Source organism: Rhizomicrobium sp. (genome assembly GCA_037200045.1).
GTDB lineage: Bacteria > Pseudomonadota > Alphaproteobacteria > Micropepsales > Micropepsaceae > Rhizomicrobium.
On record JBBCHM010000001.1, the window covers coordinates 2,479,158 to 2,536,828 of the forward strand.

At 66.6% G+C, this 57,671-nt stretch carries 44 protein-coding genes and 1 tRNA gene (2 of these 45 cut by a window edge); 16 read left to right on the forward strand and 29 right to left on the reverse strand.

Features of this window, described 5'->3' with window-relative positions:
* Window positions 1–1,151 carry the 5' portion of a gamma-glutamyltransferase gene (gene ggt / locus WDM86_12040; GenBank protein ID MEI9990760.1) on the reverse strand. The gene continues 547 nt to the left of window position 1, outside the view, so the window shows 1,151 of its 1,698 coding nt (coding positions 1–1,151); its start codon is at window positions 1,149–1,151; its stop codon lies beyond the left edge, outside the window.
* A gap of 49 nt (window positions 1,152–1,200) precedes the next feature.
* Here ggt and WDM86_12045 point away from each other — a divergent pair, with 49 nt between their 5' ends.
* Window positions 1,201–2,226 carry a P1 family peptidase gene (locus tag WDM86_12045; GenBank protein MEI9990761.1) on the forward strand — a complete coding sequence of 342 codons (1,026 nt, stop codon included), beginning with the start codon at window positions 1,201–1,203 and terminating at the stop codon, window positions 2,224–2,226.
* Window positions 2,219–3,070, forward strand: a complete 852-nt coding sequence (locus WDM86_12050) for a dienelactone hydrolase family protein (protein ID MEI9990762.1) — start codon at window positions 2,219–2,221, stop codon at window positions 3,068–3,070. The genes WDM86_12045 and WDM86_12050 overlap by 8 nt, the downstream gene beginning before the upstream one ends.
* A 199-nt stretch (window positions 3,071–3,269) precedes the next feature.
* Here the strand turns inward: WDM86_12050 and WDM86_12055 are convergent, their stop codons facing one another.
* Entirely contained in the window at window positions 3,270–4,487 is a 1,218-nt protein-coding gene (locus WDM86_12055; GenBank protein ID MEI9990763.1) for a hypothetical protein, read from the reverse strand.
* A gap of 268 nt (window positions 4,488–4,755) precedes the next feature.
* Between WDM86_12055 and WDM86_12060 the strand changes: the two genes are divergently transcribed.
* Window positions 4,756–4,832: transfer RNA gene (locus tag WDM86_12060), tRNA-Arg, on the forward strand.
* 35 nt (window positions 4,833–4,867) lie between these two features.
* On the opposite strand, the gene WDM86_12065 is transcribed toward WDM86_12060, so the two are convergent.
* The 5 genes from WDM86_12065 to WDM86_12085 all read right to left on the reverse strand — a co-directional run bounded on the left by WDM86_12065 (window position 4,868) and on the right by WDM86_12085 (window position 11,565).
* On the reverse strand, window positions 4,868–6,439 hold the full coding sequence (locus WDM86_12065) for a hypothetical protein (protein ID MEI9990764.1): 1,572 nt from the start codon (window positions 6,437–6,439) through the stop codon (window positions 4,868–4,870).
* A 28-nt stretch (window positions 6,440–6,467) separates the two neighbouring features.
* Window positions 6,468–7,829 (reverse strand): hypothetical protein, encoded by a 1,362-nt coding sequence (locus WDM86_12070; GenBank protein MEI9990765.1) that lies wholly within the window; start codon window positions 7,827–7,829, stop codon window positions 6,468–6,470.
* A gap of 279 nt (window positions 7,830–8,108) precedes the next feature.
* Window positions 8,109–9,260: a saccharopine dehydrogenase NADP-binding domain-containing protein gene (locus WDM86_12075; GenBank protein MEI9990766.1), complete on the reverse strand. Its 1,152-nt coding sequence runs from the start codon at window positions 9,258–9,260 to the stop codon at window positions 8,109–8,111.
* An 11-nt stretch (window positions 9,261–9,271) separates the two neighbouring features.
* Window positions 9,272–11,131 carry a Na+/H+ antiporter NhaA gene (nhaA, locus tag WDM86_12080; protein MEI9990767.1) on the reverse strand — a complete coding sequence of 620 codons (1,860 nt, stop codon included), beginning with the start codon at window positions 11,129–11,131 and terminating at the stop codon, window positions 9,272–9,274.
* Between the two features lie 206 nt (window positions 11,132–11,337).
* On the reverse strand, window positions 11,338–11,565 hold the full coding sequence (locus WDM86_12085) for a hypothetical protein (GenBank protein ID MEI9990768.1): 228 nt from the start codon (window positions 11,563–11,565) through the stop codon (window positions 11,338–11,340).
* A gap of 32 nt (window positions 11,566–11,597) precedes the next feature.
* On the opposite strand from WDM86_12085, the gene WDM86_12090 reads away from it, so the two are divergent.
* Complete coding sequence (locus WDM86_12090) at window positions 11,598–11,930, forward strand: DoxX family protein (GenBank protein ID MEI9990769.1); 333 nt, start codon at window positions 11,598–11,600, stop codon at window positions 11,928–11,930.
* Here WDM86_12090 and WDM86_12095 read toward each other — a convergent pair.
* Window positions 11,889–12,827 (reverse strand): LysR family transcriptional regulator, encoded by a 939-nt coding sequence (locus tag WDM86_12095; GenBank protein MEI9990770.1) that lies wholly within the window; start codon window positions 12,825–12,827, stop codon window positions 11,889–11,891. The two genes, WDM86_12090 and WDM86_12095, sit on opposite strands and share 42 nt — an antisense overlap.
* Window positions 12,828–13,060: 233 nt before the next feature.
* On the opposite strand from WDM86_12095, the gene WDM86_12100 reads away from it, so the two are divergent.
* Window positions 13,061–13,759, forward strand: a complete 699-nt coding sequence (locus tag WDM86_12100) for a pirin family protein (protein ID MEI9990771.1) — start codon at window positions 13,061–13,063, stop codon at window positions 13,757–13,759.
* A 258-nt stretch (window positions 13,760–14,017) separates the two neighbouring features.
* On the opposite strand, the gene WDM86_12105 is transcribed toward WDM86_12100, so the two are convergent.
* The 6 genes from WDM86_12105 to WDM86_12130 form a co-directional block, all read right to left on the reverse strand.
* Window positions 14,018–14,302 carry a hypothetical protein gene (locus WDM86_12105; GenBank protein MEI9990772.1) on the reverse strand — a complete coding sequence of 95 codons (285 nt, stop codon included), beginning with the start codon at window positions 14,300–14,302 and terminating at the stop codon, window positions 14,018–14,020.
* A gap of 79 nt (window positions 14,303–14,381) precedes the next feature.
* Window positions 14,382–17,732 carry a type ISP restriction/modification enzyme gene (locus tag WDM86_12110; protein ID MEI9990773.1) on the reverse strand — a complete coding sequence of 1,117 codons (3,351 nt, stop codon included), beginning with the start codon at window positions 17,730–17,732 and terminating at the stop codon, window positions 14,382–14,384.
* A 424-nt stretch (window positions 17,733–18,156) separates the two neighbouring features.
* Window positions 18,157–18,648, reverse strand: a complete 492-nt coding sequence (locus WDM86_12115; protein MEI9990774.1) for a hypothetical protein — start codon at window positions 18,646–18,648, stop codon at window positions 18,157–18,159.
* 56 nt (window positions 18,649–18,704) lie between these two features.
* Window positions 18,705–19,067, reverse strand: a complete 363-nt coding sequence (locus WDM86_12120) for a YkgJ family cysteine cluster protein (protein MEI9990775.1) — start codon at window positions 19,065–19,067, stop codon at window positions 18,705–18,707.
* Between the two features lie 57 nt (window positions 19,068–19,124).
* Window positions 19,125–20,183, reverse strand: coding sequence for a beta-N-acetylglucosaminidase domain-containing protein (locus WDM86_12125; protein MEI9990776.1), 1,059 nt, complete (start codon window positions 20,181–20,183; stop codon window positions 19,125–19,127).
* Window positions 20,180–21,553, reverse strand: a complete 1,374-nt coding sequence (locus WDM86_12130) for a hypothetical protein (GenBank protein MEI9990777.1) — start codon at window positions 21,551–21,553, stop codon at window positions 20,180–20,182. The genes WDM86_12125 and WDM86_12130 overlap by 4 nt, the downstream gene beginning before the upstream one ends.
* A gap of 140 nt (window positions 21,554–21,693) precedes the next feature.
* On the opposite strand from WDM86_12130, the gene WDM86_12135 reads away from it, so the two are divergent.
* On the forward strand, window positions 21,694–25,113 hold the full coding sequence (locus WDM86_12135) for a polysaccharide deacetylase family protein (protein MEI9990778.1): 3,420 nt from the start codon (window positions 21,694–21,696) through the stop codon (window positions 25,111–25,113).
* Here the strand turns inward: WDM86_12135 and WDM86_12140 are convergent.
* The 6 genes from WDM86_12140 to WDM86_12165 all read right to left on the reverse strand — a co-directional run bounded on the left by WDM86_12140 (window position 25,110) and on the right by WDM86_12165 (window position 34,426).
* Window positions 25,110–26,501, reverse strand: coding sequence for a 6-pyruvoyl-tetrahydropterin synthase-related protein (locus WDM86_12140; GenBank protein MEI9990779.1), 1,392 nt, complete (start codon window positions 26,499–26,501; stop codon window positions 25,110–25,112). The genes WDM86_12135 and WDM86_12140 overlap by 4 nt on opposite strands.
* Window positions 26,498–28,042, reverse strand: a complete 1,545-nt coding sequence (locus WDM86_12145) for a hypothetical protein (GenBank protein ID MEI9990780.1) — start codon at window positions 28,040–28,042, stop codon at window positions 26,498–26,500. Before WDM86_12145 ends, WDM86_12140 begins: the two co-directional genes overlap by 4 nt.
* A gap of 53 nt (window positions 28,043–28,095) precedes the next feature.
* Window positions 28,096–31,455, reverse strand: coding sequence for an error-prone DNA polymerase (locus WDM86_12150; GenBank protein MEI9990781.1), 3,360 nt, complete (start codon window positions 31,453–31,455; stop codon window positions 28,096–28,098).
* The gene (locus tag WDM86_12155) at window positions 31,452–33,026 is read right to left on the reverse strand and encodes a hypothetical protein (protein ID MEI9990782.1); all 1,575 of its coding nucleotides are present in this window, start codon (window positions 33,024–33,026) and stop codon (window positions 31,452–31,454) included. The genes WDM86_12150 and WDM86_12155 overlap by 4 nt, the downstream gene beginning before the upstream one ends.
* A complete protein-coding gene (locus tag WDM86_12160) occupies window positions 32,920–33,684 on the reverse strand; it encodes a hypothetical protein (protein MEI9990783.1) in 765 nt (254 codons plus the stop codon). Before WDM86_12160 ends, WDM86_12155 begins: the two co-directional genes overlap by 107 nt.
* A gap of 97 nt (window positions 33,685–33,781) precedes the next feature.
* A complete protein-coding gene (locus WDM86_12165) occupies window positions 33,782–34,426 on the reverse strand; it encodes a TetR/AcrR family transcriptional regulator (GenBank protein ID MEI9990784.1) in 645 nt (214 codons plus the stop codon).
* Between the two features lie 475 nt (window positions 34,427–34,901).
* On the opposite strand from WDM86_12165, the gene WDM86_12170 reads away from it, so the two are divergent.
* The 3 genes from WDM86_12170 to WDM86_12180 all read left to right on the forward strand — a co-directional run bounded on the left by WDM86_12170 (window position 34,902) and on the right by WDM86_12180 (window position 40,886).
* A complete protein-coding gene (locus tag WDM86_12170) occupies window positions 34,902–38,183 on the forward strand; it encodes a TonB-dependent receptor (GenBank protein MEI9990785.1) in 3,282 nt (1,093 codons plus the stop codon).
* Window positions 38,184–38,634: 451 nt separating this feature from the next.
* Window positions 38,635–40,161 carry an alkaline phosphatase family protein gene (locus tag WDM86_12175; GenBank protein ID MEI9990786.1) on the forward strand — a complete coding sequence of 509 codons (1,527 nt, stop codon included), beginning with the start codon at window positions 38,635–38,637 and terminating at the stop codon, window positions 40,159–40,161.
* 65 nt (window positions 40,162–40,226) lie between these two features.
* Complete coding sequence (locus WDM86_12180) at window positions 40,227–40,886, forward strand: TetR/AcrR family transcriptional regulator (GenBank protein MEI9990787.1); 660 nt, start codon at window positions 40,227–40,229, stop codon at window positions 40,884–40,886.
* A 25-nt stretch (window positions 40,887–40,911) separates the two neighbouring features.
* Here the strand turns inward: WDM86_12180 and WDM86_12185 are convergent, their stop codons facing one another.
* The 4 genes from WDM86_12185 to WDM86_12200 form a co-directional block, all read right to left on the reverse strand.
* Entirely contained in the window at window positions 40,912–41,757 is an 846-nt protein-coding gene (locus WDM86_12185) for a fumarylacetoacetate hydrolase family protein (protein ID MEI9990788.1), read from the reverse strand.
* Window positions 41,758–41,909: 152 nt separating this feature from the next.
* On the reverse strand, window positions 41,910–42,683 hold the full coding sequence (locus WDM86_12190; protein MEI9990789.1) for a dienelactone hydrolase family protein: 774 nt from the start codon (window positions 42,681–42,683) through the stop codon (window positions 41,910–41,912).
* Window positions 42,680–43,879, reverse strand: coding sequence for a cytochrome P450 (locus WDM86_12195; GenBank protein ID MEI9990790.1), 1,200 nt, complete (start codon window positions 43,877–43,879; stop codon window positions 42,680–42,682). The genes WDM86_12190 and WDM86_12195 overlap by 4 nt, the downstream gene beginning before the upstream one ends.
* Entirely contained in the window at window positions 43,879–44,907 is a 1,029-nt protein-coding gene (locus tag WDM86_12200; GenBank protein ID MEI9990791.1) for a hypothetical protein, read from the reverse strand. The genes WDM86_12195 and WDM86_12200 overlap by 1 nt, the downstream gene beginning before the upstream one ends.
* Before the next feature lie 140 nt (window positions 44,908–45,047).
* Here WDM86_12200 and WDM86_12205 point away from each other — a divergent pair, with 140 nt between their 5' ends.
* Window positions 45,048–46,652, forward strand: a complete 1,605-nt coding sequence (locus WDM86_12205) for an acyl-CoA synthetase (protein ID MEI9990792.1) — start codon at window positions 45,048–45,050, stop codon at window positions 46,650–46,652.
* A gap of 57 nt (window positions 46,653–46,709) precedes the next feature.
* Here WDM86_12205 and WDM86_12210 read toward each other — a convergent pair whose 3' ends face one another.
* From WDM86_12210 to WDM86_12230, 5 genes are all read right to left on the reverse strand, one after another.
* Complete coding sequence (locus tag WDM86_12210) at window positions 46,710–47,084, reverse strand: hypothetical protein (protein ID MEI9990793.1); 375 nt, start codon at window positions 47,082–47,084, stop codon at window positions 46,710–46,712.
* Between the two features lie 98 nt (window positions 47,085–47,182).
* Window positions 47,183–48,790 (reverse strand): cisplatin damage response ATP-dependent DNA ligase, encoded by a 1,608-nt coding sequence (locus WDM86_12215; protein MEI9990794.1) that lies wholly within the window; start codon window positions 48,788–48,790, stop codon window positions 47,183–47,185.
* Window positions 48,790–49,803: a ligase-associated DNA damage response exonuclease gene (locus WDM86_12220; protein MEI9990795.1), complete on the reverse strand. Its 1,014-nt coding sequence runs from the start codon at window positions 49,801–49,803 to the stop codon at window positions 48,790–48,792. The genes WDM86_12215 and WDM86_12220 overlap by 1 nt, the downstream gene beginning before the upstream one ends.
* A gap of 366 nt (window positions 49,804–50,169) precedes the next feature.
* Window positions 50,170–51,011 (reverse strand): IS5 family transposase gene (locus WDM86_12225; protein MEI9990796.1). Its coding sequence is split into 2 segments (ribosomal slippage): window positions 50,170–50,624 and window positions 50,624–51,011, totalling 843 coding nucleotides; the frame shifts between segments, so codons are not numbered across the junction.
* Between the two features lie 79 nt (window positions 51,012–51,090).
* On the reverse strand, window positions 51,091–51,705 hold the full coding sequence (locus tag WDM86_12230; GenBank protein ID MEI9990797.1) for a dienelactone hydrolase family protein: 615 nt from the start codon (window positions 51,703–51,705) through the stop codon (window positions 51,091–51,093).
* A gap of 94 nt (window positions 51,706–51,799) precedes the next feature.
* On the opposite strand from WDM86_12230, the gene WDM86_12235 reads away from it, so the two are divergent.
* The 6 genes from WDM86_12235 to WDM86_12260 form a co-directional block, all read left to right on the forward strand.
* The gene (locus WDM86_12235; GenBank protein MEI9990798.1) at window positions 51,800–52,822 is read left to right on the forward strand and encodes a polysaccharide deacetylase family protein; all 1,023 of its coding nucleotides are present in this window, start codon (window positions 51,800–51,802) and stop codon (window positions 52,820–52,822) included.
* A 154-nt stretch (window positions 52,823–52,976) separates the two neighbouring features.
* Window positions 52,977–53,723, forward strand: coding sequence for a sugar transferase (locus tag WDM86_12240; protein ID MEI9990799.1), 747 nt, complete (start codon window positions 52,977–52,979; stop codon window positions 53,721–53,723).
* Complete coding sequence (locus WDM86_12245) at window positions 53,723–54,547, forward strand: WecB/TagA/CpsF family glycosyltransferase (protein ID MEI9990800.1); 825 nt, start codon at window positions 53,723–53,725, stop codon at window positions 54,545–54,547. The genes WDM86_12240 and WDM86_12245 overlap by 1 nt, the downstream gene beginning before the upstream one ends.
* A 230-nt stretch (window positions 54,548–54,777) precedes the next feature.
* Window positions 54,778–56,097, forward strand: a complete 1,320-nt coding sequence (locus WDM86_12250) for a hypothetical protein (protein MEI9990801.1) — start codon at window positions 54,778–54,780, stop codon at window positions 56,095–56,097.
* Window positions 56,090–57,019 carry a glycosyltransferase family A protein gene (locus tag WDM86_12255; GenBank protein ID MEI9990802.1) on the forward strand — a complete coding sequence of 310 codons (930 nt, stop codon included), beginning with the start codon at window positions 56,090–56,092 and terminating at the stop codon, window positions 57,017–57,019. The genes WDM86_12250 and WDM86_12255 overlap by 8 nt, the downstream gene beginning before the upstream one ends.
* Window positions 57,009–57,671 carry the 5' portion of an O-antigen ligase family protein gene (locus WDM86_12260; GenBank protein ID MEI9990803.1) on the forward strand. It continues 630 nt past the right edge of the window, so the window shows 663 of its 1,293 coding nt (coding positions 1–663); the start codon lies at window positions 57,009–57,011; its stop codon lies beyond the right edge, outside the window. Before WDM86_12255 ends, WDM86_12260 begins: the two co-directional genes overlap by 11 nt.

The following is a 57,671-nucleotide window of genomic DNA, read 5'->3' on the forward strand; positions in this document are numbered from 1 at the left end:
CCGGGAAGCTGCACGCTGCGCTGCGGCGCATAATCGGCGCGCTTGTCGGGCGGCGTGCCGGCGCTGGCCTGTCCCATGTCCTTGGCCGGATCGATCAGCGCCGAGCGCTGCGCCAGATAGGCGCGGTCGACCAGCCCGCGCAGCGGCACGTTGATCACGTCGGGATCGCCGAGATAGGTCGCGCGGTCGGCGAAGGCGAGCCGGCTCGCCTGGGTGAAGAGATGCACCTCGCTCAGCGAATCCGGCGCCAATTCGCTCTGCGGAAACCGCTCCAGCATGCCCAGGATTTGCAGCACCGCGACGCCGCCCGAACTCGGCGGCCCCATCGAGCAGAGCTTGTAGGCGCGATAGAGACCGCACACCGCCGGCCGCTCCAGCGCGCGATAGGAAGCGAGGTCCTTCAGCGTCATGCCGCCCGGATTGACCGGCGCGTGCTGCACGGCCTCGACGATGGCCTGCGCGATTTTGCCGGTATAGAACGCCTTGGCGCCGCCCTTCGCGATAGCGCGCAGCGTCCTCGCCAAGGCCGGGTTCTTCAGGATCTCGCCCTGCGCCACGGCCGTTCCGTCCGCGTGATAGAAATAGCGCCGGATGCCCGGCATGCTCGCCATCTGCGAATATTGCCGCAGCTCGGCGGCCAGCTTGCGGCTCACCGGAAAGCCTTTCTCGGCCAGCGCGATCGCCGGATCGAACAGCTTCGGCCAGGCGAGCCTGCCGTAGCGCTTGTGCACCAGGTCGAACAGCGCGATCACGCCCGGCACGCCGGTCGAAAGCCCACCGGGGATCGCATCCATATGCGGCCTGGGCTTGCCGGTCGCGTCCAGGAACATGCCCGGCGTGGCGCTGGCCGGCGCCGCCTCGCGCCCGTCGAAGCTCAGCGTCTGTTTGGTCCTGGGATCGTAGAGCATCAGGAAGGCGCCGCCGCCGATGCCGGACGATTCCGGCTCGACCAGCGTCAGCACCATCTGCGCCGCGATCGCCGCATCCACCGCCGAGCCGCCCTGGCGCAGCATCTGCCGCCCGGCCTCGGCCGCCAGCGGGTTCGCCGCCGCGATCATGTGATGCTTGGCGATGGGCTCCGCGGCTTGTCCGCCGCTCGCGACGAGCCACAGACAGATTATGGCGTAATGCACGCCGCGCATCGCACGCATCGAATCCTCGCTCTTTCCGCACCGCCGCCAAGGCGATAGCCTTGCATACATGGTACGGCCCGGCGCGCGAAATCTCATCACCGACGTGGCCGGGTTGCGCGTTGGGCATGCGCAGGACCTCGCCGTCGTCACCGGCACCACCGTGCTCACCGCCGATGCCCCCTTCGCCGCCGTCGTCGATGTGCGCGGCGGCGCGCCCGGCACGCGCGAGAGCGACGCGCTCGATCCCGCCAGCCTCGCCGGCCGCGCCGATGCCATCGTGCTGTCGGGCGGCTCGGTGCACGGGCTGGACGCGGCGTCCGGCGTCACCGCCGCTCTGTTCGCCGCCGGACGGGGCTTTCGCCTGGCGCCCGGCGCGCCGCCGGCGCCCATCGTGCCCGCCGCGATCCTGTTCGACCTCACCAATGGCGGGAATAAGGACTGGGGCGAGGCCTCGCCCTATGCCGCGCTGGGCCGCGCCGCGCTGGCGGCGGCCGGCGAAGCCTTTCCGCTCGGTAATGTTGGCGCGGGCCTCGGCGCGCGCGCCGGCGCCTACAAGGGCGGCCTCGGCAGCGCCTCCGCCGTGACCGATGACGGCTACACGGTCGGCGCGCTGGCGGCGGTCAATTCGCTGGGCTCGCCGCTCATCCCCGGCACCGACGTGTTCTGGGCCTGGCCGTTCGAGCAGGCGGGCGAGTTCGGCGGCCGCCGTCCGCGCGGCGAGGCGCCGAACGATCTCGACCTGCCGGCCGACATGAAGGGCCCCGCCCGCCCCGGCACCAACACGACCATCGCCATCGTCGCGCTCGACGCCGACATCTCGCGCATCGAGCTCAAGCGCATCGCGGTGATGGCGTCGGACGGCCTCGCCCGCGCGCTGCGTCCCGCCCACACCCCGTTCGACGGCGACCTGGTCTTCGCGCTCACGACCGCGACGCGCCCCGTCGCCGAACCGCGCGCCCGCGCGCTCCTGCGGCTGGGCAGCATCGCCGCCGACACGCTGGCCCGCGCCATCGCGCGCGGCGTCCACGAAGCGCGGACATGGGGCGCGATGAAGAGTTACCGCGACAGCTTCCCGGGAGGATCACATGGATAGAGAACAGGGCTTCGCCATTCCGCGCCGCGCCTTTGTCGGCACGCTGGTGGCCGGCTTCACGCTGGCGGCCGGACCGGTCCGCGCCGACGCCATCGTCACCGACACCAGCGGCCTCGATGCCGGCGAGGTCTCGATCCCCGTCGCCGACGGCGCCATCCCCGCTTTTCGCGCGCGGCCCGCCGGCAAGAAGGACACCGCCGTCGTACTGGTGGTGCAGGAGGTGTTCGGCGTGCACGAGCACATCAAGGACCTCTGCCGCCGCCTCGCCCATACCGGCTATTATGCCATCGCGCCGTCGCTCTATGCCCGCCAGGGCGACCCGGGGAAGTACGATCTGGCCCATGTCGGCGATTTGATCAGCGACATCGTCGCCAAGGTGCCGGACGCGGAAGTCATGAGCGACCTCGACTCCGCCGTCGCCTTCGCCAAGGGCGAGGGCGCCGATACCGCCAGGCTCGCCGTCACCGGCTTTTGCTGGGGCGGGCGCATCGTGTGGCTCTATGCGGCGCACAATCACGCGGTGAAGGCCGGCGCGGCGTGGTACGGCCCGCTCGCCGGCACCGACAGCGAACTTCGCCCGCGCACCGCGATCGAACTGGCGGCCGAGGTGAAGGCGCCGGTGCTCGGCCTTTACGCCGGGCTCGACGAGCACATCACCGCGCAGAACATCGAGGACATGAGGAAGGCGCTGGCGGCCTCCGGCAACACGACCTCGCGCATCGACGTCTTCGCCGATGCGCAGCACGGCTTCAACGCCGACTACCGCCCGAGCTATAATGAGAAGGACGCGAAAGAGGGCTGGTCCCGCATGCTGGCCTGGTTCAAGGCGAACGGGGTGAGCTGATCCCCGCACCGTCATGGCCGGGCTTGTCCCGGCCACCCATACACCCGATCTCGAAATTTGAGCGCGTAGGGCAAACAGGATTCACGCGGAGCCGCGGAGAACGCGGAGGATAAGAGCAACTCCGCGTTCTCCGCGGCTCCGCGTGAAAACAAAAAAGCCCCGCACCGGGCGGGGCTCTTTCGTATTCGATCGGCGGGAATTACCGCACGAACACCCGCACCTCGCTCGCCGTCGCGCCGGGATCGGTCGCGCTCGCCACCGCCAGCCGCGAGGCTGGCACGCCCATGTCGGTCATCGAGCGCAGCACTTCCTGCGCGTGGTTCTTGGCCGAGGTCTGGGCCAGCTGCACCGCCGCCGCCGTGCCGCGCGTCGGCGCCACCGCGACGACCGAGAAGCCGGCATTCGGCTTGGACTGCAACGCCTGGCTGAGCGCCGCGTAGAGAATCTGCTGATAGTCGACGCCCGGCCGGTCGAACCGGATCACCACCAGCGGCGTGCCGGCATAGGCCAGGGTGGAGGCCGACAGCGGCCCGCCGGCCGAAGTGGCGATCGGCGCGCTGCCCAGATCGGCGCCATAGAGCTCGCCGTTCTTGATCGCCGAGGCCAGCGTGGTGAGGTTGGCGCGCTCGTTGGCGACATAAGCCGTCTGGCGCTGGGTGTCTTCCGCCGCCGCCTTCAGCAGCCGGTCGATCAAGACGATGGTCTGGTTGGTTTCGTCCTCGAGCACGGCAAGCTGGCGATGGTCCTCGTCGACCGCGCCGGACACGTTGTAGGTCGCCTGGATCTGGTCGAGCGCGAAATGCGCCGACGAGGAATCCGTGGCGAGCGAGCCGGCCAGCGAATTCAGCGCATTGATGTTGCCGGCCAGGCTGTCGAGCGCGGATTGCGCGTTGTTCCACTCGGTGACGAGTTCGGGATTGCCGCGCGTCGTGCCGATCTGCAGGCGCGTGGTGATGCGCGCCCGGGACTCGTGATAGGTCCCGGCCGCGTCCGCGCCCTGGTTGCGCAGATCGCTGAGATGCGAGGCGTCGGCCGACAGATGGTCTTCCAGCGTCTGCACCTGGCTGCGCAGCGTGGCGATGGTGGCGCTGACGGCGGTGCCGGTATTGCTGCCCGGCTCGATCGACACCGGCGTGATGGCGACGACGGGGGCCGAGCCGCCCGAGGCCGCCGGACCGGAGGAGCCGCCCGGCAGCGAACCGGGCAGCGCGCCCGGGGCGCCCGGCGTGGCCGCCGCTGCGGAGCCCTGGTCGGGAAACGCGGAGGCGTTACCGCCCGGCACCGAGCCGGAATCGTCGGGCTGGCCGCCGAACAGCGAATTGTCGAGGTCCGAACACCCCGCCAGGCCGAGGCCGGCCGCGAGCGCCAAGACACTGACCAGGCGAGACTTCCGCCCTGCCGCCGGATTCCCCTTCATGCGCCGCTCTCCGCCCCCGCCCGCCGCATCACGGCCGCCGGTCGATCCACCAGTGGGCCCGCGTCATGGTTACGCGAGTCCCTCGCGGGCCAGTCTTAACCAGCGGGGCGCGTGCAAACAAGGGTACGCGATGACGCTTCCTGGGGAGATTTTTCCCGAAGCGGGAAGGACTTGGATGGTTTCGCGGGGGCCGGGCGGGGTGTGGGGCGGGGGTTTCGGTTGCGCTTGCCTTTGGCCGCGCCCCTCAATAGGTTCACCGCCCTTGAACGCACCCGTAGCTCAGCTGGATAGAGCATCAGACTACGAATCTGAGGGTCAGGAGTTCGAATCTCTTCGGGTGCGCCATTCTTTTGCGGGCGGGCAAGGCGGTCGCCACGCTGTCAGCGGAAGACGATCTGCACCGCGGTCTGCGCGCCAGTACCGAGCAATTTGCACCTGTCGGCCACCGCGGACGTCGGTGGCACCGTCTTGGGTGCCCAGGGCGGTCTTACGGTCTTGCCATCGACCTCGACGGAAATGTCTTCGAACACCACATCGGGCGTCGCGGGATACAGGCCGGGGTCGAGATCGTATGGCGTCCGCAGGGTTTCCTTCACATAGGCCTCCAGCGTCTGAACGCATTGGTTCAGTTCCGCGATCGGGGCGACCGTCGGCAGGAATGTGTCGGTCAAGCCTTCGAATTCACAGGTATAGTGAAAACCGCCCCCGGCCATTTGGTCGAGCGTGATGACGCCCGTCACGCGGTCGCCCGGGTACACCCGGACATGCTTGCTGTGCCATGCGCCGTCCAGCCCGACACGCCAGCTCGCGACGGTCCAGAACGGCCCCGTCGCGATGTCGCCGGGCAGTCCGTCGCCGTGGCTGCCCCATTGCAGGACCGGTTGCAGGATCGTGTTGCGATCCGCCGTCTGCATTCCGCTGAACAGGTAGATCACCTGCGAGTCCGCCAGGGCGGGCGGCTGCGGCACGATCCAGCTTGAGACGAATTTTTGGATCGGCTTGCCGTCGTTCGTCCAGCTCGCATAGGCGATCCAGTTCGACTGCCCGATATGCGAGGCTTCCGGATCGCCGATGCCGGCCCATGTCTTGGCGGCCTGCGGCACATAGAGCTGCACGTCGGAGCGCGGCCTGGGCCCTCCGGGTGCGATCACGAGGCCGTTCGGATCTTCGCCGTCCGTCGTCTCCGCCAGCGGCGATCCCGCCGCTGGAATGGCGGTTCTGCCGATCACCGCGATCGGCGTGGCCGGCGTGCTCGGGAGCAGGCTCGTCACAAGGCTGGACGTGGCCACGCGGCCGGCGGTCAGGAGGTCGAGGATATCGAAGCTCGGCAGGACCAGCTTCTGATAATAGTCGAGTTCCTCGGCGTCGATGATCTTGCGCGCGGCGATCGTGGCGTCGCGCAGCTCGGCGACGAAACCGGCGCGGTTGCGCTCGACGCAGGCGGCCCACTTCCGCGTCACGCCGTAATAGATCGATTTGAGATCCGACGCCGACTTGAACCACATGGCGTATCGCTGCTGCGACGCATACCAGGTGGATAGAGTCTTCTGGACGCCGAGTATGCCAGTCAGCAGGCCCGCAATCTGGCTCGTCACCTGCCCGGTCGTGCCCTTCAGTTCAAGCCAGAGCCAACCCTTTGAGAGCAATATCAGGCTTATCGGCAGAAAGACGATCGCGAGGATGTTGACGCCGATGTAGAAATACACCCAACGCCGCGCGTTCTTGTACTTCGCCTGATACCAGGCCGCGCCGAGGACGCATTCCGCGAGAAAATCCTCCATGACGCGATCGAGGGTCGCGTCGTTCGGATCGGCGACGGCAAGTTCCGATTTGAAATCCTCGAGCAGCATCCGGGCGCGACGGCGCGATCGGTTCGACTTGTCCATCTCGCCGTCGGAAAAAAGCTTGTCGATCCTGCTTGGGCGATCGTCGCCGTCGGTATTCTCTGCCATGCGCGGGTCCCCGCCACCGTGTCGCGTTCTACTTTTTCTTTTGGCCCGCGGCCCAGGTCTGCTCGGCCTTGTAGAGGTTCTCGGTTGCGGTGACCGCCGCGTTGAGGATCGCCGCGTTCGAGGTATCGACAGTGGTCGTCACGTTCGCGCCGCAATCGGGCCGGAAGTTGATCACGCCGCCCTTTTTCAAAAGCGCCTTCTGCACATATCGCGGATCGGCGACCGTCGTCTCGAAGGTCACTGCCGGCACCGGGGGCAGCGGATTGGCCGCGTTGGCCGCATGGGCGGATGCATTCGCCGCCGCCAGCGCGTTGGAGAATGCCTTCCACCATGTCACCTGCACGACGACTTTGCGGCACAGGGGGTAGGGGAAATCGGAATGCGCCGCTGTCGGATCGGCAAAATAGCCGGCCGTCTCTTTCGCGCCCGCTTCGGTCGCCTCGGCATCAACGCTCTTTTTCTCGACGATGCGATACAGCCAGCCATCGCCGGATACCGCGACGCGCGGCCCCTTGTTCGTCCTTGCGCTTCCGATCGCGACCGGCGAAACGATGCCGAGCTGGCTGGCGTTCGGCAATGCGTGCCAGCACATGCGCGAGTTGTCGCCCTCCGGATAATTGCCCGCGCTGTCGGGCTTTGCCGGCAGGTCCACATGGTCGAGTTGCGATGACGGCGCGAAGACGGGAGCCCCGGCCTTTTCGGCACGCCCCTCCGCGACGACGTTGATCGGAAAGACGGCGGAGGGCTTCACGCCGGCCATCTTCGAATAGTCGATATTGCTCTTGTCCTTGTCGCAGATGTAGTCGCTCACCGTCGGCGCCGGCGGCGGCACGGCGTCGGGATTGAACGATCCGGGATTGTTCGCAACCGTGGCCTGGACAATTCCCAGGACAAGCCCGCCGGCCGCGCCATAGGGGCCGGCGATGCCGAACCCGGTCACCGCGCCCGACCCGGCCGCCGTGATCACCGCGGCGGCATTGCTCGTATATTTAACGGTGACGATGGAATAGAGCGTATCCTGGCCGGTGACCGCCGTTCCGGAAATCGCCGTCGTTGTCAGGTCCCAATTCTTGCCGTCGTCGGGCGTCGCGACATAGCTGCCATAGGCCGCGTCCGGCGGCGACATCACCGATGCCGCGTTGACCTGATTGAAACACGCGTACCAGGTGTCGTCGGTCACGTCCGCCGGGCAATTGGACGTCGGCTTGCTCGCGGGCTTGCCGTCCGGGCCGGTGGGCACCGGCGCCGACAGCGTGATCTTCGACGACGGCAGGCTGAAGTGCAGCGCGGTCGACTCGATCTGTTTTCCGTCGGACCACGGCGCATAAGAGATCGAGGTACTGCAGGCACTCAACAGACATGCGGAAATCAGGACTGCTATACCGCGCATCGAACCCCTCCTTTTGTCGGTGGGGATTTCGGCATTGTTCGCTCGACCGAGACGCCGACGGAACGATCTTCGAAATTCCTGGAATATCGTCTATTGAAAATCGCCCCATGTCGGCGGCGCGAGCCACTTCGCCTTGCCGCCAATCCCCACGCTTAATAATCGACACAATGGACATTGTCGCAATGGTTGTCCAGATGCCATATGGAATGATGAATGGGTTATCTCTATTTGAACTGTCCTATATTCGTTGTTCGCCGTCCGGAAGGTGAAGTGGGCGTCTCATCCCTCCACCGCGAAGCTCAACCCCGCCTTCTTCGGCAGTCGTTCGAGAAGCGCCTCCGCCATCGCCGCCGCCGGGCTCCAGCAGCCGCCCGGCGTCGTCGTATGCGGCACGCCGGCGAGCGCGATCGCCGCCTCGGCCAAAATCTTCGAGGTCGAGCCATAGCCCGGATCGCGGTCGCCCTTCACGGCGGCGCGCAGGCTGCGCCCGTCCGCCGTCTCGGCCACGAACAGGATGTCGTACCAGCCATTGTCGCGCTCCTGCCGGCTCGGTCCCTCGCCCGGCTTGGGGATGCCGCCGGCGCCGAAATTGAATCCGCCGAGCCCGCCCGCCGCCGCCTTGGGGGGCCCGTCCAGCATCTGCATCTCGCAATAGCGGAAGTCGGTGCCCCAGGGATGGCCGAGCAGGAAATTGGAGCGATGCACCGCCTTGGTGTTGATCCCCGCCATCATGAACGGCCCGACCCAGGCGCCCACCGCTTCGTCCTCATAGGGCGTGTTGCCGTCCGGCTGTTCGGGTCCCTGAAAGCCCGGCGTCAGCGCGAAGGGATTGCCCAGCGTGCGGGCGATCGCCGGATCCTTCGCCGCCGCGGCCATTGACGCCTGTCCGCTCGCCAGCGTGCCGCCGGACAGCCCGCCGACCATGCCGCGGATGCGCCCGCGTACCCGGGACGCGTACGTGCCGAACGCTTTCTTCGCCGCCTCCTGGACGAAATAGACGCCGAGGTCGAACGGTATCGAATCGAAGCCGCAGGAGAACACCAGCCGTGCGCCGCTCGCCTTCGCCTCGGCCTCGTGCGCCGCGATCATCTGCGCGATCCAATGCGACTCGCCGGTCAGGTCGACATAGTCGGTGCCCGTCCTGGCGCAGGCCGCCACCAGGTTCGAGCCGTAGAGCTGATAGGGGCCCGCCGTCGAAACGATCACCTTGGCGCGGCGGCACATCGCTTCCAGCGAGGCCGGATCGTCGGCGTCGGCGAGGATCAGCGGCAGCGTCCGCGGCGCGCCGATCTCGTCGCGCACCGCCGCGAGCTTGTCCCTGGAGCGTCCCGCCATCGCCCAGGTCACATCGGAATGTGTCAGCAGATGCTCCGCCACCAGCCGGCCGGTATAGCCGGTCGCCCCGAACAGGATGATGTCGAATTCGCGCATGCCTTTTCCCCTCACGCCAATTGCGTCTGTCGCGGCAGCGGCTTGACGGCGATCACCGCCGCGCCCAGCGCCGCCGCCAGCACCGATCCGATCAGAACACCGATCTTGGCGACCTGCGAGTCCGCCCCGGCCGGAAACGCCTGGTCCGCCATCAACAGCGCCACCGTATCGCCGATGCCGCACAGGCAGGCCGCGCCGATAAAGCCGCGCAGGCTGACATCCTCCGGCATGCGCGCCAGCCCGGCCAGCACCGCGACGAAGGCCGCGATGCAGACGCCGAGCGGCTTGCCCAGCACCAGGCCCAGCACGACGCCGGCCAGCACATGGCTGGCATCGGGCGCCGACAGGTCGACCGAAAGGCTCACCCCCGTCGCCGAGAACGCGAACAGCGGCAGGACGAGATAGGCGCTCCACGGCGCCACCGCGCGCTCCACCCGCTCGGCCGGCGATTGCAGCCGGTCGCTCGCGGCGGAGAGGTTGCGGCTCGCCCAATCCCAGATCGGCTCCTGCGCCAGCGCGCTCTTGTTCTCGGTTTCGCGCTCGGCCTGTTCGAGCGCCGCCAGCGCGGTCGCGGCCTGGGCCAAAAGCGGCCCCGCCGCCGGCGCCGGCCTCGTCGGCAGGAAGCCCGCCAGGAAGATTCCGGCCAGCGCGCCATGCACGCCCGCGCCGTGCAGCGCCACCCACAGGAACGCCGTCGCCACGAGATAGGGCCACAGCGCATAGACGCGGAAGCGGTTCAGCGCCGCCAGCGCCACGATCCCGCACACCGCCGCCGCCACCCAGCCGAGCTCGAAGGCGCGCGGATAAAAGATCGCCAGCGTCAGCACCGACAGGATGTCGTCCACCACCGCCAGCGCCGCCACGAACACGCGCAGACCGGTCGGCACGCGCGCGCCCAGAAGCGCCAGCACGCCCAGCGAAAACGCGATGTCGGTCGCCGTCGGCACCGACCAGCCGCGCGCCGCCGGCCCCTGGTTGAGCAGCAGATAGATCGCCGCCGGCGCCAGCACGCCGCCGACCGCGCACAGCACCGGCAGCGCCGCCGCGCGCAGATCGGTCAGCGAGCCCTCCGTCAGCTCGCGTCGGATCTCCAATCCGACCAGGAGGAAGAAGACCGCCAGCAGCCCTTCGGAGAACCATTCGCCGACCGGCATGGAAAGCGCGCCGCCGCTCACCCCGACGCCGAACGGCATGCCGATGAAGGCGTGATAGAGCGGGCTCAAGGCGGAGTTGGCGCAGACGATCGCCGCCGCGGCGGCCAGCAGCAGGATCAGTCCGGCCGAGGCCGGCAGGTTGGCGAACGCCTTGGCCGAGCGCGTGAGCTGGGCCGCGAGCGGGCGCTGCAGCTCCTCCAGCATGGAATGGAAATCCCAGGCGCCGTCATAGCGCTGCCCGTCGATGAAGAAGGTCGGCGTCCCGGTCACGCCGTTGCGCCGTCCCTCTTCCAGGTCTTCCTCGACCCGCGCCGCCAGCGCTTCGTCTTCCAGGTCGCGCTCGAACCGGTCCATGTCCAGGCCGATGTCGCGCGCCAGCTTGCCGGCCAGCTCCGGCGTCAGCGGATCGGTGTCGTAGAGCGCGTCATGCATCGGCCAGAACTTGCCCTGGCGCGCGGCGGCCTCGGCGACGCGGGCGACGAAATGCGCGCCGGGATGGGCCCTCTCATTGGGAAAGTGGCGAAAGACATAGGCCAGCTTCTCGCCCAGCGCGCCGCGCAGCCTTGTGATGATATGGCCGAGCCGCCGGCAATAGGGGCACAGATAATCGCCATAGACGACGACCTCGACGGCATCGCGCCGCCCGGCGCCGCCGCGCACATGGTCGCGGGCGCGGTCGACGGCGCGTTGCAGCCTGGTTGTCTGGATTTCGGTCATGCGCGGTTCAGGTTAGGCGGCCGTCACTCTAGGGTTCTTGGATCATTTTCTGAAACCCAGCGTTTCCCGCCGGTCCCTTCCGAGCGGGGCGCCGAGTCTTATTTCTGTTGTACGACACGGACGGCATTCCCCCTTCAAGGCAGCCGTCCCATGTTGGGCCGGAGCGCCGCGGTTTCCCCCTCCCCGCGCCTCCGGCCCAACTTTTTTTACAAGCTGGCCGTCATCGCCCGCTTCATGTGGGCGATCCATTTTTTCCGCGTTGCCAAATTGGATTGCCCGGACGAGCCGGGCAATGACGGGTCGAGGATTTCGAGCAAGGCATGAAAAAGGCGCCCGCCTTCCTCCGTCCACAATTGCCACAAAGTCGTAGGGCTTTGCTTCACCTGCAACACAGTCCCGCCGTGGTCCCTCTTGAAGATGTTCCCGGCGAACACGATTTGCTTCTGACAGTGTGGAGCACAACAACGTGAACTGGTGGATCGAACATTTTGCACAGGGGCTCGCGGCGATCTTCGCCGTCGTGGCGGCCGTGCACCTGTTCGGGCCGCGTCTGCTGCGCGAGGCCTATGCCCGCTGGCGCTATCCGCGCGGCTTTCGCGAGGTGACCGGCGCGCTGCTTGCCCTCGCCGCGGCGCTGTTGTCGCTGCATGAGACGCGGCTGGTGGGCCTTGGCCTCGCCGCCTTCGTGATCTTCCTGTCGGCGACCACGCTCCTGCATCACCGGCAATACCGCTATGCCGCGCCGCTGATCGCGCTGCTATTTGCGCTGATCCCGGTTTCGCTTGCCGGCTCGGTGTGAACCGGCCAGCCGCTCCGCCAGGAAATCCCCCAGCACCTCGACCCGCGCCGGCTTCGGCCCGCCCGGCGGCGTCACCCAGTGCAGCGCGCTCGCCGGCAGCGACCAGTCGGGCAGCACCCGCTCCACCGATCCGTCGGCCAGCGCCGCGCGCAGGATGAAATCGGGCAGCACGCCCAGCCCCAGCCCCGCGATCAGCGCCGGCAGCATCGCATCGCCATTGTTGACCCGCAGCGGCCCGCCGGCCGGATGCACCACGGCGCTCTCGCCGGTCTTGTGCGTGAAACGCCAGCTATCCGGCCCGAGGATATAGGCGTAGCCGAGGCAGGCATGCTCGGCGAGCGCCATCGGATGCTTCGGCTTGCCCTTGGCCTTCAGGTAAGACGGCGCGGCGACCAGGAAGCGCTCGACGGTGCACAGCCGTCGCGCCACCAGCGAGGAATCGGGCAGGGTGGCGATGCGCAGCACCGCGTCGAAGCCCTCGCCGATCACGTCGACCATCGCGTCGCTCAGATGCAGATCGATCTGCACCTCGGGATAGGCCTTGAGGAAGTCCGGGATCATCGGCGCGATGGTCTGCACCCCGAACGACATCGGCACCGCCAGCCTGACCAGCCCGCGCGGGTTGACCGATTGGGAGAGCGTGTCGCTCTCCGCCGCCTCGGCCTCGCGCAGGATATGCGCCGCCCGCTCCGACAGCCGCCGCCCCGCATCGGTCAGCGCCAGGCGCCGCGAGGTGCGGTTGAACAGGCGCGTGCCCAGCTTGGCCTCCAGCCGGCTGACCGCCTTGGACACCGTCGCCTTGGACAGGCTGAGCGCCCGCGCCGCCCCCGCGAAAGAGCGCGCCTCCACCACGGTGGCGAACACCGCGAGGCCTTCGAAATCGGGCATTTTCGTCATGGCGTTTCCAGAAACCATTGGTTTCGAAAGTTTCTATTTTTAATACAGGGGCGCCGCGATATCTACATTGTAGGGAGCAGATGTTTTCTTCTCGACCCCAAAGATCGTCATTGCCCGGCTTGTCCGGGCAACCCATTTTTCCGCAGCGGAAGATTGGATTGCCCGGACAAGCCGGGCGATGACGGAGTTGGGGGTTGAAAACGCGCTGCTCGGTGAACAGCAGGAGAACCGACATGATCGACAAACGTCCCTTCAAGGGCCTGGGCGGCGCCAATCACGGCTGGCTCAAGGCCAAGCATCATTTCTCGTTCGGCGAGTTTTACGACCCCCGCAACATGGGCTGGGGCAGCATAAGGGTGTGGAACGACGACGAGATCGCGCCCAATTCCGGTTTCCCGCCGCATCCGCACGCCAATATGGAGATCGTGACCTATGTCCGCAAAGGCGCGGTGACGCACAAGGACAGCCTGGGCAATGAGGGCCGCACCGAGGCCGGCGACGTACAGGTGATGAGCGCGGGCTCGGGCATCCGCCACGCGGAATACAATCTGGAGCCCGGCACCACGACGCTGTTCCAGATCTGGATCCAGCCGCGCAGCGCCGGCGGCCAGCCGGCCTGGGGCGCCAAGCCCTTCCCCAAGGACGACCGCGCCGGCCGTTTCGTGACGCTGGCGAGCGGCTTCGACAACGACAATGACGCGCTGCCGATCCGCGCCGATGCGCGGGTTCTGGGCGCGACGCTGAAGGCGGGCGACACGGTGGAATACAAGCTGGGCGCGGCGCGCCACGGCTATCTGGTCCCGGCGACCGGCGCGGTGGAGGTCAACGGCGTGCATCTCGACGCCCGCGACGGCGCCGCGATCAAGGACGTCGAGGTCCTGACCGTGACGGCGCTGGAAGACAGCGAGCTGGTCCTGGTCGACGCGGCGTAATCGTTACCTCTCCCGCTGAGCGGGGTCCGTAGCGTCAGCGTACGGACGCGGAGCGCAGCGGAGCAGGAGGTCGAAATTTGCGCAGCAAATTTCGGGTGAGGGCCTGTGCGAACCTGCGCAAACGGTTTCCTCCCCCGCTGTTGCGGGGGCTTTGTAGCGGCAGCGTACAAAGGCCGGGTGAGCGACAGCGAACCCGGCAGGGTGCCGAGCGAAGCGGTGGAGGGGGGCTGCCGCCCAGCACGGCGCGATACCGGGCGCCTACTCCGCCGCCAGCCGCGCCATCTCCGTTTCGAATTCGAGCCGCAACTGCGCCGCTTCCGCTTCGGGCAGCCAGTTGCACATCTGCGGAAAGACGGTCTGGTGATATTTCGCCTTCGCCGGCGTCCACGGCATCCGCTTCGCCGCCCGCGCCGTGGCTAAAACGGTGAAAAGTTCCTGCCGCACGTCATCGACCTTGGGCCGATAGGTTTGCACAGGCTCGTTCTCCAGCAGATCGGGCTGGATGTCTTTGAGGAAAAGGTCGAGCTGTCTGTTGAGGGCCATGGCAATCACCGAATCACCCTAGTTTGCTCCACCCTGCGCCCCGACGCGACTCTGTTAGAGTCCTTATCCCCATGAGCGGCTAGGCGTCTTCGTCCACTTCCTGATCCACCGAATCGTCGCCACCCAGCGCGGCGCGAATTTCCTCGGCGTCGATCATGGGGCCGTTGCAAATGTCAGCGAGCAGTTGCGCCTGCGCGGGTTCCAATTTGACGAGGCGTCCGAGGACGTTGAGTAGGTCTAGCAGGTCGTCAGTATATTCGGGCAGCCAGTGTTCGGGCTGGATCTTGTCGAGCGGCGAGGGCGGCCGCTTTTTTTCGCCCATTTGGGGCTTGCTGCGGTCAGATTTGCGATAGCTGAACCACTGCCACACGACCTGCTTGCCCGAGACTTCATATCCCCACATCGCTTGTGTGACATGATCGATATGCCCTTTGCCGACGACCAGCCGCTGCTTGGAGGGGTCGTATGACAGGGAGTCGGGCAGTGGTTCGGGGGCGCCCGGAATGGCGCCCGTACTGGAGATGGTCGGTGCTTCTCCCTTCGGTAGCCTGGGCGCAGATTTCGGCCGACCGGCTTTCGGGTCGACGAAGCGCTGGCCATAGGTGTGAAGCCAAACGACCTCGCGACCGAGTTCAACCACTCGCGCGAACAGTGCGCCATCGGCGGTGATGGGAATGCGAAGGCCCGGCTGCGCAAGATCGTCTGTGAAGCGCTTCATGAACGCGGGGTGGGCCATCACCGCCGCGATATAGGCGAAGACGTCTTCCGATGTGGCCTCTGTACCATGGGTCTTGGCCAGTAGAGTCAGAAGTTCGGGCCGAACATTGGATTGCGACGTGACTGCGTTTTTCCACAATGGGTAAACACGCCCGCCAAACGAGCCTCTATAGTGATCATTGTCCGGAATTAGATCCGTCAGCGATATCGCAGGACCAGACGTCGGCGACGATGATTCCAGTGCAGTCATGAAAATCTGTCGACTAGAGTAGTTCGACCAGAGATCGGGCCGCGGCCTGCTCAACAAGCGATTGTCAGGTGGAATCCATTGACGATCGAAGGAGCGAAATCCATAGCGTATCGGCGCAACGAGATCGCCTTTGTCGTGTTCGATACTCTCCAAGCGCGTCTGGTATGGTCCCAAATCTTCTCTGACGATCTTGTTTGCATAACGCGCGCGAGCTTTCCCCTTGCCCGGATCAGGATGAAAGAGTAATTCCTTCGTATCGGGATCACTCTCCTGTCGTAGCGCTTCCCAACGACGCGTCAACGTTGAAGCGTCTGGAGCGATCACCCACGTACGATGGGTTTTGACGCCTGGCCCCGACCACACGAACAATTTTGCGAGTCGCGGAAAGCTGGCCCACACATCGCCCTGTTCGGCCAGAAATGGATCGCGCCAATCACTCGCACCCTCTCGCCAAGCGGCATCGTGAAGCGAGAGCTTGCCCAAAGTTTCGAATTTCTTATTTCTTTTTCCTTTCGGCAGAGCCAGGAAATGAACTTTCCCGGCAACATCCCTGTCCTTGTTGGGCGGGCGCGCGGCAAGAACGATGCACACGGTTTGTTGCACACCCTGAAAAATACGCGTTGGCACATCGGGCTGATGGCCTTCTGGAGAGCAATCGATCACCCAGATATCGCTGGCGTCGCGACGTAAGTCCTCGCGCATCTTCTGGAAGCCCGGTCCGTTCAGGAATCCGGCGACCGTGATGAAGCAGATCACGCCGAAGCGGTCGCTCTCCGGTTCGCCTGTTGCTTCCTTCCAGCCCGATCCGAAGACCTTCAGCGTTGCCCAGCGCCAGAAGTACACATAGAGATTCTTAAGATGATGAGCGTGCGCGCCGATACCCCATTCGCGAGGCGGCTGCCAGCGATCCATCGGCGCCGGCCGGCCCGCGCTCCCGTCCTCAATCCAGCCACCCTGTCCCCCGGCTTGGTTCTTGTACGGCGGATTGCCGATCACCACCGTGATGCGCTGTTCGCGTTTGACCTTATTGGCGTCCCGCCGCGATTTGGCGACCGGCTCGTAGACCTGGCCGAGCGTCTCCTCCTCGATGAACGGATTGCCCAGCGTGTCGGTGATGTAGAGGCGAAGCTCGGGCAGCGGCGGTAGAGGCTTTTTCGGCGTCGCCATCAGCGCCTGCATCTCCGCCATCAGGCGCAGCTGCGCCACCGCGAACGGCCCGACCTGCAATTCAAATCCGATCAGGCGCTGCGCCGCCGCCTCGATCGCGCCGCGCACCGCGCCTTCGCCCTGGTCGCCCGCAACCGTGGACGCGATCCGCCGCAGCACGCCGAGCAGGAACGTGCCCGTGCCCGTCGCCGGATCGGCGACCCACACATCCGAGGACGCAAGGCCCTTGGACCGTTCGAACAGCGGGCCGCGTAGCGCCTCGTCGACGAGATTGACCATCGCGCCGACCACTTCGGGCGGCGTGTAGTAGGAGCCCGTGCGCTTGCGCAGCGCGTTGTCGTAGACCTCCAGGAAGTCCTCGTAGAAATAAAGCCAAGCCTCCGGCTTGTCCTTGCTGATCGTGTGCCAGTCGACGACATCGAGCACGCGTGTCAGCGTCTTTAGCGAGGTCTGAAGCGCCTTTTGGTTCTCGACATCATCGGTCAGGATGCGCAGGGCCGCGCCGATCAAGGAATTGGTCTTGCGCAATTCCTGCGCCGCCGGCTCGATGCCTTTCTCCAGCTTGATGTCGCGCGCGCGGGCGACCAGCAGGCCGAACGTCACCGCTTGCGCATAACCGTCGGCGAACTGGGCGTCGTCGGCGGTGGGGAACAGCAGGTGGCGCCAGTCCTTGGCCAATCCGGTCAGCCCGGTATTGCCCTGCTCCATCTGCTCGACCACTTCGTCGCGCAGCAGGCGGCACAGCCGCGCGCTGACTTCCGCGAGCTTCTTTGCCGAATTGGGCGCGATCGGCTTCCATTGGAAGAAGTTCGACACCAGCGCCCGCAGCGTCTCCGGGCCATTCAGTTTCGCGCCGGACGTTTTGATGTCGCCGTCGAGATGGATGACCTTGTCGACCAGCTTACCGTCCTGCCAAAGGCTGAAGCTGTTCCCGTCGGTGTAGAGCAGGTTGGGAAGCGATTTCAGCTTCTCCCACTGATCCCCGTCATGCGTTCCCTTCTCGAATTTGCGCGGATCGGCCCCCTTGCCCGGCGCCTTCACCTCGACGAATCCGATGAGCGCACTTTGCCGCGTGACGGCGAAGTCCGGCCGTGTCTTGAGATGCTTGAGCGCCGTCTCGCCGATCAGGTTGATCGCCTTGGGCGGAAGGCCGTCGATCTCGGCGAGGTCGTGGAAGAGCAGTTCAAGCGGATTGCGAAGCTGATCCTCGGGCGCGCCATCAATCGCGGGGCTGGAAAGCTTCGCCTTTGCGCGCGCGCCGAATTCGGAAATCGCGCTCGCGAATGTTTTGCTCACCACAGCCCCAGAATCATCGACGCCCGCAAATAACCACGTAGGAGAGGGCGGGGACAAACACCGCTCCCGAACTGACATCCTGTCATAAAATTGCACCACCGCGCCCTTGAAGCCACAGGTTGTGCTGCATATCTGCAACACTGAAACCTTGGAGCACAGCGCCGCTCGTTCGTGAGTAAGCCGAGAGCGGCCACCACAATGGCCTTGTAACGAGACTGCGAGTCGTCAGACAGGTCGAAGGTGTGCTGTCGCAGACACCTGGGCGAGGCGGTGCCGCGCGAAGACCGTTGGTTCGGCGAAGGTGCCGAGTGATTGACCCCAAGGGTCTTCCGCCGGCCGGCCTGTCGCGCGATCAGGGCGGATCGATCCCTCCGCGCGCTTCGGCTCAACCGGCCCCGCGCGCAGGCGTCGCCTCCGCCCTTTTTTATCGCGGCCGGAACCGGCGCACCGCGAAGACGCCGGCGATGACGAACGCGATCAGCACCACGGCCTGCGTCCCGCCGAAGATCGGTCCCGCCGGCGGAACGCTCGGCACCAGCCGATGCAGCGCCGGCACTTTGAGGAAGCTCTGCACCACCAGCACGAAACAGTTGAGATAGAGCGAGGCGACCGCCGTCACGACATAGATCCAGCGCCAGGCGCCGGCCATGCCCCCGACATAGCGCGCCGCCAGCGCGATCGCGAGCAGGATGCTCAGCACCCCGCCGACGATCACCGCCGGCGTTACCGGCGAAACCTGGATCACGAACCCGGTGATCGCGGTCAGGACGGAGAACAAAAGGAAGATCGCATGCACCGAGTCCTGTCGGGCGTTGCGCAGCATGCCGGCCAGCATGATCAGGCCGGCGACGATCGCCACCAGCGTGATGAGCGTGTGAACGAAAACGAAGGATCCGATCGGAATGCCGAAAAACATGTCTGGGTCCCCCGCGCGTCAGGCGCGCCGGACCCTAACACACATCATCCGGTCGTTCACCCGTTCCAGGTCGAGGCGACGTGCTCCTCGTCTTCCTGCGCCGACCGCTCGTGCATCAGGAAGCTGTAATAGCCGCAATGGTTGTCGCCGGGATAGGAGCGGCAGATCTCCGGCCGCACGGTGTAGATCGTGCAGCGCCGCTTCTCGAGATCGAAGAAGCGGCAGATCTTGCCGAAATGCTCGTCGGCCTTGCGCCGCATGGCGTATTGCTCGTCGCCATCGACCTTGGTGAACTTCTTGCGCGCCGCCGCGAAAGACAGCCCGAAATGCTTGGCCAGCCGCGTCACGTCGCGCTTGTTCAGCGGGATGATGGGATAGGAGCAGCAATAGCCCGGGCACTTCGCGCAGTTGTACGCCATGATCCGCCACCGTTGGTTTGCCTCTCGATAGCGGATTCGCGGCCGCACGACAAAGGTCTAGGCGATCTCCTCCTGGAAGCGGTAGGCGCCGCCGAGGAAGGCCACGATCTCGCGCGCCGCGTCATGGTCGATCGCCGCATAGCGCGCGCGCAGCCGTTCCACCGTGCCGGGCCCCAGCCGCTCCAGCCCGACATCGTTGAGGAAGAGAATGTCCTTGGCGATCGTCTGCGCCAGTTCCGCGCCCAGCAGCGCGGTCGCGGCGTGCGTAAAGGCCGCGCCGTATTCGTAAGCCTCGCCCAGCCGATAGCTCTCGGCCAAGGTGATCGCGGGAATGCAGGACAGCGTCGGCTGCAGCGCCGGATTGACGGCGTGCGCCGCGAGGTGTCCCGCGATGCTCGCCGGTCGTCCGGTGAAGGCGCGCAGGTGCAGGAAGCGCGACATGCGGACGCCGTCATTGACCGGGTAATTGTCCCAGAGGAACGGCTTGCGCCCGAGCTGCGCCGTCACCCGCGCCAGATGCCCCGGCGAGAATTCGCGCGCGCAGACCTCCTCGCCGGTCCAGAAGATCTCGATGCTGCTGTCGAGCATCCGGCCGAGGTCTTCGAGATAGTTCTCCGGCCGCTTGCCGAAGAAGCGGTCCAGCACCGGATCGTCGGTGTAATAGCTCGGGCACGTGATCAGCCGCGTCGCCTTGCTGCGTGCTTTCACCCAATGGACGATGTCGGCCTGGGTCCGCGCGAGGTTCGGCAGATCGCCGCGCATGTCGTCGAACAGGATCGCCAGATCGTCGATGCCCCAGCTATCGAACTCCGCCAGCTTGCGTGCCAGATCGGCCTGCGCCTCCGCATGGAAGTCGCGATAGAGCTCGTAGGGGCTGAGGCCGACGCCGAAGCGCACCCCCATCGCATGGCAGCGCTCCGCCAGGTCGCGCAACGCCTCGGCGGTTTCCGCCGGATGGCTCTCGCGCCAGCGCTTGCGCAGGAACGCGTCGGCCTTGGGCGCGTAGATATAAAACGTGTAGCCATGCGGCTTCAGCGCCGCGATGATCTTCTCCCGCGCGCTCCAACTCCACGGCGTTCCGTAATAGCCCTCGATCAGGCCCAGCGCGATGCTCATGGCATTCCTTCGATGACGCTCCGGGGCTCGAGCGCAAGGTAGAGCACTCCCGCCAGCGCGGAAAGATCGAGCGCGTAGAGATAGCGGTAGTCGCAGGAGATGGTGATGACGAAGAAGCTCGCCGCGAAGGCCAGCGCGCTGCCCAGCATCGCGGCCATCGCGATATCGGCCGGCCGGCGCCGGCGCAGCAGCAGCCAGATGCCGGCCACCGCGACGATGGCGAAGGGAATGTGCGACAGCACCGGCGTGCCGAGGAATGCCTTGCCGTAATGTTCAAGCGCCAGATCGCGCCCGTCGCGCCGCGCTGCGAGGCCCAGCGTCCGCATCTCCGATGCCGGCCCTTCGATGCCGGTGAAGATCGGCCGGCAGGCGACGATATCGGGCGTGAACGCCACCCAGGCGAAATCCGCCGCGCGAATGCGCAGATACAGTCCGGGATGATGCAGGACGAGACTGCGCCAGTCGGCGGCGAGCGCCTCGTCATCGAGATCGCGCAGCGGCGCCTGCATCTGCGGCGCCGAGGCCAAGGGATCGTTGCGCAACGGCGTGTAGAGCCGCGCGCTGTCCTGGCGAAGCACACGCTCGAGATCGGGATCGTCCTCCGCCAGTGTTGGAAGCGGGAAACCCGGCTCGCGCGCCACCGCGCCGGACAGATCGTAAATCTGCAAAAGGCGGAACTGCTCCGCCGGCCCGGACTCCCCGTCGCTTCTCAGGTTCAACAGCGCCGAGGCCGCGAAGACGAAAGCCAGAAGCCCCGCAAGAAATCCCGCACCAAGCAAGGCCGCGCCGGTCCAGCGTCTCCCTTCGCGCGTGGCGATCCAGCCCAGCGCCGCACCGGCAAAGGGCAGCAGGACCGCGCCGTTCTGCCGCGTCAGTGCCGCCAGCGCGAGCAGCAGGAAACTCCCCACGAGCGGTGTCCAGGGAGCGGCGTTCCAGCTCCGCGCGGTATGCGCCAAGCACACGAAGCCCGCGACGGCGGCGTCGGCGAACAGCACATCCTTCCACACGATCCCCTGATAGATCAGCAGCTGCGGCGACAGCACGATGGCGAGCGCGACGGCCGCCGCTGGCCATCCCGCCCGCCCCGGCGCCAGAAGAAGCACGCCGGCGAGCGCGCCGAAGGCCAGGGCGGCGTCGAACGCGACGAACAGCCCGGTCCCGGGCACGAGCGCGTCGCCCAGTCCCAGCAGCCACGCCATCACCGGCGGGTGCCAGGTGTTGTAGAGGCCGGTCCGGCCCTGCAGCAATTGAAGGATCGAATCGTAGGACAGGTGCCCCGGCCAGTTGGCCCAAACCGTGACGGCAAACCCGGCCGCCAGGACGAGCCCGGCCGCACGCGCCGCCACGGACCATTGCGGGAGAATGTTCATGTCGCTTTTTTTGGCATGTCCGTCGCGTTTCCGCTAAATTGACGCCGGCGCGCCGTTTTGCGGCGCCTGGAGCACAAAATGACAAAGAACCAGCGCACGGCCTGCGCCGCAATGCGTCAGCGCGGGTCGATCTAGACACTATGTCGAACAAGCCGGTCTTCTTCGACGCCACGGGTCGGCGCGCTTTCGGCGCGTCCGTGGTGGGCTGGACGGCGGCGGTCGTCAGCCTGGCGCTGGGGGCGGCCTTCGTCGTGAGCCTCTTGACGGTGCCCACGGCGGCGCCGCTGCGGCTTCCCGGCCGGCTGGTCGCCGTCAATCTCCACGAGCTCGAGCGAAAGGCGCAGGCCCCCGGCCTGGTGCGCTCCGCCGAAAGGCTCGCGGCCGAGGCCCGCGCCCGGCGCGAGGAGTTGGCCCGCACCCGGCGCGAGCGCAATGAGCGGGGCCTGCATATCCGCCCGCTCGCCTCGATCCTGAAGCCGCAGGCCAACCGGTCGCTCGCGGTCGCCTTCTTTCCCGGCTGGCATCCGGCATCGGATTCCGCCTATCCGGCGCTCATGCGCGCCCTGCCCAAGCTCGATTGGGTGATGCCGATCTGGCTGGCGCTGCAAGGCCCCGACATGGAGCTCAAGAGCACGCTCGATCCCGCGCTGCTCGGGGAGATTCGCACCAAGCGGGCGAACATCGCGATCCTGCCGGTGCTCCAGAATGTGACGGGCGGCAAGTGGGACGGCGCCGGCCTCGCCCGCCTGCTCAAGGACAAGGCGCGCAGCGACGACCTGGTGCGCCGGGTGACCGCCCTGGTCGGCGCCAACAAGCTGCAGGGGATCGTCGTCGATTTCGAGGAGATACCCGCCGACGGCCACGCCGCGGTGGAGGACTTCCTGAAGCACCTGTCGGCGTCGTTCCTGCCCCATGGCTGGATCGTCGTCATGGCGGTGCCGTTCGACGACGACGATTGGCCCTATCGGGCCTATGCGCGGCTCGTCGACTACACGCTGCTGATGGCCTACGACCAGCACGACGATACCGGTCCCGCCGGTAGCATCGCGGCGCAGGACTGGTTCGAGACCACGCTCGACAAGCGCATGCGCGCGCTGCCGCCCAGCCACACCATCGTCGGCATCGGCTCCTACGGCTATGACTGGAACGGCGATCACGCCGACGATTTGAGTTTCGAGGACGCCGTCGTGGCCGCCCACGATTCGGAGGCGACGATTGATTTCGACGACGCCACCAACAACCCGCACTTCTCTTACATCGAGGACGATCACATCACGCACGACGTCTGGTTCCTCGACGCCGTCACGGCCTATAACCAGATGCACGCCTCCGACATCTATCGGCCCGCCGGCTATGCCCTGTGGCGGATCGGGACGGAGGACCCCTCGGTCTGGGAAGTGATGGGTCGCGGCTACGGCGCCGCCGCGCCGGACGGGCTGCGCCAGATCACGCTCTCCTCCGACATCGACTATGAAGGTGAGGGCGAGTTCTTCCGGGTGGAAGCCGAGCCGTCGCCCGGCGCACGCAGGCTGGAGATCGATCCCCATAGCGGCGACATCGACGACGAGGCCTATACGAAGCTTCCGACCAACTATGTGATCCGCCAGTTCGGCTATTCGCCGGGCGAAATCGCCCTCACCTTCGACGACGGCCCCGATGCCGAGTGGACGCCGCAGATCCTCGACATCCTCAAGGAGAAGCACGTCAAGGCCACCTTCTTCATTATCGGCGGCAATGCCGAGGCCCATCCCGACCTGGTCCAGCGGATTTTCGACGAAGGCCACGAACTGGGGAACCACACCTACACCCACCCCAACCTCGCCGACACGCCGAGCCAGGCGGTGACGCTGGAGCTGAACGCCACGCAGCGCCTGTTCGAGGCGCTGACCGGACGCTCGCTCGTGCTGTTCCGCCCGCCCTATCTGGGCGACGCGGAGCCGGACGACGACAGCGAGATTCTTCCGGTCGAGATCGCGCAAAGCCTCGGCTACATCACGGTCGGCGAGCATATCGATCCGATCGACTGGTCGCTGCCGGGCGCCGACGCGATCGTCAGCCGCGTGCTCTATGCGCTCGACCACGCGCCGGCCGGCGCCAAGGGCAACACGATCCTGCTACACGACGCGGGCGGCGACCGTGCCCAGACCGTGGCGGCGCTGCCGGTCCTGATCGACAAGCTGCGGGCGCGGGGCCTTCGCTTCGTGATGGCCTCGCAGCTCATCGGCCTGACGCGCGACCAAGCGATGCCGCCGCTCTCGCCCACCATGTCGCTGCTCACCGACCGGGTCGTGTTCTTCACCGTGAGTTGGATCAGCCGCGCCCTGTACTACGCCTTTCTCGCCGCCATCTGGCTCGGCGTCTCGCGGCTGTTCTTCCTCGTGGGCCTCAGCCTGTGGAACGCGCGGCGCGAGGCGGATTCGCGCAAATTGCCGCCCAAGGAATCGCTGCACGTCACCGTCATCATTCCCGCCTACAACGAGGAAAAGGTGATCGTGAAGACCGTCGAGCGCATCCTGTGCAGCGATCATCAGGATCTCGACGTCCTGGTGATCGACGACGGCTCGGCCGACAATACCTTCGGCGTCCTGCGCGACGCGTTCGGCGCGAACGACCGCGTCACGCTCATCCGCGTCGTCAATGGCGGCAAGGCGGCGGCGGTGAATGTCGGGCTCGAGCGGGCGACGGGCGATATTCTCGTGGCGCTGGATGCCGATACGCAGTTCCAGCAGGACACCATTCCCCGGCTGGTGCGCTGGTTCTCCGATCCGGAAATCGGCGCCGTCGCCGGCAACGCCAAGGTCGGCAATCGCACCAACATGATCACGCGCTGGCAGGCGCTGGAATATATCGTGGCGCAGAACCTGGAGCGGCGCGCGCTGGCGGCGCTCGGCACGCTCACCGTCATCCCCGGGGCGGTGGGCGCCTGGCGCAAATCGGTCCTGCAGGAGATGGGCGGCTTCCACTCCGACACGCTGGCGGAAGACCAGGATCTGACTATCGGCATCCAGGCAAAGGGCTATCGCGTCCGCTTCGATCCCTCCGCCGTTGCCTGGACGGAGGCGCCAGCGACCTTCCGCGGGCTGGCGCGACAGCGCTTCCGCTGGGCCTTCGGCACGCTGCAATGCCTGTGGAAATATCGCGGCCTGACCTTCAATCCGCGCTATGGCGCGCTCGGCCTGTTCGCCTTGCCGCAGGTCTGGCTATTCCAGATCGCGCTCACCGCGCTGGCGCCGCTCGCCGATTTGCTTTTGATCTGGCAGCTCGTCGGCCAGTGGATCGCCTATGCGCAGCACGGCTCGGAGTTCAGCAACGCCGATCTCATCACCGTCGGCATCTACTATGTCGTCTTCATCGTGGTCGATCTTCTGGCCGCGACCTTCGGCTTCCTGATGGAACGGGGCGAGGATTGGCGCCTCCTCCTGTGGCTACCCCTGCAGCGCTTCGGCTATCGCCAGCTCATGTATTACGTCGTGGTGCGCTCGATCTCGGCGGCGATCCGCGGCGCGGTGGTCGGTTGGGGCAAGCTCGAACGCACCGGCACGGTGAAGGCGCACGGTTAGCGCGGCGCGAAAATCACGCGGTCGTCGTCCTGCAGGACGATGCGATAGTTCTGGTCGAGCGCGCGATGCACGTTCGGCGTCAGCGGAAAAGGCGAGAGCTCTTCGAGTTGGACTAACGCGTAGTGCCGCGCCTCAATAGCGTGCACCAGGTCCGCGTCGCTGCGCGCGCTCGTGAGATAGGCCTGCTCGATGTTGAACACATCGACCTCGGCCGGCTTTCCCGCCCAATAGCAGAGCGACAGCATCTCGCAGAGAACCGGCCCTTTGGCGCCGCGCAGCAGCGCGATCTGCGCCCGCGCGGCCGCTCGGTCTTCCGCCATCGGATGAAGCCAATAGTCGCTGCCGCGCCAATCGGCTTGCAGGTTCGCCACGCCCAGCGCCAGCGGAACGGCGTAGAGCGCGGCGGCGATGCTCTGGCCGGCCGGAAGGCGGTTCATCAGCACGCCGGCGCTCAGCGCGACCGCGATGTCCGCATCGAACAGCGCGTTGGCGTCGACGCCCGCGCCGCCGCTGAAATACAGGCCGGTCACCGTCGCCAGCACGACATAGATCGCACAGAGCACGACGTGGCGGTCGCGCCGCCCGAGCGCGTACATCGCCGCCGCGCCCAGCAGCGGAATCGCACTCCAGCGCAGCCAGAGCGCGCCCGCTGTTTCGATATTCGCGAAGGAGAATGTCCGGGCGGAATCGATCACGCTGAACAGGCTGAAGCCATAGGCCTGCTTGAACAGGCCAAGCCCGATCAGCGCGAAGACGATGCCGCTGCCGGCGAAGGTCGCGGCCGCCCTGCGGTCCAGGAGCGCCAGCCAGGCGGCCACGGCCAGCGGCAGCACGACGAGGTTGTGCTTGACGAAGAAAGCGAGGGTGAACAGCAGCGCCGCGGCGACCATGGCGCGCGGCGTGCGCGGTTCGCGCAGCACGGCGACAAGCCCGCCGATCGCCACCGCGTGGCCGAGCATCTGCGGATCGTCCATCCCGGCGTAGTCGCTGGTCAGCATCACGCCGGCGGTGAAGAACAGCGCCGCGAACGCCGCCTCGATCCGGCTGCAGCCCATCCGGCGCGCCGCCGCCTCGATGCCGAGCGCGGCCGCGAACAGCGCCGCCAGCGCGACGATGCGCCCGGCGACGACCGCGTCGCCGGAGAGCTTGCCGACCGCGCCCACGAGATAGAACGACAGCGGCGGATAATTGTCGATCAACAGGCTGCCCGCCGCCGGATAGGGCGAGCCCGTGGTCATCGCGGCTTGCGCGAAATACGCGTTCCAGCCCTCGTTCGGATCGAACGGAACATGCAGGCCGACGACGCAGGCGATATGCATCAATCCGAGCGCGACGCCCGCCGCCAGGAGGGCGGTCAGCGCGCGAAGCCCAAGCGAATCGGTCGTCATCGGGGCGAGCAGTTCTTGTCCGGAACGATGTCGTAGAGCGTATAGAAACTTCCTTCCAGCCGCTTGCGCAGCATGGCGGGCGGCCGCGAATGCGGTCCGGCGCCGTGGATGACCAGCGCCTCGTCGAAGCTGCACTGCAAATGCATCAGATAGGGGAAGACCGCGCGGTAGTCCTCGTCCGCCTCCATGCGGCCGGCGGCGAGATCGGCCAACTCGTCGATGTCGGGCGGCGAGCCCTGCTGCGCCGTCGCCGCCGCGATGCGTCCTAGGGGCGGGCGCAGATGGACCACGTGCTGGCCGGCGGTGGTGAACATCAAAGGCGTGAACGCGCCGCGGTCGATGATCGCGAACTCCGCCATGTGCCAATAGGGCTGATCGGCCGACCAGCCAAGCGAATCGCCGTCGAGCACCGTCAGCACCCGCGCATCGCGCGCGATGGCCGCGTCATGCGCGCGAAACTCGGCATATTGCGCGCCATAGCGCCGCCAGTCCTGTGCCAGCAGCAGTGCACCGGTGGCGAGCAGCGCCAGTGCGACCGCCGCGCCGGCGCCGATCAGGCGCGGCGACAATTTCCAGTCCAGGGACGCGAAGGCCAGCGCGCCCGTCACCGCCGGCAGGCGCATATGCACGCCCCAGCCGCCCAGCGCCCATTCCGGCGCGAACAGCGCGCCCAGGGCGAACAGCGCCAGCGTCACGCGCATGCGTGGATGCACCGTCGCGCGGCCGGCGGCGACGGCCAGGACGAAGAGCGCGATCAGCGCGGCGGTCAGCGGCAGCACCGGTTTGTCGAAGCCGAACTGGATGGCCGCCTCGAAGCGGTCCTGCAGAGTTTCCAGCAGATCGAATTTGAAATTGTCGCCGCCGGCCGCCTCCGGTTTCAGGAGGACGAAGGCCAGCGCGGCGGGCAGGCAGCAAAGCGCGGGCGCCGCGACTCGGCGCGCTAGCGCGCGCAGCGCGAAGCGCTCCGCGACCAGCGCCGGCAATTCATAGCCGCCGATGGCGAGCACAAGCACGGCGAGGCCGAACAAGTGGCTGAAATAGATCGCCGTGAAGGCGACGGCGAAACCGGCGAGATGAAGGCGCGTGCGGCGGCCGTCGGTCGCGATCCAGGCCGCGAAGACGACAAAGGCCACGCCCACCGCGAAAGTGTAGTTGAAGAAGCCCCAGATGAAATTGGCGTTGTAGGCGAAGAACGCCGACAGCAGCACGCCCGGCCCCACCCGGCCGAACAGCGCCCGCTGGATCAGCGCCGGCCCCGCGACCCAGAGCACCACCGTCGCGGTCAGCAGGAGCCGCGTCGCCGCTTCGAGCGGCATCGCCCGGGCGAGCAGCGGCACGATCGCCTCCGAGGCGAGGTTGGGCAGCGCGGCCCAGGCGACGTAATAATGTCTCGACGGCGCGCCCGCGATCAGCGCGAAGCTCGCCAGATGCGCCGGATAGTCCGGCATGCCGGGCATCGCGACGCACCACAGCGGCATCGCGAGCAGCACAGCCGCCAACGCAACGGCCAGCGGCCATTCGAATCCACGGATACGCAACATGCTGGACGTGTACAGGCCGGTGCCCCCCACACCCGCTATAGCGCCGCCGCCGCCTAATGGAAATCCCGCGATTTGGGCAGGATGCGGACATTGCGTGGATGCCGTGGGCTGCGGGAATCCGGGCGCGCGATGTCCTCCAGGTGGTCCGGCCGGATCGTGTCTTCCGAGAGGCGGTCCAGCTCCTGGCTGCGGTCGAAAATCCGCTCCGCCACCAGGTGCACGACATTGTCGGCTTTCTGGACCTTGCCCTCGACCAGGAGCAGGCGGGCGCCCATGATCTCGCGGCGGAAGGCCTCGAAGACGCGCGGCCAGACGACGACATTGGTGATGCCGGTCTCGTCGCTGAGCGTGATGAACACCACTCCGGCCTCGCCCGGCATCTGGCGCACCAGCACGACGCCGGCGCAGCGCGCGCGCCGGCCGTCGTCCGTCGCCTCGATTTCGGCGCAGCTTTTCACCGTCTCGCCCGCGAACATCTCGCGCAGGAATTGCATCGGATAGCCCTTGAGCGACAGGCGCAGCGTCTGGTAGTCGGCGAGCACGTGCTCGCTGAGCGGCATGACGGGCAGCGGCGCGATCTCCTCTGCCGGCAATTCTTTCAGGCGCTGCGCCTCGAACAGCGGCAGGGAATGGTGGTCGGGAATCCGCCGGACCGCCCACAGCGCCTCGCGCCGGTCCATCCCGAAGGAGGTGAGCCCGTCGGCCTCGGCCAGCACCATCAGCGCCTTCTTGGGTACCTCGGCGCGGCGGACGAATTCGGCGAAACTCGGATAGCCATAGCCGCGATTCTCTACAAGGGCGCGCGCCCAGTCCTCGCGCAAGCCATCGATCTGGCGGAAGCCGAGGCGCAATGCGAGCACGCCGCAGGTATTTCTTTCGAGCGTATTGTCCCAATCGCTGAAATTGGCGTCGGGCGGCAGCACCTCCACGCCATGCTCGCGCGCGTCGCGCACGATCTCCGCCGGCGCATAGAAGCCCATGGGCTGCGCATTCAGCAGCGCGCAGGCGAAGGCCGCCGGATGATGACACTTGATCCAGGCCGAGATGTAGACGAGATGGGCGAAGCTCGCGGCATGGCTCTCGGGAAAGCCGTAGGAGCCGAAGCCCTTGATCTGATTGTAGCAGTTTTGCGCGAACTCCAGCGTATAGCCGCGCTCCGTCATCCGTCCGATCATCAGTTTTTCGAACTGGCCGATGGTTCCGAGATTGCGGAAGGTCGCCATGGCGCGGCGCAATCCATTGGCCTCCTTCGACGTGAATTTCGCCGCGACCATGACGAGCTTCATCGCCTGCTCCTGGAACAGCGGCACGCCCATGGTCTTGTCGAGCACCTTGTGCAATTCGTCCGCGGGGCCGTGGGCGGGCGACGGCTCGGGGAATTTCACCGGCGTCTTGCTGTTGCGCTGCTTGAGATAGGGGTGGACCATGTTGCCCTGGATCGGGCCCGGCCGCACGATCGCCACCTCGACCACGAGATCGTAGAATGTGCGCGGGCGAAGGCGCGGCAGCATGTTCATCTGTGCCCGGCTCTCGACCTGGAACACCCCGATGGCGTCGGCCTTGCACAGCATGTCGTAGACCGCCGGATCCTCGCGCGGCACGGTGGCGAGGTCGAAGGATTTCTTTTCGTGCCGCGAGAACAGGTCGAACGCCTTGCGGATGCAGGTCAGCATCCCCAGCGCGAGCACGTCGACCTTCATGATCTTCAGCCGGTCCAGATCGTCCTTGTCCCATTCGATGAAATAGCGGTCGTCCATCGCCGCCGGCCCGATCGGCACCATCGTGTCGAGCGCATCGTCGGTCAGCACGAAACCGCCGACATGCTGCGACAGGTGACGCGGAAATCCCATGATCTGGTTGGCGAATTTCACGGCCTGGAAGATCGCTGCGTTCTGCGGATCGAGCTTGCCCTGGCGGACCTGCGAATCCTTCAGCGCTTCGCCCCAGCTGCCCCACACGCTGCCGGCCATCGCCGCGGTGATGTCCTCCGACAGGCCGAACACCTTGCCGACCTCGCGGATCGCGCTCCGCGGGCGATAATGGATCACGGTGGCGGTCAGCGCGGCGCGGCGATAACCGTAGCGCTTGTACATATGCTGGATGACTTCTTCGCGCCGCTCATGCTCGAAGTCGACGTCGATGTCCGGCGGCTCGCCGCGATTCTCCGACACGAAGCGCTCGAACAGAAGGTCGATCTGCATCGGATCGACCGCGGTGACGCCGATGGCATAGCACACCGCCGAATTGGCGGCCGAGCCGCGCCCCTGGCACAGGATATTCTTCTCGTTGGCGAAGGCGACCATGTCGCGCACCGTCAGGAAATAGTGCGCGTACTTCTCCTTCGCGATGATCGCCAGTTCCTTCTTCAGCGTGTCGCGCACTTTGCCGGGAATGCCCTGCGGATAGCGCCGCGCGGCGCCCTCCCAGGTCAGGTCGCACAAGTGCCCATCCGCCGTCTTGCCCGGCGGAACCGGTTCATGCGGATAATTGTAGGCGAGTTGTTCAAGCGAAAATTCGATCCGTGCGGCGAACCGCACCGTCTCCGCGATGGCCTCGGGACAGTCGCGGAACAACCGCATCATCTCGGCCGGCGTCTTCAGATGCCGCTCCGCATTGGCTTCGAGCAGCCTGCCGGCCTTGTCGATGGTGATGCCCTCGCGGATGCAGGTGACGACGTCTTGAAGCTCGCGCCGCCCCGCGTCGTGATAGAGCACGTCGTTGACCGCCAGCAACGGCACATGGGCGTCGCGCGCGAGCGTCGAAAGCCGGCGCAGGCGGCGCCGGTCGTCGCCGTGATGGCGCATCGCCGCCGCCAGCCAGACGCGCCCGGGCGCCAGGGCCCGCAGTCTTTCAAGCGTCGCACCGAGCTTTGCGAAGGCGCCGCGCGCCGGCGGCATCACGACGAAGAGCATGCCTTCATGCTTGGCGAAAAGATCGCTCTCGTCGTGCTTCGCGGCCAGGTCGTCCAGGAAGAGGGTACATTCGCCCTTGGTGGCGCGCCTTTCGCCGGCGGGCACGCGCAGCTTGCCATGCGACAGAAGCTGGCACAGCCTTCCATAGGCGGCGCGGTCGGTCGGATAGGCGAGGATGTCCGGCGTGTCGTCGGCGAATACCAGTCGCGCGCCGACCAGGAGTTTCGGCTTCTTGCCCAAAAGGCGCGGATCCTCGAACGCCGCATAGGCGCGCACCACGCCCGCCAGCGTGTTGCGGTCGGCGATGCCGACGGCATCATAGGCATAGCCATAAGCGGTGACCGCCAATTCCTCGGGCCGCGAGGCGCCGCGCAGGAAGGAGAAGTTCGACGTCACCGCGATCTCGGCATAAGGCGGCTGACCTTCGAGGACGCGGATCGGCGCGTCTTCCTCTGCCGCTAGCGGCTTGGGCGCGCGTTTGTCGCGACTGCCTGTCGTCATGCGAACAGCCCATGCACATACCAGCGCGGTATGAAGGGCTCGCGCTCATAGAGCCCGTCGCGATAGAGCCAGAAGCGCCGTCCCGCCTCGTCCTCGACACGGAAATAATCGCGCGTCGGCCGCGGGTTCTGCTGCTGCCACCATTCCATCGCGATACGCTCGGGTCCCTCGGCATGGGCGACGGCGTGCAGCATGCGGCGCCAGCGGAAGTGCAAGGGCGGGCCGTCCGGCACTTGCGCCATCACGTCGATGAGTTCGGGCTTTTCCAGCAGGCGCAGCGGGCGGCGTGGCGCCTCGCCGGGAAGGCGCGGCTCGAACGCGACCTTCGTCTCCGGCGCGTGCTGCGCCGGCACGGCAACGCCAGCGGCTTCGGGGATGTGGGTATCCTGCGCTTGAAAAGAGAGAATCCGATGCGCACCGAAACGCGCCGCCAGCCGGTCGATCAGGAAGGCGATCTCCTTGTCGTCGTCGGGCCGCGCTTCCAGCCCGATGCTTTCCGGCACCAGCCGTTCGGCGTGCAGGGCTGAGAGCCGCACGAGATCGAAGCCGAAGCCGGGATCGAGCGGATCCCCGCCTTCGCGGGGACCGAGCGCGTCCAGTCGCATGCGGAACAGCCTGGCGATCATGGCCGCGTCGCGCAGCGGCCGCGCGGTCTCGATTCCGATATGGCGCACGATGCCGTCGGTGCGGAAGAAGGAAGCTTCCAGCATCCGCGCGCCCTGGCCGCGCTCCTCCAGGACGCCGCACAGCGAACGCGCCAGCGACAGGATCGACCCGGCGATGACCTCCTGCGTCGTCACGGGCTCGGCGAAACGATGCTCCACCAGGAAGTCGGGCAGGATGCGGCGCGGCGAGATCGGCTGCTCGCCGATGCCGAGCGCGCGGTCGAGCGTGAACACGAACGCCTTGCCGAAACGGGCATTGAGTTCGCCGCGCCCGCGTCCCCCCACCTGCGCGATGGTCTTGAGGCCCGCGCGCTTCAGCGCATGGGTGTCGCGCGGCTCCAGGTCGAGCGCGGCGACGGGCAGGAAGGCGGTGGCGTTGGCCTCCTCGCCGGGGGCCGTGATGGTGCCGTCGGCATAGCGGGCGAGGGCGCGGGCGGCGGCCGCCGTTCCGGCCAGGGCACCGCGCACGGCAAAGCCCTGGGCCGCGATCTTCGCGCGCACCTCGCCCAGCATCTTCGCTTCGCCGCCGAACAGATGTGGGACACCGGTGACGTCCAGCAGCAATCCATCGAGGCCGTCGATGGCGACGAAGGGCGTGAAGCGGTCGCACCAGTCGGCGATCCGCGCCAGCAGCCTGGCGTCGGCCTCGGGCTCGGCCTCGACCACGTCCAGTTCGCGCACCATGGCGCGCGCGCTGGCCAGCGCCATGCCGGGCTGAAGCTTCAGCGCCGCGGCCCTGGCGTCCACCGCGTAGAGGATGCGCGCATTGCCGCTCCGGATGGAGACGACCAGCGGCAGCTCATCCGGCGCGCCTTTGCGGCGGCGCCGCAGCCGGTCGGTCAGAAGCTTCGGAAACCACAGCGCCAGGATGCGCCGCTTGTTCGAAGGGATCGCGGAAAGCGCCATCGTCACAACACCACTCCATCATCCAGCGCCCGGTCTCTCCGTGCCGGTTGCGCGTCAATTCCGCGTCGAAGCGCGGCTGTCCCCAATCGTCGGTCTGGGCGGAGCGGGCGCTGCGCACCAGCCAGCGGGTCTGCGCCGCGCTGGGCTCGACCTGCGCCTCGCTGCGCAGCAGGAGGGCGGTGACGCCGCTCGTCTGCGCGCCAAGCACCAGCCGGCGCGACGCAGTGAGGTCGAGGATTTTCGGATTGCCCGGAATCTCGACGATCACCGCGCCCAGCGCCCGGCAGCTCAGCGCGTCGGCGCCGGCGCGCAAGGCATCGGTCGCGTTGGCGGCGCGCATCAGAAGGACGCCGGCCGGATCGATGCCGGCCTCGGCAAGGCCCGTTGCCGAGACCTGGCCATGCTCCAGCGCGGAATAATCCTGCACGATCCAGAGCAGGCGCTTGGTTCCACCCGCGCGCCGCGCCAGGCCCAAGGCGAAACCCTGGCCCGCCGTGTCGGCGGCGAAGACCTCATGCAGGGTGCCGCGCATCAGCCCGCCGCGCAGCATCCGGTCGGCCTCGCCATGGCCGAGCGGCGTCGGGCTGCGGGAAGGCCCGCCCAGGATGGGCGCCAGAAGCTGCCGTGCTCCGGCCAGAGCTCTTGCGTCGTGAGACATTGTTCACTCTTTGTTCCAGTGTCCGGGATGCAAGGCAGAGAGTCAAGAGTGGCGTGAAAATCTTGTCCATTCCGTGGGATAGACGAGGATCGCAGGGCTATTCCGCCGCCCGCGCCGCCCTGCAGCGCGCGCCACAGACCGCGCGGAAGCCTTCGGCGCCATAGCGCACGAGGCGCGGCTCGATCGCCTCGAAATCGTCCGCCCGGCACAGCCCGCCCGACAGGTTCTCGATCGACTTGTTGGCCGCGTTCACCAGCATCAGCGATCCGGCGAACATGTGATAACTCCAGAACAGATCGGCCTCGTCGGCCTCGGGAAGAGCGCGGTGCAGAAGCGCGATCAGGCGCCGCAGCACGGGATCGAATTTCTTGGCGAAGATGTCGGCCAGCTCGGTGGAATCCAGATGGGTGACGAAGGCGCAGAAATTGCGCCAGCCCTGGCCGCTCTGCCGGTTCAGGCTGAACATCGGGCGCAGATAGGCCGCGATGATGCCTTCGACCGTGACCGCGTCGCCGGCCTCGGCCTCATAGCGGTCCATCTCCAGCATGCGTTCGGAGTTCAGCACGTCGCAGCGCCGCGCGAAGACCGCGTCGAACACGCCGCGCTTGCACTCGAAGTAGTAGTGCAGCAACGCGGTGTCGACATTGGCGAGCTCCGCGATCTCGCGCATCGTCACGCCATAGATTCCGTGCCGCGCAAAAAGCTCCTCGGCCGCATCCAGGATCCGCTCGCTGGTGGCCATGCTTCTCTGCGTCCGCTTGGACGATTTGTCGTCCAGAAGCGCGCGACGAAATGGACGGCGGCCTTTGCGTGCCGCGCGATCCCGCTCTCTACGCCCCGCAACAGGCGCTACTCCCTGCATAATCGTTGCCCCCCAAAAGGAACGATTACTGTTGTTGTCGTTGTCGCGAGGCTTACACAATTCGCCGCGCGCCCAAAGAACGTTCGCGACGTTCGCGCCATAAATTTCTGACAAAAAATCGGGCGCATCGCAGTAACGCGACGGAAACTCTTGCGCTGCACTGCAGCGAAGTCCGGAAACTATTGCGCTGCACCGCAACAAATACATTCTCGGAAGTGGCCCCTCCGCCACACAGCCGAAACATAATTCAATGCCCGATGAAAATTCTTTGACAACAAAATGTCCCGCGGTCATCACTCATCGATCAATGAAATAAGCGTCGCGATTTATGCGAACCGCAGGGGAGTCTACTCGCGTGTCCATCAAAACCTATTCTGCAAAATTTGCCGCCGCGCTGCTCGTCACCACCGCGTTCACGGCGCCGGCCTTCGCGCAGATCGAAACCGTGGTCGTCACCGCCGAACGCAAGGCGGAAGATATTCAGACCGTTCCGCTCGCCGTCACCGCGCTCACGGGCACCGACCTCAAGTCGAAGCAGGTCAACAGCTTCCGCGATCTTCAGTTCCACGTGCCGAGCGTGACCTACACCAAGTCGAATTTCGGCGGCGCGCAATTCCAGATCCGCGGCATCACCACCCAGTTCGGCCTCGGCGCCGCCATCGCGCAGAACATCAACGACGTCTACCAGGAAGCCCCCTCGCTGGTGAACGGTCAGTATTTCGACGTCGATCGCGTCGAAGTCGCGCGCGGCCCGCAGTCGACCTCCTACGGTCGCGCGGCGACCGGCGGCGCGGTGAACATCATCACGTCGAAGCCCAACCTGACCGACTTCCAGGCCCGCGCCTCGTTCGACTACGGCACCTACAACACGATGAAGCCGGAGTTCATGGTCAACGTGCCGTTGATCGACAACGAGCTCGGCGTTCGCATCGCCGGCCTGGGCGTCTTCCACAACGGCTACGAAAAGAACGAATACGCCGGGCCGCAGATCTATCCGGGCGGCCCGGTCGACAAGAACATCAACGGCCAGGGCACCGCCTCGGGCCGCGTCTCGATCCGCTGGGAACCGAGCGACGACACCACGATCGACCTCGTCGGCGAGGTCGGCTACGAGAACGACAACCGCGTCCGCGGCGACAAGCAGGAATGCCATCGCGACCCGTCGGGCGTGCTCGGCTGCTTGCCCGACGCTCTTGGTTTCCAGCCCATCAACAATCTCTCGACCCTCGCAACCACGCTCGGTTCCAAGCAGGGCGTCGCCGCCCTGCTCAATCTTTCCCTGGGCCTGCCCTTCGCGCAGGCGCAGGCGCTGGGCAATTCGTTGGGCCTGTTCCAACTCGCCGGCAATGGCGGTTCGGGCGATCCGGCCGGCCCGGTGGTCGGCCGCAGTTTCCTCGGCACCGCGCTGTTCCCCAATCCCTACTCCTCGGCGGCGCCGCTGCCGTCGCCCCCCTATCCGGCGGGCACCTTCACGATGAACCCGCAGGTGGTGAACGGCGTGGGCTCGGGCGCGGGCGGCGTGGTGTCGCCGGATCTGCTTACCTCCGACACGCCCTTCAACCCGAAGTTCAAGGGCTCGACCAGCACGTTCCAGCTCAACTGGGCGCAGACGGTCACCAGCTGGCTGAAGGCGACGGTCGATGCCGGCTATTCGTCCAGCTATCAGTTCACCCAGCAGAACTATACCGACGCGACGCCCGAGAATGTCAGCGCCCTGATCGGTCCCGCCGTCGCCGGCTTCAAGGTCCTGTTCGGCGACAACACGCCGGTTCCGCACGCCGGCGCGATCAATGGCACCAACGCGACCGGCGCCTACGACGCCTATTTCTCCGTGCCCGGCGCGCTGCCGATCTCGAACACCTTCTACAACGGCAAGTTCGGCTCCTATGCCGGCAGCATCGATCAGGCGCATGGCATTCTGACCCGCACGCCGTATCTGGCGAGCTATGACGAGGACAATTCCGGTTCGCGCGAATGGACCGGCGAAGTCCGCTTCCAAACCGCCTTCGAAGGTCCGCTGAATTTCTCGGCCGGCGCGTTCTTCATGTCGTTCGACGGCCGCAGCCAATACTGGGTCGCCTCGAACGGCCTGGACTGGGAATCGATGGTCATCGGCGCCTTCGCCGGCACCGGTGCGGGCGGCCCGGGTGTCGATCTGCCGCTCATGCAGGCCAACACCACCTTCGACAGCGAATCGCGCCGCGACGCCACGCAGTCGCGTTCGGCCTTCCTCGAAGCCACCTATGAGATCACCGACGACCTCAAGATCATCGCCGGCGCGCGTTATAACGACGACCGCACCAGCGCGCTGACCACGCCGATCCAGGGCGCGCCGCTGTCGACGGCTCCCGGCGCACCGCTCGCGTCGGTCTGGGGCGGCCTGCTGCTGACGAACGGGTTCGCCCTCGTCGGCACGCCGACCTGCGCGGCCAATGGCGGTCTCGCGGCGCCCGGCTGCGTCGGCTACCCCGGCATTTTCCGCCTGCCGACCGACGTCAACGGCAAGCAGAACAACGTCACCGACAAATGGACCGGGCGCGCGACCGTTCAGTGGTCGCCGCAGACCTCGTGGTCCGACCAGACCCAGTTCTACGCGACCCTGTCGCGCGGCGAACTCGCCGGCGGCGTCAACAAGAACAACGCGGTCGGCTCGCTGGTCGTGCCGCTCATCTACCAGCCGGCCACGGTGGATGCCGTGGAAGTCGGCACCAAGAACACCCTGCTCGACGGTACGCTGCAGGCCAATCTCGATGTCTGGTACTACAATTACGAGAACTATCAGGTCGGCATCATCTCCAACCGCCAGGCGCTCACGCTCAACATCCCGGCCCATCTCTACGGCCTGGAGAGCGAGCTCGTGTGGCAGCCGGACGACGACCTCGCCTTCAACCTGACGCTCAGCCTGACGCAATCGCAGGCCGGCAACGCCTATCTGATCGATCAGCGCAACCCGACGGCGGGCCAGGCCAACTCGATCCTGATCAAGGATATGACCAACGGCTCGCTGTGCGTCGTGCAGCCGAGAAGCCCGGTGACGGCCGGCCATACGCCGGGCGAGTCGAGCGCCTTCCACGTGCCGAACTTCTACCTCCCCAATGGCGGCAACGCGGCCATCGACGCGCCCTTCGGCGTGCCGCTGGTCAATTACGGCGTTTGCAACCCGGCGCTCGAGCCGTTGCTCGAAGCCTATGGTTTCCAGTATTCCCAAGATCAGAACGGAACCACCGGGGCGCCGATCGCTGGCGCGCGCAACGGCAACGGCATTGCCACGAACGTGCATGGCAACCGCCTGCCGCAGGTCCCCAATGGCCAGGTCGGCATCGGTGGCCAGTACACCATCCATCTCGACGACTACACGCTCGTTCCGCGCCTCGACTACTACTGGCAGTCGAGCATGGAAGCGCGCGTGAACAACGATCCGGGCTCGGACTACATCGCGGCCTGGGATACGTTGAACGGCCAGGTCCAGCTCAATGCGCCGGACAGCGCCTGGTACGCGCGTGTCTTCGCGACCAACATCTTCGACAAGCGCAACCCGACCGGCGAGTATCTGACCGATCCGACATCGGCGCTCTACACCAACGTCTTCGCCGAGGACCCGCGCGTGGTGGGCATCTCGGTCGGCGCCAGCTGGTAGGTTCGGCCGACGAAGAAGCAAAAGAGGGGCGCCGGTTTCCGGCGCCCCTTTTCGCTGCGCCAAGCGTCAAACCGACGCGTGAGGCGAACTCATCGTCCGATGAATTGCGATTGACCGCCCCGTCTCGGTGAGATATTCACTAATCAATGAATTAGCCTTGCTGCGCCTGCGCAAAATCCCGCGGCCGCAGTACTGAGACACCCGCCCGATCGCGTTCTACCCAGGAACGTCCGGGCGGCGAAATCCCCCGGCCTGCGCTCCTCCTCGGGCAGGGCTGGGGGATGTTCTCCCCGCCCTCGGCAAATCTCCGTTCGTCCCCAGAGCAGCGGGAGGGCATTGGCGGCGATTGGTGGTCCCCCCCCCCCCGGACTTTTGCGGTTCAATTGGGCAGCACTCTTTAACCGGCCGGATTGCCAAGGCAATCTCGTCCTTCGGACGGAGCCCGCGCGGCATGGCCAAGCCCCTGAATGTGCTTTTCATAACCGCCGACCAGTGGCGCGGCGAATGCCTCTCCGCGCTGGGCCATCCGATGGTTCGCACGCCTCATCTCGACGCCCTGGCGCGCGAGAGCGTCCTGTTCGCGAATCATTTCGCCAACGCGGTGCCTTGCGGGCCGTCGCGCGCCTCGCTGCACACCGGGATGTATCTGCAGAACCACCGCTCCGGCACCAACGGCACGCCGCTCGACGCCCGCCACACCAACTGGGCCAAGGAGGCCGCCGCCATCGGCTACGATCCGGTCCTGTTCGGCTACACCGACACCAGCCTGGACCCGCGCGAGCTGGAGGACGACGATCCCTGGCTGCGGACCTATGAGGGGCCGCTGCCGGGCATAAGGCCGATCGTCCTGATGGGCGAGACGCCTTACCCCTGGACCGACTGGCTGAAGGCGAGGGGATACGAAGTCCCCGACCCCATCGCCGGCGCCTATTCGCATCGCGCCGAAGGCCCGGACTACGAAGACGGAGCGGCCGTTCCCAAGCCCCTGGCCTATCCGGCGGCCGACGACGACACCAACTTCCTGGTCGATCGCTGCATCGACTACATCCGCGACGCCAGGGGACCGTTCATCGCCCATCTCTCGATCTTGCGGCCGCACCCGCCCTTCGTGGCGCCGCGGCCTTACAACGCGATGTACGATCCGGCCTCGGTCCCCGGCTTCGCGCGCCTCGCCACGCCCGAGGCGGAGGCGGCGCAGCATCCCTGGCTGGCCTATCAGCTTTCGCGCCGTCCCTTCCGCGCCGGCGCCGACGACCGCAAGCTGCGGCGCATGAAGGCGGTCTATTACGGCCTGATGAGCGAAGTGGACGCGGCGCTTGGGCGGGTCTTCGACTTTCTCAAGCAAACGGGCCGCTGGGACGACACGCTGATCGTCTTCACCTCCGACCATGGCGAGCAGATGGGCGATCACTGGCTGCTCGGCAAATGCGGCTATTTCGATGCGTCCTATCGCATTCCGCTGATCGTGCGCGATCCCCGGCCCGGCGCCGACAAGGGCCGCGGCACGATCGTCCGCCGCTTCACCGAGAACGTCGACATCATGCCGACGATGCTCGAAGCCATCGGCGCGGACATCCCGCTGCAATGCGACGGCCTCTCGCTCGCGCCGTTTCTCGAAGGCCGCGGCGCGCCGGCCAATTGGCGCGGCGAAGCGCATTGGGAATACGATTTCCGCGATCCGGCCGACGACGGCGCCGAAAAGAAGCTCGCGCTGACGCTGCATCAGTGCACGATGAACGTCATCCGCGACGCGCGCTACAAATACGTCCACTTCACCAAGCTGCCGCCCTTGCTGTTCGACCTCGAAAAAGACCCGGGCGAATATATCGACCGCGCGAACGATCCGGCCTATCTGCCCATCGTTCTCGAATACGCGCAGAAGCTTCTTTCCTGGCGCATGAACCATGACGAGCAGGTGCTGACGCATATCGCGCTGACGCATGACGGGCCGGTCGCCCGGCGGGCGCTGCGCTACTGAAAGGTCTCTCACTGGCGCGCGATGGCGATTTGGTCTAGCAAATTCAGAGGAAAGATGGGGCAATCTTGGATTCGCTCGAAGACATCGACGGCGTCCTGCCGGCCAACCAGGCGCGCAGCCGCAACGCCCGCGACCGCCTGCTGCAGGCGGGCGAGCGCGTCTTCGCCAGGCTGGGCTACGATGCCGCCCATGTGAGCGACATCGCCCAGGCCGCCGACTGCTCGGTCGGCAGCTTCTACCGCCGCTTCCGCGACAAGGAGGCCTTCTTCAAGGCGCTGCACCAGCGCTTCACCGAGCGCAACCTGGAGAACGGCGCGCGGTTCTTCGCCATGCCGGAATGGCAGGACCAGCCGACCAGCGCGATGATCCGCACGCTGATCGGCAACACCGCCCATATCATGCGGCGCAATCACGGCTTCTTTCGCGCGCTGTTCCAGCGCACGCTCGCCGGCGCCGGCGCCGACTACTGGCCGCGCATGCGCGCCGGAACGCAGCGCCAGGGCGAGCTGCTCGCCGAATTCCTCGCCGCGCGCGGCGAAGGCGGCCGCGAAGGTCTCGTGCAGGACTGCATCTTCGTACTGCGCTCGGTGGACGGCTCGATCGTCCATCGTCTCCTCAACGACAGCCCGCCGCTCGACGACGAGGTGGCGATCGACTCGCTGTCGCGTATGGCGCTCGGCTTCCTGGGCATCCCCGATCACGGCAAGCCGGCGAAGCGCAAGTGACGCGAGAATATCGCGCCGGGCCGCCTTAAGGTTCGGGGATCATCTTCGCTTCGATCGCGCCGATCTTGTCGATCTCGATGCGCACCGTGTCGCCGGCCTTGAGGAATTGCGGCGGCTTCATCGACTGGCCGACGCCGCCCGGCGTGCCGGTGAACACCATGTCGCCCGGCTCCAGCGTCATCGCCTGGCTCAGATAGGCGATCTGGTCGAAGCAGTCGAACACGAGGTTGCTGGTGTTGGAGTTCTGCTTGATCTCGCCATTGACGAGGCAGCGTATGCCGAGCGCATGCGGATCGCCGATCTCGTCGGCGGTGACGATCCACGGCCCGATCGGCGCATGGGTGTCGAACGACTTTCCCACCAGCCATTGGGCCGTGTGGAATTGCCAGTCGCGCACGCTGACATCGTTGCCGCAGGCATAGCCGAAGATCACGCCCGGCGCCTCTTCCTTCGTCACATGCCGGCAGCGTTTGCCGATGACGAAGACCAGTTCGGCTTCCCAGTCGACCGCTGACGACACCTTGGGCACCTGGATCGGATCGTTCGGCCCGTTCACCGCATGGCCGAGCTTGGCGAACCAGATCTGGCGCTCCGGCGTCTGCGCGCCGCTCTCCCGGATGTGGTCGGCATAGTTGAGGCCGATGGCCATCACCTTCTGCGGCCTGGGCACCGGCGCGCGCAGATGCACGTCCTTGACGACATAGTGTGGCGGCTCCTCCTTCACGCGGCGCGCGATCTTGTCCTTGAGCGTGGGCCAGTTGGCGATGAGGGCGATCATGTCGGGCGCGAGATCGGTCAGTTCGACGATGCCGTCGCCGACGACGGCGCCGATACGTTCGCCGCCATCGGCGTGGAAGGATGCGAGTTTCATATACGTGCCGCTTTCGGTTAGGAGCCTTCAACGCCGGCGCGAACCCTCTCGCGCCAATGGCCAATATGCTGCGTACAGAGATCGTCCCGAACCGCCAGCGTATCCTTGGTCTACCGCGGCCGCCAAGGGGCGCTCTCGTCGACCGAGGCTTCCTATTTCAGCGCGGTGGAGAAGAATTCGACGGCCAGCCGGTGCGCCTCGCGCGTGGTCTCCGGATTGTGGCGCATGACGACCTTGCCGCCCTTGCCCTGATTGCCGAAGGGATCGGTCACTTCCATGTCGGCGCCCGGCATGTCGAAGCCGTGATGGCTATCCGGCAGGACCTTCAGCGTGATCCTTGCCGCATCGGCGGGCGCCAGGCCGGCCACCAGCTTGGCGGAGACCTCCGGGTCGTTGTCGTACTGGTCCAGCGCGCCGGTGATCAGGAGCATCGGCGCATCGACAAGATCGCCGAACGCGAAATTCGGCATCCGGTTCCAGGCCCAGGTCGCGGGATAGACCGGCATGAAGGCGCGGAAGGCGTCGTCCGGATTGTGCCGCCGTGTCGCCGCCAGCATGGTCGCGACCCCGCCGAAAGAAAATCCGGCAAGCCCGATGGGCGATGCGTCGACCGCCGGATGGGCCGCGAGAAAGGCGCGGGCGCCGTAGACATCGGGCAAGGTCTCGACGACGGTCTTCGGCCGCCCCTCGGCGCCGCCGGCCAGATTGCGGGCCGACCACTGGTCCGGTTCCAGCGTGACGAACCCCGCCTCGTTCAAGACATCGGCATAGCCGCCTTCGCGCCCCGACGGACCGGCCGAGCCGTGCAGCAGGATCACGGCGGGATGCCTGTCGCGCCCGTCCGCCGGCACCCCCAGTCGTGCCGCGATCGTCAGTGGCGCCTCGTGGAGCGATCGGAACGCAACATAGTGCAGCGAAACCGTCACGCCGACCGCCGCGCCGGAGCGAAGGTCACCGGCATTGTCTGCGGGCCGGAGATGAAATTCGACGGCAGCCAGGTCGGCGGCGCGGCCAGGCGGAAATCCTTCATCCGCGTCAGCACTTCGGTCAGCATCGCGTCGATCTCGATGCGCGCGATGTGCTGGCCGAGGCAGCCATGCGGCCCGGTGCCGAAGGCGATATGCTCGTTCGGCGTGCGCGCCAGGTCGAGCCTGTCGGCGTGCGCGAACTTCTCCGGGTCGCGGTTGGCGGCGCCGAAATACATCACGACCTTGTCGCCTTCGCGCAGTCTGTGCCCGGCGAGTTCGACATCCCGCGTGGCGCGGCGGCGCATATAGATCACCGGGCTGGTCCAGCGCAGCAATTCCTCGCGCGCCAGATGCAGGCGGCCGGGCAGGTCGGCCATCAGCCAGGCGTGCTGCTCGGGATGCTCTAGCAGCGCCAGCATGCCCGCCGACAACAGGTTGCGCGTGGTGTCGCCGCCGGCGTCGATCAGGAGGATGAAGAACAGCAGGAACTCGATGTCGTCGAGCTTGCGGCCCTCGACTTCGGCGTGCAGCAGCTTGGTCGCGAGGTCGTCCTTCGGCCGCGCGCGCTTTTCGTCGATCACCTTGCGGCCATATTCGAACATCTTGAACACCGCGAGCGCGCCCTCCTGCGACGGCGAACCGCCGGCGGAGGTGTGGATCGCCTCGGTCAGCTTGTAGAGCTCGCGCCCATCGTCCAGCGGCAGGCCCATCAGCTCGGCGATGACATAGGACGGCATCTCGCCCGCCACCTGGCTGACGAAATCGCATTCGCCGCGTGCGATCACTTCGTCGACGATCTGGCGCGCGAGCTGCCGCATGCGCGGCGTGCGGTCCGCCGAGACCGGCTGGGTGAATTCCTGACGGATGAGGCGGCGGAACGCCGTGTGCTGCGGCGGGTCCATCATCAGCATCATCTTGTAGGGGCCGAAGGCGTTGGCGTCCGGCGGATCCTCGATCATGACCGTCGGCTCGGACGAGAAGGCCTGAAAATCGCGGTCGACGTCATATACGTCGCGATAGCGCGTCACCGCCCAATAGCCGGGGCCGTCCGGCTCCGCCTGGAAATGCACCGGATCGTTGGCGCGCAGCCAGTCGTATTGCGCATGCGGGTGGCCGGCGGCGAAACTGTCGGGATTCCACAGGTCGATGTTCATTACAAAAGCCCCGTCGGCTTTCCGTCCACGATCTGGTCGAGATATTCCGACAGGCCGTAACCGGTCATCCCGTTGCAGGTATATTCGGTCATCCCCTCGGTGATGCGGGTGTTGAGTTCCGCGCCGTCGGGCGTCTTGCGCCGGTTGCGCAGCGGGATCAGCGACAAGACCTTGCCGTTGACGTCGTAGGACGCGCCGGACTCGGTCTTCACCCTGGCGCGCAGCGCGGTCTGGTACCAGTTCTCGTCCCAGTCGCTGTCGATGCTGCATTCGGTGATGAGGTCGTATTTGCCGTCCCTGAACACCATGCCGCCTTCGCGGGGCTTGCCCTCCGTGCCGGCGACGATGGAGAGCATCATCCCGAAATCGCGGCCGAAATTCATCGGACACCAGCGATACCAGTGGATCGCCTGCCAATAGCGCGGGCCCCAGCTCTTGTCGCGCAGGCCGAAGCCGTTCACCGCGAAGGTCTCGTCGCCGATCTGGAACGAGCCCTTCGCCGCCATGTGCTGCTCGTAATGCGCCTTGGCGAACGACTTTTCGGGATCGATCTGCACCGGCTTGCCGTCTTCGCGCACCGCCTCGCCGCCGAACATCGGCGATACGCCCTCGTAGTCGAGCGCCACCTTGCAGGCGACCGTCGGGTTGTCGCGGAACGCCTTCGACGGCTCGGCCATGTCGAAGGGCCGCGCCAGCACCACGGCGTTGCCCTCATAGGTCAAGCGCAGATGCTTGAATGGTTCGAGCACGTCGATCGTCATGCCGCCGGCCGTCATCGCCTTGTTGTCGGCGATCTCCGGCTTGCCGTACATGAACGCCACGCGGCCGTCCGGCAGATAGAGACAAACGGACATCTCGGCCTGGCCCTCGTTCGGACGGTTGCCGAGCCGGAACCAGCCGCCGATCTTGGCGTCCGGGTCGAATACGTTGAAATACATGCTTTCGTTATAATTGGACGCCGCGTCGGGCGTGTGGGTGTATTCGTCCCGCGGCTCCAGCCGCAGCTTGAATCCTGTTGGCAGCGCCATCGTGTTCTCCCGAATTTTCCGGGATTGTGCTGGCATCGCGCGCCGCCGCGCAATCGCGTTGTTCGCCGCGCCGACACTTATTAGAGTGGCGAAAACAGCATGCGGACGATGCTTCCGCAGCGTCACACAGGGAGCGCGACATGGCGTGGAATTTCGGCGACATCCTGGACGCCATCGAACCGGTGCTGCCGCCCGAGGCGCCGGCCTTCGTGCACGGCAACCGCCGCATCACCTGGGGCGAGACCTCCAGACGGACCAACAATCTGGCGCGGGCGCTGATCGCGCGCGGCGCCCGCCCAAGGGACAAGGTCGCGTTCTACATGCGCAACCGGCCGGAATATTGCGAGACGCTGGCCGCGTCGTTCAAGGCGCGGCTGACGCATGTGAACGTCAACTACCGCTACAAGCCGGACGAGGTGTTCTACATCTTCGACAATTCGGATGCGCAGACGGTGGTCTACGGTTCGGAGTTCCGCGACGTCATCGCGCAGATCCGCCCGCGCCTGACCAAGGTGCGGACCTTCGTCGAGGCGACGGATGGCGGCACGGCGGCGGACTTCGCGGTCGATTTCGAGACGCTCGCCACCGAGGGCGACGGCTCGCCCTTGAAGATCGCGCGCTCGCCGCAGGACGAGTTCTTCATCTACACCGGCGGCACCACCGGCATGCCCAAGGGCGTGATCTGGGCGCATGACGATCTGCGCGAGACCTCGCTGATCGCGCTGCGCAAGCTGGGGCCGGTGCCGGAGAACCTCGAACAGGTCGTCGCCGCGATCCGGCTGACGGGCCCGGGCAACCGGCTGCTGCCGGCCTGTCCCTTGATGCACGGCACGGGACTGCTGACGGCCCTCAGCACCATGCTGGCGGGCGGCTGCATCATCACGCTGACGCACCACTCGCTCGACGCGCGTGAATTGTGGGAGGCGGTGCAGAAGAACAAGGCGATGACGCTGGTCATCGTCGGCGACGCCTTCGCCAAGCCGATGCTGGCGGCGCTCGACGAAGCGCCCGGGCGCTACGATACGTCGAGCGTCGTGAACATCATCTCCTCCGGCGTGATGTGGTCGCGGGAGGTCAAGAAGGCGCTGCTCGCCCATATGCCACAGGCGATCATGGTCGACAGTTTCGGCTCGTCGGAGGCGGTGGGTTTCGGCACCTCGATGATGACGGCGGCCGGCGAAGTGGCGACGGCGAAATTCCAGATCGGCGACCGCTGCAAGGTGTTCGACGCGGACGACCGTCCGGTCGAGCCGGGCTCCGGCGTGCCGGGCATCATCGCCATGCCGCAGCCGATTCCGCTCGGCTACTACAAGGACGCGAAGAAGACGGCGGAGACCTTCAAGACCATTGATGGCGTGCGCTATTCGATGCCGGGCGATTGGTGCGTGGTGGAGAAGGACGGCACGCTGACGCTGCTCGGCCGCGGCAGCGTGTGCATCAACACGGCGGGCGAGAAGGTCTATCCCGAAGAGGTCGAGGAGGCGCTGAAGCTGCATCCTTCGGTCGAGGACGCGCTGGTGGTCGGCGTGCCGGACGACAAATGGGGCCAGGCGGTGACGGCGGTGGTGGTGGCGAGCGGCGAGATCGACGAGGAGGGCATCCGCCTCCATGTGCGCGAGCGTCTTGCCGGCTACAAGACGCCCAAGCGCGTGCTGGTCGCGGGCGTGCCGCTGCGCGCGTCGAACGGCAAGGCGGACTACAGGAGCGCGCTCGAATTCGCGAAGCGCGAGCTCGGGATCGTGTAGCCGCAAAAAGAAAGACCGGGCGCTGGGCCCGGTCTTTCCAAAGTCGGTCGCGCAGTCTTACTGGTAGGTGGCCGACGTCGTGTGGCCATCCCACTTGATGTCGATCGAGGTGATCGTGCAGAGGTCGAATCCGTCGGTCCATTCCGCCGACGTGCCGTCGACGGTATAGATCACCTTCAGGTCCCAATCGCAGCTCTCGCCGCGGCCGCCCGGAAAGTGAATCTTCACGGCGGCGCCGTCCGCCAGCGTGTCCTGGCCCAGGACGTCATCGCCCCAGCTGTCGCTGCTGTGCTCGCCGATGAACACGCTCTTGATCTCATAGCCCGTGCTGTTGGTCAGCTCGAAATCCTGCGGCGCGGCAACGGCCGCGACGGGAGCGAAAATTGCAAACGCTGCGGCCAGCACGCCGGCCACGATGAAATTCGTCTTCATGGTATGTCCTTTTGTATGGGGAAGCCCTCTCGGGCGCACCAGACGCCTAATGCGCGAACCTGGCAAGGCGTGCGGGAAAAGAAAGTAGGCAACGAAATCTAGCTCTCGAGCATTTTCTCCAGCGTCGGCAATTCGTCCGCGTCGCGCGCGGGTTTGTCCCAGCGAATGCGGTTGATCCGCGGAAAGCGCATGGCGACGCCGGATTTGTGACGCGTCGAGCGTTGCAATCCCTCGAACGCGACTTCCAGCACCAGGCCGAAATCCTCGTCGGCGCGCACGCTGCGGACCGGGCCGAAGCGCTCCACGGTGTTGTCGCGGACGAATTTGTCGATTTGCTTCAGTTCTTCGTCGGTGAAGCCGAAATAGGCCTTGCCGACCGGCGTGAGCGCGCGCGTCCCGTTCGAATCTTCGCGCCACACCCCGAAAGTATAGTCGGAATAGAAGCTCGACCGCTTGCCGTGGCCGCGCTGGGCGTACATCAGGACGGCGTCGATCAGGTGCGGATCGCGTTTCCATTTGAACCATGGGCCTTTCGGCCGCCCGGCCTCGTAGATCGAATCCCAGCGCTTGAGCATCAGCCCTTCGGCGATCTTGGGATCGCCCGGCGGCGGAACGGCGCGCAGCCTTGCCAGTTCCTCCCAGCTCTCGAAGAGCTGCAGCGGCGAAAGATCGATGCGGGCGGATTTGTGCCGCGCGACGAAGGCTTCGAGGCGCCTCCGCCGTTCGGCGAAGAGCAGGGCGCGCAGATCTTCCGCGCCGTCGAGCAACAGGTCGTAGGCGCGGATGCCGGCGGGGAATTTCGCGATGGTCTTGGCGTCGGGGTTCTTGCGGTTCAGCCGCTGCTGCAGATCGCCGAAACTGTCGATGCGGCCGTCGCGCATGACCAGCAATTCGCCGTCGATCACGCCTTCGAAGTTGAGCGCCGCCATCACGTCGGGGAAGGCATGGCCGATGTCGTCGCCGGTGCGCGAATAGAGCCGCTTCTCGCCGCGCTCGCTGGCGGCCTGGACGCGGATGCCGTCCCATTTCCATTCCGCCGCATAGTCCTTGGCGTCGTATTTCGCGAAATCGGTGGCCTCATCGATCGCCTGCGCCAGCATCACCGGGCGGAACCGCGCCGGCGCATCGGGCGAGGGTTTGTCGCTGCGTTTTTCCAGCCACGCGAAAAGGTCTTCATAGGGCGGACGCTGGCTGTGCCAGACCTCCTCGATCCCGGCGACGTCGATGCCGCCCAGATCGGCAAGCGCCTGCTTGGCCAGCCGCGCCGACACGCCGACGCGCAACCCGCCGGTCAAAAGCTTCAGCAAGGCCCAGCGGCCGTCGGCATCGAGGGCGTCGAGCCAGCCTTCGAGCAGGCGCTGCACCTCGGCGCGGCCGGCGCTGCGCAGCGCATCGACCACCTCTGGCAGTTCGGGCTCGCGGTTGGCGCCGGGCTGGGCCGGCCAGATCAGCGCCACGGTTTCGGCGAGATCGCCGACGAAATCGTAGGAGAGGGCGAAAAGCTCCGGATCGACACGCGCTTCCACCGCTTTGCGGATGAAGGCGGGCTTGGCGGCATCGAAGGCGAGCACGCCGGTCAGCGCCGCCAGCGCCCAGCCGCGTTCCGGATCGGGCGCGCTCTTCAGATAGTCGCGCACCAAGGTCAGCTTGGTGTTGCGCGACGGCGTGAAGGCGAGACTGTCTAGCAGGCGGGCGAAGGCGCGCATCAGTCCTCGCCTTCGTCGTCGTCGTAACCCATCAGCGACAGGGCGCGGGCCGTGCGGTTGTTCAGTTCGGCCCAGCGCAGCAGCGCTTCCTCGGCGCCATGGGTGATCCAGAGCTCGTCGGGCGCAAGTTCGGCCGCGGTCTGCGTGAGTTCGTCCCAGTCGGCATGATCGGAGAGGATCAGCGGCAACTCGACGCCGCCCTGCCGCGCGCGGGCGCGCACCCGCATCCAGCCCGAGGCGAAGCACACGACCGGATCGGCGAAGCGCCGCGACCAGCGGTCCTGCGTCGCCGATGGCGGCGCGACGACGATGGCGCCGGCGAAATTCTGCTTTTTGCCCGCGGTGGCCGGCGCCAGCGGCCCGAGATCGACGCCGAAGGATTCATAGAGTGCGTTGATCTTCTCCAGCGCGCCGTGAACGTAGATCGTCTTGTCGTAACCCGCTTCGCGCAACAGGCAGATCAGGCGCTGCGCCTTGCCCAGCGCATAGGCGCCGACGAGATGGGTGCGCTCGGGAAACTGCGCCACGGATTTTAGTAGCTTGGCGATTTCGTCGGTATCCGGCGGATGGCGGAAGACCGGCAGGCCGAAGGTGGCCTCCGAGATGAACACGTCGCATTTGACCGGCTCGAAGGCGGGGCAGGTCGGATCGCGGCGGCGCTTGTAGTCGCCGGAGACCACCATGGTCGTCCCCTTCCAGCGCAGCACCGCCTGCGCCGAGCCGAGCACATGCCCGGCGGGCACCAGGCTCACGGTCACGCCGTTCTGTTCGACGGTGTCGCGCCGGGCGAGCGGCTGGGTCGTGGCGGCAAAGTCCTCGCCATAGCGCGCTTCCATGATGGCGAGGGTCTCGCGCGTCGCCAGCACTTTGCCGTGGCCGGCGCGGGCATGATCGGCATGGCCGTGCGTGATGACGGCGCGATCCACCGGGCGGGTCGGATCGACATAGAAATCGCCGGGCGGGCAATAGAGCCCGGCGGGAGTAGGTCGCAAGAGGTCTTCGTAGCGGGCCATAGCCGGAGTTTAACGCAGCGCGCGGGAGAGGGTATCCACGCAAACCTGTCATCCCGGGCGAGCGCGGCGAGACCCGGGACCCATCATACAGGCGGCGCGATGGGTCCCGGCTCGCGCTCGCTTCGCTCGCTTGACCGGGATGACACGGAAATTTTGATCAGCCGGCCCCGTCCTCTCCCTGAAGAACGCGATCACCCGCTGCTCCGCCTTCTTGGTCGGCCCCTCCGGATCGTCGTCGCGCAGGTTGATCGTCAGCACCGAATGCGCCGCCATCGGGCCCGGCGCGGCGTCCTTGGGATCGATCTCTATCGCTTCGAACTTGTCGCCGAAGGCTTTCCTATAAGAGCCGATCCGGAAAGAACTGAATCATTTTGAGGGATTTGCGGCAAGTCGCCTGAGCATGATGCGGATCATGGCGAGGCGGATGAAGGCCGCGACGGTTGTGGCGTAGCGCTCGAAGTCGCGCGCCAGGCGTCGGTTGCGGCTGATCCAGGCCAGGGTGCGTTCGACGATCCAGCGTTTTGGCATGACCACGAAGCGGTGGGCATCGCTGCGCTTGACGATCTCGATGACCCAGGTTCCGGTGGCGGCGACGGCATCGGCGGTCTTTTTGGCGTTGTAACCGCCGTCGGCGAAGATACGTTCGATGAAGGGAAACGATCGCCGCGTCCGCTTGTCGAGGACCAGCGCTGCGCCGTCGCGATCCTGGATGTCGGCGCTGTGGACGGCGACGCTCAGCAACAGGCCGAGCGTATCGACGAGGATGTGCCTCTTGCGGCCCTTGACCTTCTTGCCCGCGTCGTAGCCTGAAGGATCGAGCAGAGCCCCCCTTTGAGCGCTCCCTTGGCGCTCTGGCTGTCGATGATGGCGGCGGTGGGGCTGGCCTCGCGGCCTTGGCTCTCGCGCACTGCCACATAGAGCGCGTGATGGATGCGCTCCAACGTCCCGTCCCAGTTCCACAGTTCGAGATAGTCGTGAACCGTGCTCTTGGGCGGAAAATCCTTCGGCAGCGCCTGCCATTGGCAGCCCGTCCAAAGCACATAGAAAATGGCGTTCAAGACTTCACGCACATCCGTCGTGCGCTTGCGCCCGCCGCGCTTGGCCGGGGGTATCAACGGCGCCGCAAGTGACCATTCCTCATCCGTCATGTCGCTGGAATAGCGAAGACCATTGCGTCTCGCCGACAGCCGGTGCTCCGGCTTCCACATCGGGTGCTCCTGTTGCGAATCAGCACCCACAACGGAATCACAACCGATTCACCCGACTCAACTTCTTTCCGGATCGGCTCTAAGTCTCGAAACGCTCCGGCTTGACGAAGGGATCGCCGTGGAAGCGCAGGCCGATCATCGAGAGGTTCTCGTCGGCGAAGCGGCGCCTGGCGCAGGCCACCTCCTCGGGCGCGACGCCCATCGCCGCTTCGCGCCGCTTGTTGCCGAAGCCGAGCGGCAGCGAGGGCTGCGACAGCACCGGCGCGACCACCGAGGGTTCGGTCATCATGGCCAGCGCGAAATTCCCGGTGAAGCACATGCCGACCGCGCCCACGCCCTTGCCACCGCATTCGCCATGCGCCTTGCGCGCCAGCGCCCGCAGCCATTCGACGATGGGGCTCGATTTGTCGGTCGCCCACACGCTGAACTCGCGGCTGATGCAGATGCCCTTGAGGATCTGGCCCAGGCCGTAAAGCGGCGTGGGCGCGCGGCCGGGATGGCCGAACAGGCTCGGCAGGAACACGGTCATCCCGGCCTCCGCCACATGATCGGCGAAGCGCACCACCAGCGGATGCAGGTTCGGCATCTCATGGAGCACGATCACCGCGGGGCCGGCGCCGCGCCGATAGACCGGACGGGTCCAGCGTCCGTCGCTGAAATCGAACTGCGTGTAGTCTTTCAGAACATCGTTCAATGTCGTCCCCCCGACAGCTTTGCCGCGAACTGTATCGTTAAGAGCCGGTAAGCGCATTAATCGCGGCGTAAGGCTTGCACGCCATCATCGCCGCATGAGCCGCTTCGGACAGATCGCGCGTGGGCTCGGCCGGTTCATCCCGGCCGATGCGGTGCGCCCGCTCGGCCGCCCGGCGGCGGTGTTCTTCCACGGCGTCGAGGACGCGACGATCGACCCGCATCTGCAGGAAAACCATCACGAGACGGCGGACTTCCTGGCCATCGCCCGCCGGCTGAAGGCCGATTTCGACGTCCTGCCTCTCGCGGCTCTATCCGACGTGCTGAAGCAGCCCGGCCGCCATCCGCGCGCCCTGTTCCTGATGTCGGACGACGGCTACGCCAACACGCTGACGGTCGCGGCCGATATCCTCGAAGATCTGCGCCTGCCCTGGACACTGTTCGCCAGCACCCATCACATCGATACCGGCGCGCGCAATCCGATCTTCCTGGCCCGGCTGTTCGCGTTCGAGGCGCCGGCCGGCAGCTACGCGATCCCGCATCTGCCGCGGCCGCTCGTGCTGGACGGCGACCGCGAGGCCGTCGCGGACCGCACCGTCTGGCAGCTTCGGGCCCTCGACATGGCGAGCGCCCAGCAGGCGGTCGACGCGATGATGGCGCAGTTCGCGCCCGAGCCGCTGGAGCGATTGCTGGCGAAATTCGCCTCCGAGCGGTTCCTGACCTGGGACCAGGTCCGCGAACTCAACCGGCGCGGCGTGGAGATCGGGGCGCATGCCCATCGCCACTGGCCGATGAACGAGTTCCAGTCGCCCTCGATGCTGCGCGAGCAGGCGGCGACCGCCAAAGCGCGCATCGAGGCGGAGGTCGGCCGCTGCCGCTACTTCGCCTATCCCTTTGGGAACAAAGGCGATATTTCCCGCACGGCGTGGCAAGCGGTGCGCGACGCTGGCTATGACTACGCTTTCACCACGCTGGCCGGCACGCTCGACGCCAACGCCAATCCCTTCCTTTTGCCGCGCTTCGGCCTCGATGCACGGGCGGCCCATCTGACGGCGCAGATCTCCCTGCTGCGCGCCGGCAATCCGCGGGTCGCGCGCTGGCAGCGCGAGCTGGCCGGCTAGTCTCGGCGCGGGACTCCGGTCCGTCCCGATCGTCCCAGCCTTAACCGGTCTTAAGCCTCGACGGCACATTTCCGTGCCGAAATGAAACGAACACGGCGCCAGGGCGTGGCGCGGCCGATGCACCCCTCCGTTGCGAACACAACGAGGGCTGGCCGTGAGCCTGCAGCAGCAATTCGAACAAGACCTGACCGCGGCGCGTCCCGATGCCGATGTGCTGTGGCTCGCCTCGAACGACCTGGCTTCCGCCTTCCGCCTTTCGCCCGAAACGATGTGGCGCGCCCCCGCCAACAGCAACACGCGGCCGGCGCGGTTTCAGCCGGTGCTCAAGCGGCTGCTCGATCTCGCCATCGCGCTTCCCCTGCTCGTCCTCTGCGCGCCGCTCCTCGCCGTGCTGGCGGCGATCGTGCGGCTGGAGGCCGGCGGCCCGGTGTTCTTCCGCCAGACGCGGCTCGGCCAGGGCGGCAAACCCTTCGACATCTTCAAGTTCCGCACGATGACCGTGATGGAAAACGGCGAACAGGTCGTCCAGGCGAAACAGGGCGATGCCCGTGTCACGCGCTCCGGCCGCTGGCTGCGCGCGTCGAGCCTCGACGAGCTGCCCCAGCTCCTCAACGTCATCGCCGGCGACATGTCGCTGGTCGGCCCGCGCCCCCATGCCCGCGCCCACGACGTGCACTATGCTGGCCTGATCGCGAACTACACGCTGCGCCAGGACGTGAAGCCGGGCATCACCGGCTTGGCCCAGATCAACGGCCATCGCGGCGAAACGCCGACGGTGGACACGATGCGCGCGCGCGTCGATCTCGACATCTTCTATGCCCGCAATGCGAGCCTGGTGCTCGATCTGCTGATCCTGGCCCGCACGCCTTTCGCGGTGCTGATGGCGGGGAACGCGCACTGATGAGCGTCGCTTTCAAAACACAGGCGAAAATCGCCGTCGAGCGCCGCGCCGCCCCGCGTCCCGCCAATGACGACAACTATGCCGAGGCGGTTGTCGGCGGCATCAAGACGGCTTGCCTGACGCGGGCGCAGCTCGCCAATCTCATGGTCAACGACTGTTTCTCGGCGCGCCGCACCCGGCGGTCGCCGAAGCTCGTCTTCGCCTCCAACGGCCACACCATCGCGCTGGTCGCCATGGACGCGAAATTCCGCAAGACGTTCCAGGCCGCCGACATCGTGCATGCCGACGGCCAGCCCGTGGTGATCGCCTCGCGCCTGTTCGCGAACGCCGCCGTGCCGGAGCGCAGCGCCACGACCGATTTCATCCATGATGCGGCGAAGACGGCCGCGGCGCAGGGGCTCAAGGTTTTCCTGCTGGGCGCGAGCGAGACCGTCAACGCGCAATGCGCCGAAATCCTGCGCTTCACCTATCCCGATCTGCGGATCGCGGGACGCCGCAACGGCTATTTCCGCCGCGACGAGGAAGCGGCGATCTGCGAAGAGATCAACCGCTCCGGCGCCGACATCGTGTTCGTGGGCCTGGGCGCTCCGCTGGAATACGATTTCTGCGTGCGCAACAAGCATCGCCTGCGCGCCGGCTGGGTCGTGACCTGCGGCGGCTGCTACAATTTCGTCACCGGCGACTACAAGCGCGCGCCGGACTGGATGCAGACCTATTCGCTCGAATGGCTCTATCGCGTGATGCGCGAACCGAAGCGGCTGTTCTGGCGCTATGCCGTGACGAATCCGCTCGCGCTGTTCTTCATGCTGACGCGCACGGCGTGAATTCGGATTGATCGTCCGACCGCATCGACTTCACCTCCAATGAACATCGTCATCGCCGGACGTGTTCCGGCGATCCATAAACGCGGCTGCCGTTCGTGTTCATGGATGGCCGTCGCGACAGCGTGCCGCGACCATGACGATGAAAAGTGGATTTCGCGGGGCTTGAGGCGCCGAACTGGCCTCACGCTTGCAGTGGTTCGGGCAGTTGCACCAACAGAAAGCACTTGCCCGTGCAGACCGCCTCTCTCGCTCTCGATCGCTCGGTAAATCTTCTCGATACGCGCCGCCCCGCCGGTTCCTCGCCGTTCGAAAAGCTTCGCAAGACGGCGGGCCGCTACGCGCTGTCAGCGGCGGGTCCGCTCGCGATGTCGGGGGCGCATTTCCTCGGCGCGGTGCTCGTGCTGCACACGCTGTCGCCGGTGCATTTCGGTTTCTTCTCCTTCGCGATGACCATCGTGCCGTTCTGCGTCAGCGCCGCCGCCGCGCTGGTCGGCGCGCCGACCACGATCGGCATCCGCAAGCGCGGCCATGTCGACGCGGCCGAACTCGCGACCTTCCAGAAGGCCAATCTGGTTCTCGCCGTCTTCGCCTTCGCGGTGGTTGCGGCCTCGATGCTGATGAGTGGCCTGCGCCCGGGCGCGTCGCTGCTGTTCGGCCTTTATGGCGCGGCGATGAGCCTGCGCTGGCTGGGGCGCGTCCATGCCTATGCGACGGAGGCGCCGGCGCGGCCCGCTTTGTCCGATGCGCTCTACGGCACGCTGCTCGTCGCCGGCCTCGGCGCGCTCTATCTGCTCGACCGCATGACGATGACCTATATCGCCGTCGTGCTGTTCGCCGCGGCGGCGGGAAGTCTCGCCGCGTTCGACCGCGGCTTCCTCGCCCGCCAGTTCATGCCGTCGTCGCAGGGCCGCCTGGCGGACTATGCGCCGGTGTGGCGCGACCTGACGCGCTGGTCGATCCTCGGCGTTGCGGCGACGGAACTCGCGATCAACGCGCATGCCTATTTCGTGACCTTCTTCGCCGGCCCGGGTGCCTTCGCGGTGCTGGCGCTGGGCAGCCTTCTGATGCGCCCGGTCGCGGTGGTGCTCTCGGCGTTGCCCGACATGGAGCGTCCGGCCATGGCGCGGGCCATCGGCGCCGGCGATTTCGCCAGGGCCTTTCGATCCGTTAAGGAATTTCGAACTGCCGCGGCCGCAGTGTTGCTGGCCACGACCCTTTCCGCGGCGGCGCTCTTGATCTGGTTCCCTTCGCTCGTTCTCAAGCAAGGCTACGACGCCTCGTCGGCGGCCGCGATCCTGGCGATCTGGGTCGCGATCATGGCGGTGCGCGCGCTGCGCACGCCGGACGCCGTGCTGCTGCAGGCGGCCGGCGAGTTCCAGAGCCTCGCCAGGATCGGCACCAAGGCATCGCTGGTCTCGCTGGCCGCGACGCTCGCGCTCCTCTTCGCCTTCGGTCCCGTCGCTTCGCTGCTCGGCATCGTGGCCGGCGACGTCGCGATGACGGCGGGCATCTTCGCCAAGACCCGCGGCATGAGGCTCGCCCATGGCTGAGGTCACGGTCGCCATCCCGACCTTCCACCGGCCGCGCGGGCTCCAGCGCCTGCTCGACGCGCTGGCGAAGATCGAGACGACGGCATCCGTCACCGTTCTGGTCGCCGACAACGACGCGGAGAAGCACGAGGGCTTCGACCTTTGCGGCCGCATCCGCGCGCAAGGCTATCGCTGGCCGATCCGTTCGGTGATCGTGGCCGAGCGCGGCATCGCGGCGGCGCGCAATGCGCTGGTCGCCGGCGCGCTGAGCGATCCGCGCATGCAGTTCCTCGCCATGCTCGACGACGACGAATGGCCGGAGCCCTATTGGCTCGACGCGCTGCTCAAAGAGCAGGCGAAGACCGGCGCCGACGTGCTGCAAGGCTCGATCCTGTTCGACTTCGAGACGCCGCCCGGCGCCTGGGCCGCGCCGTTCGACGGCATGTCCGATGTCCGCAACGCCAGCGGGCCCGTCGACATGCTGCAGGGCGCCGGAAACCTCCTGATGACGCGCGCGGCGCTGGAAGGCCTGGCGCGTCCCTGGTTCGATCCGGCCTTCGCGCTCGGCGGCGGCGAGGATCATGACTTCTTCCTGCGGCTGAAAGCGGGTGGCGCGCGCTTCGCCTGGTCGGACGAGGGACTGGCGCATACTTTCGTGCCGGCGACGCGGACGAGCCTCAGATGGGGCCTGGCGCGGGCCTATTCCGTCGGCAATTCCGACATGCGGGTGTTCCTGAAATACGCGCCGGGCGCGGTGGCGCGCGGCAAGGAGATCGCCCGCATCGCCGGCGCGCTCTTGTTGTCGCCCATCCTCTTCGTCATCCTCGCTTTCAGCGCGAATCGCCGCGCGGATGCGTTGCGCCGCCTGTTCCGCGCCGCCGGCAAGTTCACCGCGCTGATCGGACGGCAATACAATGAGTATTCCGTGATCCATGGCGACTGAGGAACTCTCGCCCGGCCTCGCCCGCCCCAGCCTCGACACCCGCATCGCCGAGGCCGGCTTCGTCCTCGTCCTGCTGCTGATCATCGTCGGCCTGACGCCGTTCGACGCGCGCACCCCGGCGGCGATCGCGGCGCGCGACACCGCCTCGGCCCAAGGCGACATCCTGCGCCAGGTCGCGTTCCTCGGCACCTTCGCGATGATCCTGTACGGCGCGCTGCGCAAGCACGGGATCGCGGCATTCGGCGCTGTCCCGATCCTGGTCGCGCTGCTGCTCGTGTGGTGCTTCGTCACCGCGCTGTGGACCGACGAGCCCGACGTCGTGGCCCGCCGCGCCGTGCTGGCGGCGATCTTCGTGCTCTCCGTGCTGCTCGCGGTCGACACGCTGGGGACGGCGCGCACGATCGCGCTGTGGCGCGCCACCATCGCCTGCGTGATCGTCGCCGACATCGCGTCCTGTCTTGTCGTGCACAACGCCGTCCACCAGCCCGACGATCTCGAAGCGGGGCTGGCCGGCGCCTGGCGCGGCCTGCACAGCCACAAGAACATGGCCGGCTCGGTGGCGGCGAGCGCCGTCGCGATGTTCCTCTATTTCTGGCTCGAAACGCGGCGGCGGTCCGATCTTCTGCTCTGCCTCGCCTCGCTGTTCTTCCTG

Excerpts from the sequence above, each read along its gene's own strand:
- WDM86_12185 (MEI9990788.1), bottom strand. The coding sequence starts at position 41,757 with ATGAAACTCGCATCCTTCCACGCCGATGGCGGCGAACGTATCGGCGCC.
- WDM86_12160 (MEI9990783.1), bottom strand. The coding sequence starts at position 33,684 with ATGTCTCACGACGCAAGAGCTCTGGCCGGAGCACGGCAGCTTCTGGCG.
- WDM86_12095 (MEI9990770.1), bottom strand. The coding sequence starts at position 12,827 with ATGACGAAAATGCCCGATTTCGAAGGCCTCGCGGTGTTCGCCACCGTG.
- WDM86_12175 (MEI9990786.1), top strand. The coding sequence starts at position 38,635 with ATGGCCAAGCCCCTGAATGTGCTTTTCATAACCGCCGACCAGTGGCGC.
- nhaA (MEI9990767.1), bottom strand. The coding sequence starts at position 11,131 with ATGACCGAAATCCAGACAACCAGGCTGCAACGCGCCGTCGACCGCGCC.
- WDM86_12150 (MEI9990781.1), bottom strand. The coding sequence starts at position 31,455 with ATGACGACAGGCAGTCGCGACAAACGCGCGCCCAAGCCGCTAGCGGCA.
- WDM86_12045 (MEI9990761.1), top strand. The coding sequence starts at position 1,201 with ATGGTACGGCCCGGCGCGCGAAATCTCATCACCGACGTGGCCGGGTTG.
- WDM86_12255 (MEI9990802.1), top strand. The coding sequence starts at position 56,090 with ATGGCTGAGGTCACGGTCGCCATCCCGACCTTCCACCGGCCGCGCGGG.
- WDM86_12235 (MEI9990798.1), top strand. The coding sequence starts at position 51,800 with ATGAGCCGCTTCGGACAGATCGCGCGTGGGCTCGGCCGGTTCATCCCG.
- WDM86_12125 (MEI9990776.1), bottom strand. The coding sequence starts at position 20,183 with ATGAGCATCGCGCTGGGCCTGATCGAGGGCTATTACGGAACGCCGTGG.
- WDM86_12195 (MEI9990790.1), bottom strand. The coding sequence starts at position 43,879 with ATGAACATCGACCTGTGGAATCCCGACAGTTTCGCCGCCGGCCACCCG.
- WDM86_12215 (MEI9990794.1), bottom strand. The coding sequence starts at position 48,790 with ATGCGCGCCTTCGCCCGCCTGCTAGACAGTCTCGCCTTCACGCCGTCG.
- WDM86_12205 (MEI9990792.1), top strand. The coding sequence starts at position 45,048 with ATGGCGTGGAATTTCGGCGACATCCTGGACGCCATCGAACCGGTGCTG.
- WDM86_12050 (MEI9990762.1), top strand. The coding sequence starts at position 2,219 with ATGGATAGAGAACAGGGCTTCGCCATTCCGCGCCGCGCCTTTGTCGGC.
- WDM86_12245 (MEI9990800.1), top strand. The coding sequence starts at position 53,723 with ATGAGCGTCGCTTTCAAAACACAGGCGAAAATCGCCGTCGAGCGCCGC.
- WDM86_12145 (MEI9990780.1), bottom strand. The coding sequence starts at position 28,042 with ATGTTGCGTATCCGTGGATTCGAATGGCCGCTGGCCGTTGCGTTGGCG.
- WDM86_12220 (MEI9990795.1), bottom strand. The coding sequence starts at position 49,803 with ATGGCCCGCTACGAAGACCTCTTGCGACCTACTCCCGCCGGGCTCTAT.
- WDM86_12140 (MEI9990779.1), bottom strand. The coding sequence starts at position 26,501 with ATGACGACCGATTCGCTTGGGCTTCGCGCGCTGACCGCCCTCCTGGCG.
- WDM86_12105 (MEI9990772.1), bottom strand. The coding sequence starts at position 14,302 with ATGGCCCTCAACAGACAGCTCGACCTTTTCCTCAAAGACATCCAGCCC.
- WDM86_12055 (MEI9990763.1), bottom strand. The coding sequence starts at position 4,487 with ATGAAGGGGAATCCGGCGGCAGGGCGGAAGTCTCGCCTGGTCAGTGTC.
- WDM86_12120 (MEI9990775.1), bottom strand. The coding sequence starts at position 19,067 with ATGGCGTACAACTGCGCGAAGTGCCCGGGCTATTGCTGCTCCTATCCC.
- WDM86_12100 (MEI9990771.1), top strand. The coding sequence starts at position 13,061 with ATGATCGACAAACGTCCCTTCAAGGGCCTGGGCGGCGCCAATCACGGC.
- WDM86_12155 (MEI9990782.1), bottom strand. The coding sequence starts at position 33,026 with ATGGCGCTTTCCGCGATCCCTTCGAACAAGCGGCGCATCCTGGCGCTG.
- WDM86_12130 (MEI9990777.1), bottom strand. The coding sequence starts at position 21,553 with ATGAACATTCTCCCGCAATGGTCCGTGGCGGCGCGTGCGGCCGGGCTC.
- WDM86_12210 (MEI9990793.1), bottom strand. The coding sequence starts at position 47,084 with ATGAAGACGAATTTCATCGTGGCCGGCGTGCTGGCCGCAGCGTTTGCA.
- WDM86_12135 (MEI9990778.1), top strand. The coding sequence starts at position 21,694 with ATGTCGAACAAGCCGGTCTTCTTCGACGCCACGGGTCGGCGCGCTTTC.
- WDM86_12075 (MEI9990766.1), bottom strand. The coding sequence starts at position 9,260 with ATGCGCGAATTCGACATCATCCTGTTCGGGGCGACCGGCTATACCGGC.
- WDM86_12165 (MEI9990784.1), bottom strand. The coding sequence starts at position 34,426 with ATGGCCACCAGCGAGCGGATCCTGGATGCGGCCGAGGAGCTTTTTGCG.
- WDM86_12065 (MEI9990764.1), bottom strand. The coding sequence starts at position 6,439 with ATGGCAGAGAATACCGACGGCGACGATCGCCCAAGCAGGATCGACAAG.
- WDM86_12070 (MEI9990765.1), bottom strand. The coding sequence starts at position 7,829 with ATGCGCGGTATAGCAGTCCTGATTTCCGCATGTCTGTTGAGTGCCTGC.
- WDM86_12200 (MEI9990791.1), bottom strand. The coding sequence starts at position 44,907 with ATGGCGCTGCCAACAGGATTCAAGCTGCGGCTGGAGCCGCGGGACGAA.
- WDM86_12115 (MEI9990774.1), bottom strand. The coding sequence starts at position 18,648 with ATGTTTTTCGGCATTCCGATCGGATCCTTCGTTTTCGTTCACACGCTC.